Source organism: Pseudarthrobacter albicanus, assembly GCF_018224015.1.
Classification (GTDB): domain Bacteria; phylum Actinomycetota; class Actinomycetes; order Actinomycetales; family Micrococcaceae; genus Arthrobacter; species Arthrobacter albicanus.
Genome location: NZ_JAGPOT010000014.1, coordinates 1 through 57671, shown reverse-complemented (window position 1 = coordinate 57671; position 57671 = coordinate 1). Strand labels below are relative to the sequence as shown.

The following is a 57671-nucleotide window of genomic DNA, read 5'->3' as shown; positions in this document are numbered from 1 at the left end:
TCGACGGCTGCCCGACCGATTCCGCGCGAAGCATCTGGGATTCCATCCATCCACGGATCAGGATGCACTTCGCTATGCAAACCGGACGGACCGGCGCGCTCTCGGAATTCCTTGAGGATCACAAGCGCCTGGTGGATGTGTTCCGGACCGGAGACGTCGCGGCCAGCCGTGAGGCGATCGCGGCCCACATCATCGGGACGAACGAGCCCCACCTGGGTCTGCTCGATGAATCCGCGTAGTCACACCCCATACGTATCAAATCACTGCCAAAGGAGACATCGTGATTGAAACCCAGGCTGCCGTTGAGGCGCCAAGCAAGAACCAAAAGCACAGACCCACGGTTGACAGGGTGCTCGTCGTCGGGGCCGTGATCGTTGTGGGCATAGTCGTGGCAGCCCTGCTGCTGTGGCCCAACGAGGCCCAAGCCTCTGCAAATATCCTCTTCGACGGGTCCACGCGCATCTTCGGGGCCCCTGTGCAGGTACTGGGGCTGGGCTGCTTCCTCTTAGCTGTCCTGCTCGCCGTATCCAAGTTCGGGCGCATCAAACTCGGTGAAGGCAAGCCGGCCTATTCCACTTCCAGCTGGCTGTTCATGTTCATTTCCGCCGGCCTCGGATCCGCCACAATGTACTGGGCTTTCATGGAATGGGCTTATTACTATCAAACGCCCGGACTCAATATCACGCCTGAGTCCCGGGAAGCCCTGGACGTCAGCATGTCGTATGCCTTCTTCCATTGGGGTCCCATCCCGTGGGCAATGTATGTGGTCGCCGGAATCTCGATGGCCTATTACATCCACGTTCGGAAGGGCAAACGGCTCAGCTACGCCGGAAACGTCGAAGCAGTAATCCCGAAGGTGAAAGCTGCCGGCATTGGCGGACGCGTCATCGATCTTTTGTTCCTGTTCGGCACGTTCGGCGGGCTGATCCTGACGGTCACGGTCACGGTCAACACCGTCTCTGCCGGTGTGGCAGGACTGATGGGCATCCAAAACGCTTTTTGGCTCAAGGCCATCATCCTCACCCTATCCACCGTAGTCTTCGGACTCAGCTCCTTCATTGGCATCGACAAAGGATTGCAGAAGCTCGCCAAAACGGCCGTCCTGGCGGCGTTCGTCTTTGCCGCCGTGGTGTTCCTGATCGGTCCGTCTGAATTCATCGTGGCCAACGTCGTTAATGCGGCCGGCCTGGAGGCCCAGAACTTCCTCCACATGAGCCTGTTCACGGACCCCAACGGCGGGAGCTCTTTCTCGCGCGACTGGACTGTCTTCTATTGGCTCTACTGGATTTCCTACCTGCCCGGCGTCGCCATCTTCATCACCCGCGTTTCCAAGGGACGAACCATCCGGCAGACCGTTATCGGACTGATCGTTGGCGGATCCGCCGGCATCATGTTCTTCTTCGGCATTCTTTCCAGCTACGCCATGAACCAGATGAACCACGGAACCGTGAACGCCCCACAGGTACTGACCGATAGCGGCGGGGACAACGCCGTGGCCCAACTGCTCAACACCTTGCCCTTTGGCACCGTCTTTTCCGTCGTGTACTTCCTGATCATGCTGGTCTTTTTGGCCTCGCACATGGATGCGACGTCCTACACGGTGGCAGCCGTCAGCACCCAGAATCTCCCCAACGGCACGGACCCGTCACGAAGCCTTCGACTGTTCTGGGTCATTATGCTGGCGGCGGTGCCGATGGCAATGCTTGCCATCAACGCCAACCTGGGCACGTTGAAAACGGGGCTGACCCTGACAGCCATCCCGTTCCTCTTCCTGCTGGTCACCCAAATCTGGGGCCTCATCCGGTGGTTGAGACAGGATTCGGACCGCATCGACACGAAAACCGGCCTCATCCTCCCGACGAAGCCGGAACACGCAGCAGAGCCAGCACCCTCGGAAGGCACCCGCTGACCATGAAAATTATTGACGTCGAAGCGATCTGGCTTCGGATCCCTTCCTTCGGTGAACGGTGCGAGTGGGGCGAGGACGCCTTCCTGGTAAAGGTCCACACCGATACCGGCCTGATCGGCATCGGTGAATCCGATAGCGCCCCGGCCGTTCTCAAAGCCTTGATCGAGACGCCTTCCTCTCATTCCACAAGTCGAGGACTACGGGAAGTCCTGCTGGGGGAAAACCCCCTCGACATTGACCGGCTGTGGAACAAAATGTATGACGAGTCCTCCTACATGGGGCGGCGTGGCGCGGCCATTCATGCCATCAGCGCCATCGACATAGCCCTGTGGGACATAGCATCACAGCACTACGGCGTGCCGATCCACACGCTGCTCGGCGGCAAGGTCCGCGACGAGATAGCCGCCTACGGGACCTTCATTCCCAGGGACAACCCCGCCGACAACGCATCTCTGGTCGAGGGACTGCTGGAGACTGGGTTCTCCAGCCTGAAGTTGGGCGGAGGCCTGTTTGGCAACGATCCAAGCCATGACCACGAGGTCCTGCAGGTCGTCCGGGATACGGCAGGTGACAACATCGACCTTGCCATCGACCTGGTCTACCGGTGGAAGAACTACCGCTACGCCAAAACCCAATGCGACCAGATGGGCGAGTTTAACCTCAACTGGATCGAAGAACCACTCCCCAGCGATGACCACCTCGGGCTCCGGCGCCTGGCGGAATCATCGGAGAGCAGGATCTCCGGGGGTGAAGGACTGTCCACCGTGGCCGAATTCACCGAATTCATCCGCGAGTCACGACCGGACATCATCCAGCCGGACATCACCCGGTGCGGCGGCATCAGCGAGATTCGAAAGATCCACGACGTCGCCACACGCTACAGCACACAACTCGTCCCGCACGGATTCAGCACCGGCATCCTCATGGCAGCTACGGTGCAGTTCCTGGCCAGCATCCGGGACGGTGAACTCATTGAATTCTCACAAAGCACCAGCCCGCTCTCCCTTGACCTGGTCACCAATCCCATCGTCCTGACCAACGGCAAAGTCACCGTGCCGGACACGCCGGGCCTGGGCATCGAGCTGGACGAAGACCTCATTGCCAAGTACCGCGTTGAGATGACGTTAGGAGCCAGGCCATGACTAGCACGATCGACTCCGTCGACGTGTTCGTCCTGACAAACCCCGAAGCACGGTACCGGACCTCGGCACACTACGACGAGCTGCAGATCACCAACACCGTGGTGCGAATAAACGCCGGCGATACGTTCGGCGTCGGCGGGGCCATCTCATGGACCGAAGGTGGCGTCGATACGGCCTTGGGCAAGGCCATCGAACACGTGGGAAGCGTCCTCATCGGTCAAAACGCCCTGAACCGGGAACGACTCCACGGGCTGATGTCCAACAGGTGCGCATCCATGTTGCCGCTCTCGCTGGCACCGCTGGACATCGCCTTGTGGGATTTGGCCGGAAAAGCATTCGATGTCCCCCTCTACCAGCTCCTGGGGGGACACCGGGATACGATCCCGGCGTATGCCAGCACCCCCTTCTTCGACACCATCGAGGAATACCTGACCATGGTTGCCCAGTACCTCGACGAGGGGTACCAAGCAATCAAGTTCCACACCTGGTGCTACCCGGACAAGGACCTGGAGCTCGTCAACGCCGTCGCGGAAAAATTCGGCGGGCTGGATATCACCTGGATGCTGGACGTGGAAGGACGCTACAACAGGCACGACGCCCTGCGCGTCGGACGCCGGCTCCAAGAACTCGGATACACCTGGTTCGAGGCACCCTTGCCGGACAGCGACCTGGAAGGGTATCGCTGGCTGCGCAGCAAGCTGGACATCGAAATCATTCCCGCTGGCAACGAACTGGTGACCCTTGGCCTGATTCAGACCGGGATGTCCATGGGGAGCTGGGACCACGCACGGGTTGATGCAACACTCGCCGGTGGCATCACCGGAACCCGGCACATCATGTCAGCCGCTCGGGCTCATTCGATGAATGTCGAATTGCAGTCCTGGGGCTATACCCTCTCACAGGCAGCCAATCTGCACCTGATGCTCGCGTTCCCGAACTGCCGGTACTTCGAGCAGGCCATGCCGCAAAAGCCGATGGAATTCGCCGCATTGGACCCCATCCGCATTGATTCTGCCGGAGATGTGCGGGCATCAGACAAACCAGGACTCGGTGTCGACCTGGACTGGGACCTGATCGACAAGCACGCCCTGATCAAATACACCCTCAAATAGTGCTGCCCCGGCGTGCTAAAAAACGGGGTCCCTCCACACACTGGCGGGTCCCCGTTAAGCAGCCTGAATGGGCGCCCAGACGGCAGGGCTGGCCAACACGCCAGTGCCGGGTGCTGGAACGCGGCGGACTCGAACGATAAAGCCGTGGTCATCGGGCGAAGCAGGGTGGCATAGTGCCCGTCATCGCTGAAGGCGACGGGCCGCGCCATCGTTGTCAGTGTCCTGGAAGCGGACGGGAAGATGGCTGCGTCCGCTGAGGGAAATGATGCTTAGATCGAAGGTCCGGCTGATCGCTCGATCGTTTGTCCGAAGGGCACTTCGTGGCTCACGGTAACCGTGAATTTTGTGTCATCGTGCCGGGTAACGAGAATCCCGAATTGTTTGCCTTCTAGGGCCATCTCAAGGGCTTCATCGACCGCCGCATTGAGTTGGGCGTCAAGCTGCCCCGGCCCGTCGGTCATCACCTCAAGAACGAGTGGTGCTTGTGCTGTTGTCATTCGTTGACCTACTTTCAATGTCGGAACGTGTCCTGGTCCCGGGGGAGTTAGCCGGCGTAGGGGTTGTTGATGCCGATGTACTGGGTGTAGAGGTATTCCTCGATGCCCTCCAGGCCGCCTTCGCGGCCCAGACCGGACTGCTTGACCCCGCCGAACGGAGCGGCCGCGTTCGAGACCACACCGGCGTTCAGGCCCAGCATGCCGGTCTCGAGGCGTTCGCCCATCCGGATCCCCCGGTTCAGGTCCTTCGTGAAGACGTAGGCGACCAGGCCGTATTCGGTGTTGTTCGCGAGCCTGACGGCCTCATCCTCGGTGTCGAAGGTGATGATCGGGGCCACGGGGCCGAAGATTTCCTCTGACAGGATCCGGGTGCCCTCGGTGACGCCCTTGAGGAGGGTCGGCTGGTAGAAGTAGCCCGGGCCTTCGACGGCGGAGCCGCCGGTCACGGCCGTAGCGCCGGAGGCCACGGCGTCGGTGACGAGCTCGTGGACTTTGTCCCGGCTCTTCGCATCGATCAGCGGCCCTACCTTGGAGTCGGCCTCGGTGCCGCGGGCTGTGGTCATGCCGGCCATCTTCGCTGCGAACTTCTCCGCGAACTCGTCGGCGACGGACTCGTGGACGATGAACCGGTTGGCCGCGGTGCAGGCCTCGCCCATGTTCCGCAGCTTCGCCAGCATTGCCCCGGCGACGGCGGCATCGACGTCGGCGTCTTCGAACACGACGAACGGGGCGTTCCCACCCAGCTCCATCGAGGTCCGCAGCACGGTCTCAGAGGCATCCGCGAGCAGCCGGCGGCCGACCTCGGTGGAACCGGTGAAGGACAGCTTCCGGAGCCGGGAGTCCTTGATCAGCGGACCCGTCGTGGCACCGGCGGTGGACGTGGGGATCAGGTTCAGGACGCCGGCGGGCAGGCCGGCTTCCATCATGACGGCGGCGAACAGCTGTGAGGTCAGCGGGGTCAGGTTCGCGGACTTGAGCACCATCGTGCAGCCGGCGGCGACCGCCGGGGCGATTTTGCGGGTGGCCATCGCCAGGGGGAAGTTCCACGGCGTGATCAGCAGGCAGGGGCCCACCGGCTTCTTGGTCACCAGCAGCCGGGACTTCCCGTCGGGGGAGACGGAGTAGCGTCCGAACGCGCGGACGGCTTCCTCGGAGAACCAGCGCAGGAACTCCGCCCCGTAGGTGACCTCGCCGCGGGCCTCGGCCAGCGGCTTGCCCATCTCCAGGGTCATCAGCAGGGCGAAGTCCTCGGCGCGCTCGGTCACCAGCTCGAAGGCCCGGCGCAGGATCTCGCCGCGCTCACGGGCCGGGACTTTCGCCCAGGACTCCTGTGCTGCGGCGGCGGCGTCCAGGGCAGCGGCGCCGTCCTCGGGGCCGGCGTCGGCGATGCTCAGCAGCACCTTGCCCGTCGCCGGGTCCTCGATGTCGAAGGTCTTCCCGGACGCGGCCGGACGCCAATGGCCGTTGATCAGCAGGCCGGTCGGAACAGAGGCCAGCAGGGCTTTTTCTTCGTCAGGGGTGACGGGCATTCATTTTTCCATTCGTTCAGATGAATCCGGGGGACAGCTTGTGGATTTTCCTAGTAGGCCTTGACGCGTTGTTCGACGATGAGGTGGATGAGGGCGAAGACCTTGTCCTCATCGATGGCCTGCAGCGCCGCCGTGATGGCTGCAGGGACGTCCTGGTCGTTGTCGACTTTGATGCCGTAGCCGCCGAAGGCCCGGGCCATCAGGGCGAAGTCCGGGTTCTTGAGCTGGGTGCCGGAGACTCTGTCCGGGTAGTGGCGTTCCTGGTGGGTGCGGATGGTCCCGTATTCCTGGTTGTCCATGACGATCACCAGCGGGGTTGCGCCGTATTGGGCGGCGGTGGCGAGTTCCTGGCCGTTCATGAGGAATTCGCCGTCTCCGGCGATGGTGACCACGCGGCGGCCCGGGTAGGCCAGCGATGCTGCGATTGCGGAGGGGATGGAGTAGCCCATGGATCCGTTGCGGGCGCTGATCATCGAGGCGTAGCCCCGGGTGGGGAAGTACCGGTGGGCCCAGTTGGTGTGTTCGCCGGCGCCGAAGGTGACCATCGCGTCGTGGGGCAGGGTGGGTACGAGGTTGGCCATCAGGGTGTCCATCCGGGCCTGGCCGTCACCGGGGCCGGCCGGCGGGAGTGCGGCGAAGGATTCCTGTTCGGCACGCATTCGGGCGGTCCAGGCCTTCCATTCGGGCTTGACCTCGGGTTCGATCCTGGCCAGGTCCCGGATGAACCCGTCGGGTTTGGCGACGATCTGGCGTGAGACGGGTCCGGAGCGTCCGCGGAGGGAGGGGTCCATGGTGACGAGGAAGTTGGTTTTGTTCCAGTCCTGGCGGCAGAGGAACCCGTCGGTGATGACGTCGCCGGGGACGGTGCCGACGAAGACCAACAGGTCGGTCTCCTCCAACAGATCGTAGGTGGGCCGGGGCCGGCCGTAGCCGATCGGTCCGACATAGGAGGGGGAATCGAACGGGACGGTGCCTTCGGTGCGCCACTCGGCCGCGGCCGGGATGTGGTGTTGTTCCAGCCACCTGGTCAGCTGTTTAGCACCTTTCTGGGTCCAGTCGTTCCCTCCGGTCACGAACAAGGGCTTGGTCGAGGCGGCCAGAGCCGCGACGAGTGTTTCGGTGTCCGCGTTGGTCATTCCGCCGGTGGCGACGGGGATGGGCGGGTGCAGTTCCGGGGCGATCTGTTCGAGGATGACGTCTTCGGGGAGCCCGATGACGACCGGTCCGGGGCGTCCGCTCATCGCGGCGAAGAAGGCTTCTGCCACGATTTCTGAGGCGCGTTCGGCGTGGTCGAGGACCATGACGCGTTTGGCGCCGGTGTCGAACCAGGCCTTGATGTCGAATTCCTGGAAGGCTTCCCGGTCCCGGTGGGCGAAGGGTATGAGGCCGACGAAGAGCACCATGGGGGTGGAGTCCTGCCAAGCCGTGTGCAGCCCGACGTGGGCGTTTGCTGCGCCGGGTCCCCGGGTCACCATGGCGACACCTGGCAGCTGGTTCATCTTTCCGTCGGCTTCTGCCATGTAGCTGGCGCCGCCCTCGTGACGGCAGACGATGGTCTCGATCGGAGAGGTGTGCAGCCCGTCCAGGACATCGAGATAGCTCTCTCCGGGTACCACATGGGCGCGCCGGACCCCGTGGGCGAGAAGGGAATCGACAATGACGTGACCTGCGGACTTCCGCGCGCGGGCGCCCCCGGAAACAGGGACGGACTGTGGTGCGATGGCGGTCTGGGTCATCGTCCGCCCGCTTCCGGGTCGAGGGGCCCGGCCGCCGTGTCCTGATGGCTGCCCGCCCAGCGAGCGTGGCCGGCTGTCGGATGATCGGTGTTGCCGGATAACTTCATTGTTGTTTCCTTGTCTGCGTCTTGCGGGCTTGTCGGGCGGCTGCGGGGCGGTGGGGGACTTTATGGCCGGTGGATGGACCGGGAACCCTGCTGGCTGGCTTTCTTTCGGACACGGATGCGGTGGAGCCGCCGGACGCCGCGGCGGGAGCCCTCATCCCCGAAGGGACGGGTGCTCCCGCTGCGGTGGGTGGGTAGCGGTGTCAGGCGTGGAGGGCGGCTGCTTCTTCGAGGTTCTGGCCTTTGGTTTCGGGGGCCATGAAGTAGCTGGCTGCGGCTCCGAGGAGGGCGATGCCGGCGGCGATCCACATGGTGCCGGAGAGTCCGAGGTGGGTCAGGGCCAGCGGGGTGGCGAAGGTGCCGATGGCGGCGCCGATGCGGCTGGTGCCGGTGCACAGTCCGACGGCGGTGGCCCGGACTTTGGTGGGGAAGAGTTCGTTGGGGTAGATCCATTCCAGGATCGAGGGGCCGCCGTTGAAGATGGCGTAGAAGGCGAAGGCCAGTGCGATCAGGCCCAGGGGCGCGGTCGGGAAGAGCGCCAGGAACAGCAGCCCGACGCCGGAGAGGATGAAGCCCCAGATCAGGACGGGCCGGCGGCCGAGCTTGTCCACGACGAGGAGGGCGACGACGTTGCCGACGAGGAAGAAGAGGTTGATCAGGCCGTAGCCGATGTTGGCTTCGTCGCCGGACTGGAGGTTGAACAGGGCCAGGATCTGGGGTCCGAAGGCGTAGATGGAGAACAGGGTGACGATGGTGCAGGTCCAGAAGATGGAGATGAAGATGACCCGGTGCAGGTAGCCGCCGGTCAGGACCAGTTTGAAGGCCTGGGCGCTGCTGAGTTTGGCCGCGTTGGGGTCGTGGGCGGTGATGCCGTCCAGGGTGGCGCCTTCGCCGATGGTTTTCTTCAGGATGTCCAGGGCCTCCTGGTGGCGGCCTTTGCCGACGAGCCAGTGGGGGGATTCGGGGATGGTGGCCCGGGCGATGAGGATCAGGACGGCGGGCACGGCGGAGGAGAGCAGCATCCAGCGCCATCCGTCTTCGAAGGAGAGGAGCCAGTAGCCGACGAAGGCGGCGACGGTGGCGCCGACGAACCACATGGCGTTCAGCCCGCCGAGGAGCCGGGCACGCCAGGTGGCGGGGACGAATTCGGCGACCAGGGCGGTCGCGATGGGGTAGTCGGCTCCGACGGCGATGCCGATGAGCAGCCGCAGGACGAACAGCTGCCAGGGTTCCTGGACGAAGAACTGGGCGATGGAGAACACGATGATGGCCATGAGGTCGATCGTGTACATGAGCTTGCGCCCGATTTTGTCGGTGATGTTGCCGAAAACGAGCCCGCCGAGGAAGACACCGATCAGGGCGGAGGCGCCGATGAGACCGTTCCACCAGTCATTCATCTGCCAGGCCGGGATGACCTGGACCAGGGCGATGCCGATGATGGCCAGGATGTATCCGTCCAGGAACGGGCCCCCTGAGCTGAAGAGGGTGAGGCGTTTGTGGAAGGAGTTCAGCGGCGCTGAATCGATGGTCATTTGAGACGCAGGTGCTGCGTGGGAAAGCATGGTGGTTCCGATCTGGGAAGAGGGAAAGCGACGTTGGTAACCCAACAGATCCGTGGCCGTGGTCCGGTCAGGCTGTTACGGCTGCGACCGCATCGATCTCGATGCGTTTTTCGCCTCTGAACCGGGCCACCTCTACGGTGGTCCTGGGAGGCAGGGGGTGGCCGCTGAGCCTGGTGAGGTAAGCGGCGTTGTAGTCATCAAACTCGTCAAGGTCGGCCAGGAAGACCGTGAGCTTGAGCAGGTGGGACAGGCTGGACCCTGCTTCTGTGAGAGCGGCTTCGAGGTTGTCGAACGCCTGGGTCACCTGGCCTGCGATGTCGGCCGGGACGGTGCCGTCTGCCCGGGCCGGTATCTGCCCGCACAGGTAGATGATGCCGCCGGTTGCTGCGGAGGCGGAGTAGGGACGCGGTTTACCGTCGGTGAACTGGGTCCGGGCGATCGCGCTCATGCGTCCGGCACCAGGTACTTCCGGGACAGCCGGTACATGCTCTGCCATTGTTTCTCCCGCACTTTCAGCGCTTTGGGCGCGATGTTGGTTGTTTCCGGATCTGTGTTGACCGGTTCGGGCAGGACCATGACGACGGTGCTGTCCGCGTTGGTTTGGGGCAGGAGGGCCGTGACTGCCTCCGACGCCAGGGTCCGGGTGGCCGAAAGCACCCCGTCCTGGACGGTGAGGTAGTCTGTGGCGTCTCCGTCATCCGGTGCCGTCCCGGCATGGGCCGTGGCGATGACGATCCGGCGGCGCAGGGAAGCGGTATGCCTGAGCAGCAGGTCGTTCCAGAGAAGTCCCGGGATGCGGGGGGCCGGTGTGCGGGTCACGGATATCTCGCCGTCTTGGGTGTCGCTTGCGAGGTCGAGGAGTTGGAGGGCGGTCCGCAGGGGCGGCTGTCCGGCGGAGTCAAGCTCGCGCAGGGTGCCTCCCGCCCAGGACGCGTCCCTGGCGGCTGCCGGCCGGAGGGGTGTCGTCCAGTCCGCGTCCAGGAGTTGTTCGAGGAGGCGGAGGCCGGCGTGTTCTTCGGCTTCGGCGCGGAGGACTGCGAGGGCTCCTTCCTGGGCTTCGAGGGGGTCGGCGCCGGCGGCGCAGAGGGCACGGAAGGCCGCTTCTTTGATTTCGCGGGGCTGGACGTCGATGGTGCGGTCCGTCAGCTGGCGATCGGGGGCGTCTCCGGTGGTGGTGTCAGACATGCGCGTGTTCCTTTGTGGTGTCCATGACGTGGGTGAACAGCCGGGCCCAGTTGCCGCCCATTACGGCGGCGATGGTGTGGTCCGTGAGGCCTGCGGCTGCGAGGCCGTCGGTGAGCCGGGGGAAGTCCTGGGGGCCGGTGAACCAGTCCGGCCACAGGGGCCAGGTGGGAGTGTTCTGTGGGTCGGTGGGTTGCCAGCGGCCGTTGCGGAGCCAGCCGACGAATTCCTGGTCCCAGCCGCGGGTGCAGTCGCTGCCGATACCGACGCTGCCAGGACCATACTGGTCCACCATGCGCGCCACCATGGTGCAGAAGCTTTCGATGGTGACGTGTTCACCGCCGCTGACGGTGGGGTAGACGCAGCAGCCGATGACGCCGCCGCGGTCCACGAGGGGCTGGATGACGTCGTGGGGTTTGTTCCGCGGGGTGTCAAAGAACCAGAGCGGGTTGGAGTGGGTGACGGAGACCGGCACCGAGGACGCTTCGATGGCGTCGCGGCTGGTCCGGTATCCGACGTGGGAGAGGTCGATGAGCATGCCGACCCGGTTCATCTCTTCCACTATCACCCGCCCGTAGCGGGTCAGGCCGGCATCGTCGGCTTCGAAGCAGCCGCTGCCGATCAGATTCTGGTTGTTGTAGGTCAGCTGGGCGATCCGGACGCCGAGCCGGTGGAAGAGCTCAACGTAACGGTAGTCGTCTTCAAACGGGCTGCCGTTCTGGAACCCCAGGAACACGGCGATCCTGTTTTGCTGCTTCGCGGCGTCGATGTCTGCCCCGGTGGCGGCGAGGAACACCAGGTCCGGGTTGTGGTTGACGAGGTCCAGCCACTGACCGACGGACCGGAGGGTGTCCGCGGCGTTTTCCCAGACAGCGCAGGTCGCGTTGACCGCGCTGACGCCGCCGGTACGCAGTTCCTCCAGGACGGGGCGGCTCCAGTTGCTGATCTGCAGCCCGTCCACGACGGTCAGCTGCTCGTGCAGGCTCATTGTTCCGGCCCCTTCGGCGCCGTCGGGAAGAGCCAGTCGTCCTCGTCCGTCCCGTGGTTGATATCCACCGCGCGGGGGGCCCCGCTGAACAACGTCACGCGCAGCCAGTCCGTGGACTGTGGACTGAAGTTGTTCATCCCGTAACTGGCCAGCTGGAAGCGCTGGGTACTCAGGGGCAGGAACTCGGTGTCGATGAGGTTGTCCTGCAGCTCCCCGTAGAGGTAAGGCCGGGTCTGCTGGACCCGGGCCGCGGCGAAGCGGTGGCCGGGGTGTGCCAGGAGGAAGTCCGCGATGCTGCGGTGGGCCGGGAACCGCTCGAGGTCCGTGGCGAGGGCGTTGATGCGGCGGGCGATGTCTGTGCAGTGCTCGGCCGCGCCCGCGGCCCGGGCCGTGCGCAGTGCACGGCGGGGTTCTTCGTTGGCTGCGGAGGAGAACCAGTAATAGCCCGTCCGCTCCGGATCGGTGAAGTCGTAGCCGCGGGCCCAGGCGTAGTTGGTCTCCAGTAACTGCTTCAGTTCCCAGCAGCGCATGGCCGCGTCGAACGGCGCGGCGCCGTCAACTCTGAGCAGGGACTCGGCGTCCTCGTCGAAGTCGGTACGGAGTTCGATGACGATGGAGGCAAAGATCCCCCGGGCCTCCGGGCTGAGGCTGGCTGCCCTGTCGTGGAGGCGTGCCAGGACCGGCGCGGGTTCCGTCGCGGAGGCCGTGTGGGTCTGCAGCTCGCTCAGGAGTTGCTGCAGCTGGGGCCGGATCGCGTCGGTGGGCAGGAACGGGGCGGTGTGGAGGGCGTGTTTTTCTTCAAGGTGGCGGTCAGCCTTGACGAGGAGTTCCGCGACGCGGGAAAGGTCCGGGTGCCCGGGGGCGTAGTCCCGGCCGAGGCCGGCGGCGAGGGGAGTTTCCCGCAGCCGGCACCAGGCGTCCAGGTAGTCCGGGTGGTTGATCACGAACGGGACCATGCCCAGCCCGGTGGCGTTGCCCAGTCCCAGGTATTTGCCCCACTCCGGGTCCAGGGGGACCGCGGTGGTGCCGGCCGCCGTGGCTTTTGCGCGGGCGACGTGTTCCACCATGTCCATGCTCAGTTCACGCAGCAGCCAGGCGGTGAGCATCTGGGACCGGTAGGGGACGGCAAGCGGGTGGTCCGCGGGGATATCCGCGAATTCCTTGAGCCCGAATTTTCCGTTGCCGTAGAACGCGGTGCTGCGGATCAGGTACGGGCTGGGGCCGATGAAGTCGACGTCGGGCTGGACCCCGGAGGCCAAACAGCCGCTGACGTAGTCAAAGAAGCGTGCGCTGCGGTTCGCCCGGGTCAGGATGATGGTGTCCGGGTCGACACGGCCGCGTTCCTGGACGGGGACATTGAGCCGCAGTTCGGCTTCGCGCTCCGGTGTGAGGTCTCCTTCGATGAGTGCCGCGGTAACGTCCCAGGCATCGGCGATGACCCGGTCGGTGCGTTCGCTTTCCTCCAGGGTGCGGCAGAAAGCGATGAAAGTCAGCTGCCGGCCTTCGGCGTCGACGGTGTAGACGGCAGTGCCCCGGGCATCGGCGTCCAGATCCAGGCGGGTCCTGGACACGGCCCATCCCTGGGCCGCGGCGCGGCGGAGCATGGTGCGGGCAAAGCTGTGCCGGGTGGCCCAGGCGCCGTTCATGTCGGTACCAGAGAGCACTTCCTCCGGGGTCCGGAGCCCGTGTGCGGTTCGTTCGTCCTGAAGTGTCATGATCATGCCTTCGCTGGTGCCAGACGGAGATATGCGGTCTTTTCGTGGGTAAAGAAGGCCGCGGCGACGGTACTGTTCTGTTCCCGGGGGCCGGCAAAGGTTGAATCCTTCATCCCGCCGAACGGGGCGTGCAGTTCGGACCCGGTCGAGGGAGCGTTGACCTTCACGAGGCCGGCGTCCAGGTAGGTCACGCACTGCCGGGCGGCGCGCTCGTCGCTGGTGAACACCGCGGCCGTGAGGCCGAAGTCGGTGTTGTTCGCCAACGCGATGGCTTCCTCCAGGGTGGCTGCGCGGAGAATGGTGACCACGGGCCCGAAGACCTCTTCGCGGCAGATTGTCATCGATGCAGGCCCGGTCAGTACGGTCGGCCGGACGTAGTATCCCTCCGCGGCGGGCGCGGGGGCCTGGGCAAGAATTTCCCCGCCTTCGGTGATGGCCGTCTCGATCGCTGCGGTGATTTCATCGCGGGCGGAGGCGGAAACCACGGGGCCGATCTGCACCGACGGGTCGGTGCCGGGGCCCAGGACAAGGGCTGCGACCTTCTCCTTTACCTTGGCCAGGAACGCCTCGTGGCCGTCGCCGACCAGAATGATCCGGCGGGTGGCCGTGCACTTCTGGCCGGTGGAACCCATCGCGGCGTTGACGGCGCTGGACGCGGCCAGTTCGACGTCGGCGTCGGGCAGGACGAGGGTCGCGTTGTGTCCGCCGAGTTCCATCTGCAGTTTCGCGCCCCGTCCACAGACAATCCCGCGGATGTGGTGGCCCACCGGAACGGATCCGGTAAACGTCACGCCCGCCACGGACGGATGGGAAACGAGTTCAGAGCCCAGCGGACCCGGGCCAAGGAGCAGGTTCGCGACGCCGGCCGGAACACCGGCCGCGGCCAGGATGTCCATCAGCAGGACCGATACTCCGGGGGTGTTGCTGGCGGACTTCCAGACCACCGTGTTGCCATGCAGCAGTGCAGGGGCGATTTTCCAGGCGGGGATCTGCAGCGGGAAGTTCCACGGGGTGATCACACCGACGATGCCCAGCGGGCGCCGGACGGTGAGGATCCGCTCCTCGGGGTGGCTGGAAGGGTATTCGGTGCCGACAGGGTTCCTGGCAGAGCCCGCGTGGTAGTCGAACGTGTCGGCGGAGGCGTCGACTTCCAGCCGGGACTCCGCCAGGGTCTTGCCGTGCTCGGCCGTCATGACGCGGGCTATCTCCTCGGCCCGTTCCCGGATCAGTGCCGCCGCCGCCGACAGAATCCGGCCCCGGGCCAGAATCCCCAGCCTGTCCCATGCCGGAGCGGCGTCAGTGGCCGACTGGATCGCCCGGGACAGCTCCGCGGAGCCGGCCTGGTGATACGTTGTGACCGCTTCCTCCGGTGCCGACGGGTTGAACCGGGACGTCGTGTTCCCGGTTCCTTCAACCCAACTGCCGTTGATGAAGCTGCTGACGGGCTTGGTCATGACGGGCATTCTCGAACCTCTTAGTGTTTGTTGATCTGTGACTGTCCTCACGATCAACGGTAGACCGGCAAAGCCATCTGCTGAAGTATCTATTTGACGAGAATCAATATGCGTTTAGTCTTGTTCTCATGAACCTTCGTCGCCTGGAGCTTTTCGTCGCAGTGGCTGAAGAACTGCACTTTAACCGTGCCGCCGAGCGGCTGCACATGGCCCAGCCACCACTGAGCCAGCAGATCCGCAAACTCGAGGAGGAATGCAAGACCCAGCTGTTCGTGCGCAACTCCCGCAACGTGCAGCTCACCGCCGACGGACAACTGCTCCTGGCGCACGCACGCAAAGTCCTCAGCCAGTACGGGGCCATGACCGCGGCCCTCCGGCAGGCCCGCGACGGCGAAATCGGCAAGCTCCGTCTCGGTTTCGTCTCCTCGGCAGCCATTTCGGCTCTTCCACCAGTGGTGCGGGAACTCCGGTCCCAATGGCCCGGCATCGACCTCGAACTTCGCGAGGAAACCACCGACGCCCAGATCGACCTCATCACCGCCGGCGCCCTGGATGCCGGAATCGCCCGGGAAGTCCGGACCGTGCCGGGCCTGGGCACCACGCTGCTGCAAAACGAGCGCCTCGTCGTGGCCGTCCCGACAGACCACCCTCTGGCGGCCCGGACCTCGGTCGGGCTTGGCGAACTGAAGGGGGAGAGGTTCATTGCCTTCCCGCGGGACCGGATCTCCCGGCTTTTCGACCACATCGCCGCACTGCTTCACGCCGCCGACGTCGACTTCGACCTCGCCCAGCAAGCCGTCCAGTTCCCCACCATCCTCGGGCTGGTCGCCGCCCACCTCGGCATCGCGGTCGTCCCCGAATCCCTCCGCGCCTTCGCCATCCCCGGCCTTGCCTACCTCGACATCCAGGACACCAGCGCCATCTCCCGCGTCAGCCTGATCTACAGCAACGACATGACTGACTCAGCCCTGGTCGCCAAAGTCAGGGACGCCTGCCGGCAAACCATGGGAGAGCCGGGGTCCGGCTAGCAGAACGCTGGTTAGAGGAACTGCTAGAACTTCCCGGTGACCACGCGATCAGACGATCCCGGCCAGGCGGGTGATTACTCGAAGTTCCTGAAAGAGGCGTTGACGGTGGCCAGGGTTGGCGGCGGCGAAGGCCCGTTCCCTTCCAGGCCGGGCCTTGGCCGATAAAGCGTGCTTAACCCGGGCGAACAGGGAAATTCTTCGTCGGCGCGGAATCCAGGCAATCGTTGACGAGCGATCCGGACAGGAAGCCAACCGTGGGCGACGAGGCAGCAAGGCGGCACGCCCGTCGGTCTGGACAAGGATGGCTACGCACGCCGGGGAGGAACTGGAAGCCCGGCAGAAAGGTGTGCACCATTGGGGATTCCCATACGGAACGGAATGGACGTGCAGACTACTACTGAAAATGACAATTTGAGGAACGTGAGGACGGCTGCGTTTCGTCCTGTCAAAGGATCCCTTGCTGAGATCGCCAATGGGCGAATGTCGTGACTCGAGCGGACCGCAGACGACTGCTGACGGTGGTTCAGGCTGGCGCAGGCGGCTTCCGAAGAAAATGCAGTTAGTGCACAGGACTGTTGACATCGGTGTGACAGAATCGGCTCCCGGATGATCAACCATCAGGACCATGAGATTATCCTTCTATTGCAGCTATTGCAGCTATTGCAGCTATTGCAGCTATTGCAGCTATTGCAGCTATTGCAGCTATTGCAGCTATTGCAGCTATTGCAGCTATTGCAGCTATTGCAGCTATTGCAGAAAGTCCAGGTCTGCTCCTTGCGACGCTTGGAGAACACTGGTCGCATGGAGCCGTTGCCAGCCGCGTTCGGGGAGTGGCCGGGAAGTAAAATCGGCCTTTCGTCGGTCGAGTTCCGCCTGCTCAACCAAAAGGTCCACTACACGGTTGGGCACGTCGAGGCGGATCTTGTCCCCGTCGCGTATGAGTGCTAGCGGACCACCCGCAGCTGCCTCCGGGGCGCAGTGCAAGACAATAGTTCCGTAGGCTGTTCCACTCATGCGCCCGTCGGAGATCCTTACCATGTCCCTGACGCCTTCCCTGGCGAGGTATTGAGGAATCGGAATCGCCCCGGCTTCGGGCATCCCGGCACCGACGGGACCGATATTGCGCAGGACCAAGACGTGGTCCGCGGTCAGGCCCAATGTCTCGTCATCGAGCCGTTCGGCCAGGTCTTGGAGGGAGTCGAATACGCAAGCTGTTCCTTCGTGGACTAGGAGATGCTTTGACGCGGCGGCCGCCTTGATGACGGCGCCTCCAGGAGCTAGGGACCCGGTCAGGGTAACCAGCGAACCTGTCGGTCCCAGCGGATGACTGAGGGTGCGGATGGTCTCTTGCCATATTTGGGGTGGTGATTGGTCCTGCAGGGATTCGCGCATGCTTTCACCGGTGATGGTCAGGGCGTTCAGGTCAAGCAGGGGTTCCAGGGTTTTGAGGAGGGCCGGTACTCCGCCGTCGCGGTGCATGTCCGGCAGGTAATTGCTGCCAGCAGGCTTGCAGTCGGTCAGGTGCGGGACCTGGGAGAAGATGTTGTGGAACTCATCTAGGTCGATCCGGATATTCAGGCGCCGGGCGATGGCTGTCAGGTGGATGATGGCGTTGGTGGATCCGGCGATTGCTGCGAGCACTGTGATTGCGTTGTGGAATGCCCCTGCCGTCATCACGTGCGAGGGCCGCCGGTCAGCTGCTCCGATTTCCACGGCCCGCCGACCGGTTTGAACCGCCAGTCTCAACCGTTGCGAAGACACAGCGGGAGCTGTGCCGGCGAAAGGGAGCGACATGCCCAGGGCCTCCGCCAAGCAGGCCATCGTGGAGGCCGTGCCCATCACCATGCAGGTACCTGCGGTCGGGGCGAGTTCCTGGTTCACTTCCACCACGGACGCCTCGTCGATTTGTCCGCCCCGGTAATCCGTCCAGATCCGCCGACAGTCGGTGCATGCGCCGAGGCGTTCTCCTTTGTACGATCCAACGGACATGGGGCCCACCACCAGGGCGATGGCCGGGACATCTGCGCTGGCGGCGGCCATCAGTTCGGCCGGCACCGTCTTGTCGCATCCGCCCAGCAGAACTACCGAGTCCATGGGCTGGGCGCGGATTTGTTCTTCCAATTCCATAGCCATGAGGTTTCGAAAGAGCATGGTGGTTGGGCTGGTCAGTATTTCGCCCAGGGACATGACAGGGAACACGAATGGCAGGCCCCCGGCTTCGAGGACGCCGCGTTTGACGTGTTCAATCAGCTGGGGCATGTCCCGGTGGCAGGTTGTGTAATCAGACGCGGTGTTGACGATGCCGACAATGGGGCGGCTCAGGTCCTCGGTATCGAGCCCGGCTGAGGAAAGGAAGGCACGGCGCAGGAACCGGCTGAAGCCGGGGTCACCGTAGTTCGTCAGTTTACGGTCCACGCCTTCGGCGTTGTCATTGACTTTCACTGGCTGCGCCTTTGTCTGTTCACTCATGGTGGGTAGAAAAGCCCCGCTTAGCGGCCACGCCGGTAAGTGATAGCCGGCGGGGCGGCGGTCATATCAGAGGGTGGCGTGTGTTTTTTCGGCCGTCTCTGTCACGCCGTCGAGTTGGCGGTTCAGGTGCCAGGGGTTGTCGTCCTGAAGCGGTGCCGGAAGCAGTTCTTGGGGCAGGTTCTGGTACGCGACCGGCCGCAAGAAGCGGTTGATCGCCAGAGTACCGACGGAGGTGGTTTTCGTGTCCGACGTTGCCGGGAACGGGCCGCCGTGAACCATGGCGTGGCCCACTTCGACGCCGGTGGGCCAGCCGTTGACGATGATGCGCCCCACCTTCTGTTCGAGTGCGGGAAGCAGCTGCGCCGCCATTGGGTGGTCCTCGTCGGTGAGCTGCAGGGAAGCGGTGAGCTGGCCTTCGAGCCGGTTGGTTGCCTCGACCAGTTCCGCGACGTTCGAGTAGCGGATCACCAGGGACGCGGCACCGAAGATCTCGGCGTGAAGCACTTGGTTGCCGACAAAGTCCGCGATCTCGGTCCCAAAGATGGTGGGGGCCGGCGCGTTTTCGGTGGGACCGGCCTTGCCCTGGCCGACGACGGTTACGTTCTCGGCGGAACCGAGCGCTGTGGCGCCGGCGTTCCAGGACGCGGCGATGCCTCCGGTCAGCATGGTCTGGCCAGCGCAGGCGGAGACTGCACTTCCGACTGCGGCAGCGAGTTTGTCCCCTGCCTCACCGGCCGGGGCGAAGAGCAGGCCGGGAGAGGTGCAGAGCTGTCCGGAGCTGCCGGTGACTGCGGCGACGTACTGCTGCGCCAGTGCGTCCACGTTGCCTTTGAGGGCGCCGGGGAAGACGAAGACCGGGTTGAGTGAGGACATTTCCGCATAAACCGGGATGGGCTCGGGCCGGCCCGCCGCCGTGCGCATCAGCGCGATCCCGGCTGCCTGGGAGCCGGTGAAGCCCACGGCTTTGATGGCCGGGTCAGCGACGAGGGCCTGACCGATGCTGGCCCCTGGTCCGTAGACGAGGGAGAAGACGCCGGGGTGCAGTCCTGTGTCCCGGGCGGCTTTGGCGATGGCCTGGCCAACGAGCTCTCCGGTGCCGGGGTGGGCGTTGTGGGCTTTGAAAACGACGGGGCAGCCGGCTGCGAGGGCCGATGCGGTGTCTCCTCCGGCCGTAGAGAAAGCAAGGGGAAAGTTGCTGGCACCGAACACGGCGACCGGTCCGAGGGGAATCTGGCGCTGGCGGATGTCGGCCCGGGCCATTGGCGTGCGCTCCGGCAACGCGCGGTCTATGCGGACGCCGCGGAAATCGCCTTGGCGGACCACGGCAGCGAAGAGGCGCAGCTGCCCCGTGGTGCGGGCTCGCTCTCCCTGCAGGCGGGCCGCGGGCAGGCCGGTCTCTTGGCCCGCGCGGATGATCAGTTCCTCTCCGATGGACTCGATGTTCCCGGCGATGGCTTCCAGGAATCCGGCATGTGTCTCGGGATCAAGGGTGCTCAAGGACGGGTAGGCCTCAGCTGCGGCGGCGGTTGCTGCTTTCAGCTGCTCCTCGGTGAGCAGCGTGTAAGCGGGGTCGAGTTGTTCGTTCGTGGCGGGGTTGATGCCCAAGATGGTTCCGTTGACGCCGGCTACAATCTGCCCGGCGATGAGTGAGTGTCCGGTGAGTGTCATGGTGGTGCTCCTGTGAATCTGGGCAGTAGTTTTGCCGGGTGATTGTCCGAACCGCGGGCGAAATTCCGACCGCGGGGTTCGGACCAGGTCGGGCTCAGGCCGCGTGGGTGCAGCGGTGCGGTGGCGAAAGGATTAAGGACGTTCGTCGCGGGCACGTTTTTGGACGGTCAGGCCTTCGCTCTGGAGGATCATTTTCCGGCCCCACCCATTGTTTTGGAGGAGCCAGAAGACGGTCCCGTCCAGGGCGCGCATGTCGATCCGTCCGGAGGCAATGACCTGGCCGTTAAGGCGCACGTCCACCTCGTCGTCACGGTGGAGGTCGGTCCAGTCACGGACCGGTTCGGGTGTGCGGAACGGTTGCCGGGACCGTTGAAGCGGTCGGTGGTTGGTACCCATGGTGCTGTCCTTGCTGTTGCCGATAACGCGCCCTGCCCCGAAAGGCCCCGTTCGTTCCTGTCTGTCGTTGATGTTGATATGGTCGGGCCGCGCGAGGGGGGGTCAGGCCTTCTTGGCGAGCCCGCCGGGCCCGAGGTGCCAGATTCCCAGTGCGGTGAGGAGTTCCCGGGGGTCCCAGATCACCGATTCTTCGGCCAGCAGCCCGGCTTCGAAGCGGAGGAAGGAGGCGCCGGAGACGGTGATGCTGCGTCCGGTGGCCGGAACATCCATGAACGGGCCCTGATGGGTTCCTGTGCTTTCCCAGTGGATGGCGGCGATGGGACCGTCTTCGACGATGTGGATAATCCGGGTGGAGAAGTCGGGAAAGGCCTCGTGGGTGGCTTCTATGGTTTTCCGGAGCTGGCTGAAGTCTTCCGAGCCGGATTTGGATCGTCGGACATAGTCCGGTGAGATGAGCTTTTCGAAGGCCGCGATGTCGCCGCGGCCCCAGGCGAGGTCCCAGGCCTGGAGGATGGTTTCTTGTCGTGTGGTCATGCTACTTCTCCTTGGCTGTTGCCGTGACGGGGGCCGGATGGCCCAGGTACTGGCCGAATGCGCCGCCCTTGAACAGGAGCGCGTCGCCGGTTCCTTCCTCCATGGCGCTGATGGCGCCGATGACCATGTAGTGGTCACCGACAGCGACTTCGGCTGTGACGGCACAGTCGATCCAGGCCGAGGCGCCCTCGAGCCGGGGCGTTCCGAGGGGGCCGGTGGCGTACGGCAGGTTCTCGAACTTCTTCGGACCCTTTCGCGAGAGTGCCCTGCACACCTCCACCTGGCCCTCGGAGAGGATATTGGCGGTGAAGTTTTGCAGGTTACGCAGTTTTGGCCAGGTGGAGGAGGACTTGTCCACGCAGAACATGACCAGGGGCGGGTCCAGGGACAGTGACTGGAAGGTGCCCACGATCAGTCCGAGCTGGTCGTCTTCATCGTTGACCCCGGTGATCGCAACGACCCCGGTGGGCAGCCGGCCGAGCACCTTGCGGTAGTGCGCCGGGGTGATCTCGGTGGGTGCAGTTATCTCCATGGCAGTCTTCCTTTTTAGTGCGGTGCCGGAGCTGGGGTTCTGAGGGGGAACCGGCCGGCGGGTGGATGTTCAGTTGTGCTTTACCGGATGTCCTGTACCGCGGTTGCTTCCTCACAGATGACTTCCGGGCCCGGTGGCGGGATGAGTTCGTCGCCGAGATCCACCCCGGCCGTTGCTGGTCGGGGCCCGTCCTGATGCTGGCGTTTCAGGCGGCTCAGTGCCCAGATCGCAATACCGCACCAGATGAGGTTCACAGTGGCCGATGGCCAGGCCGCGTGGTAGATGCCATTGAGGAGCATGGCCACGGCACCTGCCAGATTGGCTGCCTGGAACAGGTAGCCGTTGCCGATCCGGTGCATCGAAAACAACAGATAGGCAGACGTAACAATCAGGGCACCGAGCCAACCCATAACCTCGATGGCTGTACCGATCATGCCGGTCCCCCTTCGTCAGTGTCTCGTGGCGGAGGCTGGACCGCAGATGCTGCTCACGCTGCTTGGCTCTCCCGGAAGCCGCCGAGGCGGCCGCCGTGAAAGACCAGGGGTTCTCCCTTGCTGGCGGTCATTTCCAGCACCGCCGCAATGATGATGAGGTGGTCTCCTGCGACGATTTCCTGTTCGACCCGGCAATCGATCCACCCGAGTGAGCCTTCAATGTGGGGGGTTCCGTAGCCTGACGCGTACCAGTTAAGGGAGCCGAACTTGTCCTCCCCCCGGCTGGAGAGTGCTGCGCAGACGGGCTGCTGTCCCTCGGCAAGAAGGTTCACGCTGAACTGGCCGGCGCGGGCGATCCTGGGCCAGCTGGTGGAGGTGTGCGTGACACTGAACGTCACCAGTGCCGGTTCCAGGGACAGGGACTGGAATGAGCCGACGATCAATCCGCTGGGTGCGCCCGTGTCGGGGTCGGTTGCGCAGACGGCCGCGACGCCGGTCGGCAGGTGGCGCATGACGGCACGAAAGTGCGCCGGGTCAATGGGCCGGAGGGCGGCGCTGGTGTTCATGGCTGCCCCTGGAGAACCGGTACGGGGACCCGCGCCTGCAGGCCGGTGTGGATGTTGCGTGCGGCCCTGGTGCCGCTTTCGATGGCTCCGTCGATGAAGCCGGCCCAGATGTTGGCGTAGTCGCCGCTGGCGAAGTGCAGGACGCCTTCGCTGGCCTGCTGCGCGTGGAGGTATTTTGTCAGTTGTCCGGGCTGCTGGATGAGCCAGGTTTCTTCCGAGAGGGGGTCGGACATCCAGTCGTGTCCGGTGACTTCCAGGACTTCTAGGTCATCACGCCAGACTTTCAGGGCGTCGGCGACCGCGTCACGGTCGTTGACATCGATCCTGGCCGCGTCGGCCCCGAACGCGACGAGGACGGCGTCATCGGTTCCAAGGTATTCGGTGCGGACCACCGAGAGGGGATGGTGCTGGGAGGAGTAGGCAAAGAAAGGCTTAATCGGACCGCGGACACGTATCCACACCTTGACGCCTCGGGAGGCCGCCTTTTCAAGGCTGGGGGTGATCTTCCCGGCCGACAGGGCCGGGGTGATGTCCAATTTGTGGAGCAGGTTCTGCGGGACGGTGACGACGACCCGCTTGGCGTGGATTTCGAGGCCGCCGCCGTAGGTGACTGTTGCTCCGTCGGGTGTGTGGTGGATGGAGCTGACGGGGGCCTGGGTGCGGATGTCTGCCTCGGAGTCGTCGGCGATGGCGCCGACGAGTGCCTGGGTGCCCTCGGTGAGGCGGTAGATCGCGGAGGCCTCGTGCATCAGGTGCCAGGAGCCGGCCGTTGCCGCGGTCCAGCGCATGGCGTTGGTGTAGGCGCAGTGGACCAGGGGTGCGTTGAAGTGCCCGACCCAGGCGGCCTCGTTGGCGTTCTTTTCGTCCTCGCCCAGGTCCAGCTCGTCCAGCATTTCCTGAAGGTTGAACTGGTCCACTTCCGCGATCCCGGGTACGGACAGCGGGGTGTCGGGCCGGGGAATCCATTTCATCGTGTCTTCAAGCAGCCGGGTCATGCCTGGGTTGATCAGGGTCATGAAGTCTTCCAGGTTTCCGCGGCGTACCTCGTTCCCGGCCAGCCAGTAGGTTTCCTCGGACCGGGGTCCGCGGGTCACGGCCAGCCCGTAGCGGGTTACCTCGGCCCAGGAATGCGGCTGGACCCAGTGCAGCCAGGTGCCCCCCATTTCCAGGTTCCGTCCCAGCCGGTGGTCGGTCCAGGTGCGACCGCCGATCCGGTCCCTGGCTTCGAGGACGACGACCTGGTGCCCGTGCCGGGTTAGTTCACGCGCTGTGATGAGTCCGGCGATACCGGCTCCGATGACCACGATGTCTGTTGTTTCACTCATCTGTCTGTCTCTCCTGCAGTTTTGCTGGTCGTGGCCGGTCAGGCCGGGCCGTTGGCGGCGGACAGGTGCCGGGCGCGGTGTCCGGTGGCGGGGTGGCCCTCCAGTGTGTGGCGGTGTCCGGTACCGTTGAGCTTTTCCCGCAATGTCAGCGGCCGCTGGTCCTCGGCACGGATGCCGGAGACGAGTTCCTGGCGGCGCAGCTCGGGCAGTGCGAGCTCGATGAACTGCTCCCAGCCGCCGGGCTTGGTGGTGTAGCTGAGGTTGATGCCGTCGATGTCACCGACATCGCGCCAGCGCCGAAGTTCAGCGGCGACGGTTTCGGGGGAACCCACGATCGTGGATCCGGTCCCGCCGATGGCGAGGAAGTCCGCGACCTGCCGCGGCGTCCATTCCCGGTCCGGGTCCGCTTTGGAGAACATGTCAACAATCGACTGGATGCCGCGGGTCTCGATGGACTTCAGCGGCATGTCCAGGTCATAGGCCGAGAGGTCAATGCCGGTCCAGCCACCGAACCGGGCCAGCGCGCCTTCGATGGTGGTGTTCTTCCGGTATTCCTGGTGCTTTGCCTCGGCCTCTTCGTCAGTCGCAGCGACAATGACGGTAATCAGGGCGACAACCTTGATGCTGTCCGGATCGCGCCCCGCGTCGACGGCGGCCTGCCGGATCTTCTGGACGCTGCGCCCGGCCTGTTCAGCGGAGGTGGTATTGATAAAGACCGATTCGGCGTGTTTCCCGGCAAAACTCATGCCCTTGGGTGAGGCCCCGGCCTGGAACAGCACCGGGGTGCGCTGCGGGGAGGGCTCGCAGAGGTGGAAACCCGGAACGGAGAAGTACTTCCCGGAATGCTCGATCGGATGGACCCTGGACGGGTCCACGTAAACGGCTGATTCGCGGTCCATGACGACGGCATCTTCGTCGAAGGAGGACTCCCAGAGCTTGTAGCAGACCTCCATGTACTCATCCGCCAGGTCGTAGCGTTCGTCGTGGGTCAGCTGCTGCGTGTAGCCGAGGTTGCGGGCCGCAGATTCCGAATAGGACGTCACGATGTTCCAGCCGACACGCCCGGCGGTGAGGTGGTCCAGGGTGCTGAACTTCCGGGCCATGAGATAGGGCTGTTCGTAGGTCAGCGAACACGTCACCCCAAAGGTGAGGTGCCTGGTCACGGCGGCCATGCCGCTGATCAGCAGCGTCGGATCGTTGACCGGGAACTGGGCCGCGTCCCGCAGGGCACCATCTGCGGTTCCCTCATAAACGTCGTGGTATCCGATCGTGTCGGCGAAGAAGATCCCGTCGAAATGCGCATCTTCGAGCATCCTGGCGACATCCGTCCAGTAGCTCAGATCGGTGTAGCGGTGGCCCTGGTCCCCCTCGTTGCGCCATGACCCGGAGGTCAGGTGGGCAGGAGCGAGGATGTCGAAGGCAAAAAGACTCAAGGGCTTGTTTTTCATATCAGCGGCACTTCCTTGTCCCGGTACGGTCGCCGGAGCGACATGAACATCATCCGTTCACATAATGAACGTCTCGTTCAAATTTATTTGTTATCTGAATCACTGTCAAGGGGTGCATCAAATTCGGGTCTTGTGACGACAACCTCTTGACGGGGGCTGTGGTGCGTGTCATATTTTTGATCACCGCGTTCGCTTATTGAACGTCCGTCGTGTGGCCGGACCGCCGCATCCATCATTCCGCCCGATACCGGGCCGCCGTATCCTGAACGAAGACAAGGAAGTCACCGTGAACCCACCTACCGCGAAGCAGACTGAACCGGCAATGCGCCCGCCCGCCACGCCCGATCCGGGGAAGCGCCGCTTCCTCTACAAACTCAGCGGCGTCATCGCCGGCGGCATGTTCATCGACGGTTTCATCCTGGGCGGAATCGGCCTGGTCATGCCCGCCCTCACTGCGGATCTCGGCCTCTCTTTCGCCTGGCAGGGCCTGATCGGCGCCTCGGCGCTGATCGGAATCTTCCTCGGCGGCCCGCTGGGCGGGTACCTGGCGGACAAGATCGGGCGCAAGCCGATGTTCACCATTGACCTGGCTATCTTCCTCGCAGGCTCCGCCGCCCAGTTCTTCGTCGCCGAGGCCTGGCAGCTGTTTGTCATCAGGCTGGTCATGGGCATGGCGATCGGCGCGGACTACGCCATCGGCTGGCCACTGCTGGCCGAATTCTCCCCGGCCCGGATGCGCGGAAAGCTCCTGGCCTTCCAGGAAGTCGCCTGGTACATCGGCTACCTGGTCTCCTATGCCGTCGGCTACTACATGTCCTCCGTATTCACCGCCGACTGGCGCATCATCCTGGGCATGAGCACCGTTCCTTCGCTCATTGTGTTCCTGCTGCGGCTGGGCACTCCGGAATCCCCCCGCTGGCTGATGAGCAAGGGCCGGGTCCAGGAAGGGCTCGCCATCGCCGAAAAGTACATGGAAGAGGCCGAAGTGCTGGACGTGACGAACGAGGTGCGCGGAAGCACCAGCGTCTGGCGGCTGTTCTCCCCCCAATACCGCAAAGCCACGGCCTTTGTCTGCATCTACTGGGTCTGCAACGTCACCCCGTACTTCGCCATTGCCACATTTGCCCCCATCGTCCTGGAAAGCACTGGCATTGAAGACGGGCTGACCGGGGCTCTGGCCTTGAACGGCGTCGTGGTCGCCGGGGCCCTGACCTCCATGTTCCTCATCGAAAAAGTCGGCCGCCGCAAACTCGCCATCCCGCCGATGTGGATCGGCGCCGGAGCCCTGATCATCATCGGCCTGTTCGCCCACGTCTCCCCGATCATCATCCTGGCCTGCTTCATCATCTTCTCCTTCGCCAACGCCGTCTCCACCGCACTGACCGGCGTCTACCCGGGAGAAGTCTTTCCCACCGAAATCCGCGGCGCCGGCGTAGGCTTCGCCACTGCTGTCTCCCGGGTCGGCGCCGCCGCCGGCACCTTCCTTCTCCCGCTGTCCATCAGCGGCCTGGGCATCGGAACAACCATGCTCTTCGCCGCCGGCATCTGCGTCATCGGGGCGCTGGTCTCCCAACGGCTCGCCCCCGAAACAAAGGGCCTGAGCCTGAACGCGGCCTCCGCCCCCGCCTCGGCCTCCGTATGAGCGCGTAACCGGCCCGGGCACTCCGCCGCCTTTCCGGCTGACGAACGGGACGGGGCCCCTGCCACACGGCAGGGGCCCCGTCCCGTTCGTCAGCCGGATGCGCATCACCGCAGCTTGGGGCGATGCCCGGGTACGGAAGCAGCGCCGGGCACGAAAGGCTGTCCCCGCGCTGAACGCGGTGTTCAAAAAGAACGCAGGTCATAGGATGGATGCAACACGTCGGCGGCCCGGGGTCCGGAGCAACACCGCCGGAACAACTGCGTCGAGGGGAAAAGACGAGGACATGAACGCTGAAGCACAGACAGATCCGCAACCGCAGGAAACCCCGGACCTGACCAATAAATCCGTCATCAAGGCAACCGTCCTGCTGCGCGAACTCGGGCGCCACCGGCGCGGGATTACCGTCACCGAACTCTCCCAGGCCGTAGGCATGACGCGCCCCACCGCGTTCCGGCTGCTGCTGAGCCTTGAACAGACCGGCTTCGTTGACCGGATCGACAACCGATACCTGCTCGGATGGGAAGTGGCCCGTCTGGGACGACTGGCGGACCCGCACACCGGCCTGGTGGCCCGCATCCAGCCGGCCCTGAATGAACTCGCCGCTGAACTGAACGAAACCATCGGCTTCGCGGTGGTCACCGGTGAACTGGACTTTGACATGATCGCCGAAGCCAACGGCTCGCGCATGCTCAACGTTTCCCAGGAATACATCGGCCACCGGTATCCGCTCCATGCCAGTGCCAGCGGGAAAATTATTCTCGCCGAGCTCACGGACGACCGAGTAACCGCTGTCCTGCCCGAAAAACTCGAAGCATACACGCGCCAAACAATCACCAATCGTGCCGAGCTCACCGTTGAACTGCACGATGTCCGGCGCCAGGGCTATTCCACGTTGGACAACGAACTCGAGGAGGGGCTGTTCGCCGTCGGCTGCCCCGTCAGAGACGTCACGGGCCAGCTCATCGGGATTTTGACTGTCAACGGACCCATCCAGCGCATGAAAACCGGGCGGCTGCCCGCCATCGTCGACCGGATGAAAGAAGCCGCAAACACGGTCTGCAGGTCCATGATCTAGGGCCCCAGGCCCGTCGGCAGCGTCCGCCGCAGACACAGCCCCGTGCGGGAGCTGCGCGGTATCAGAACGGCCCGCCGCGCCCGGACACCAGAGGCACGCCCGTACCCACGGTGAGGGCCAGCGGTTCCGCAATCACCATCAGATGGTCTCCAACCGGGAGGATCCGGCTGATGCGGCAGTCGAGCCACGCAGCGGATCCGTCGATGCGCGGAACACCCGCCTCCGAGGTATGCCAGCGGACCCACCGGAACTTGTCCTGGCCCCTGGATTCAAACGACCGGCACACCATGCGCTGATCCGATGCAAGGACACTGACGCTGAAGCAGCCAGCCGATGCCATCCGCGGCCACGTCCGCGAGCTTCCGCCCACGCTGAAGGAGACCAGCGGCGGATCTACGGAAACCAGCCGGAAGCTGTGCACCAGCAGCCCATGTGGCTGACTCGTCTCCGGGTCCACGGCACAGACAGCCGCCACCGGCGCCGGCAGCACCTTCAACGCCGCACGGTAGCGGACAGGCACGATGTGCCGGGTTCCCTCCTTGGTGGCCAAAACCAGCTCCCTTCCCGCACCCCGTAAAACAGGGCCGCCCGTCAACCATGCATGTACCCCGGCATGCTCGTTACAGACAAACTCGTTCAGATATTGAACCTTGCGTTCAGTTTGATGTCGGGCATAAAGATTGTCAATATTTCTCCTGAACCCCTTGAAATCGCACGTGAGCCATGTCATCATTTCAGCACGACGTTCATTAGTTGAACGCCACGTTCATTTTTTTGTAAGCCGTAAAAGCATAGCCATCCCCGGGGCCGCAGCACCTACGACGCAAGGTACCAACTCAGCATTTTCAGGCAGGCATCAGAGAGGAAGCCACCATGTCCATGAGCTACCGCGCAATCTCGAGCGCATTCAACCACCGGCCCGCCGTCACCTGGGGAACCGCCACGCCGGCCCGCACCCAGGACACGGAGGCCCGGAGTGATCAACACCCCGGGATCACATGCTCCCCCTGGGAAGGCCTTTATTTAGCACAAGCCCCAATGCCCGCCGCCGGCGGAGCCGACAGCGCATCAGCAGCCGGCGGTGACCTTGAGCTGGAGGGTTTCCTGACCGGTCTCATGTACGGCGAGTAAAGTCCCGTCCGTTCCGCCTGACGCGCCGTTATTGATCTCCCGGCCATGCCAGTCGGCTTTCCCCGCGTCAATAACGCACCGCATCACCCGGCGCGGTCCGGCCGGCATAAGAGACCGCCGCCCGCGGGCAACGGACACGTGGCCGGTGTCATCGAATTCCCGGCCGCTGGTCCGGCAATGAAACCATCGAAGCGACCGGCCCCGAGTCGGCAGGAAGCCAGGACCCGATGCAGCTCGAAGGCAAGGTGGCCCTCGTCACTGGCGGCGGCCGCGGTATCGGCCGCGGCATCGTTGAACGGTTCCTCGACGAAGGAGCGCACGTCGTTGTGGCCCAGAGGGAGGCACTAAAGGCTCCGTTGGACAGCCACCCACGAATCGTCGGCATCCAAACAGACCTGTCGGCTCCCCCTTCCACGGCGGCGGCAGTCGAGTATGCCGTGGCACGGTTCGGCGCCCTCGACATCCTCGTCAATAATGCCGGAATCATGTTCGAACACACTGTTTCGGACATCCAAATAGAGGAATGGGACCTGATGTTCAACATCAATCTGCGCGCTCCCATGTTCCTGATACAGGCCGCCCTGCCGCAGATGCGAAAGCGCGGAGGGGGGAGCATTATCAACATCGGCTCCATCGAAGGCCTTGGCGCCAACCCCCACCACGCGGCCTACTGCGCTTCCAAAGCCGGCATCCACGGACTGACACGCGCTATAGCCGTAGACCTGGGGAACGAGAACATCCGATGTAACGCCATTGCCCCCGGGTGGATCACCTCCGAACTCAGCGATGCCTACCTGGCATCCCACCCCGATTCGGCTGCAGCAAGTAGCGCCCTCAACCGCCTGCACCCCATCGGCCGTGTGGGAACACCAACCGACGTCGGCGACCTTGCCGTCTATCTGGCCAGCGACAAAGCAGCATTCCTGACCGGTGAAACCATCGTGCTCGACGGCGGCAGAACCGCCAAACTACCCTTACCTTTCTAACGAATCCCAGGTGACCGGTCGGCGGGACGGGTGCTTGAGACGGGACTGCCATCGGTCAGAGCGGTGAGTAGATGGGCGTTCTAGCGGCTCAGATAGTGGTCATGGCGCGCTTCTGGAAAAAGGTGCCTTGGAGGATGCTTCCGTGGAAGGTCCAGGCGGCGACCGGCAATGCGTAGCCAGCGACGGCCATCGCGTCGCACACGGCCAGGTGCGTCTGGACGTCGAGCCCGGTCAGACCGGTGACGCAGGTACCAACAGGGAAGGTGAAGGACCACCAGGTCGGGGAGAACGGCAGGCCCTAGCGGTCACTAACATCGAAGGGAGGCGCTACGCAGGCTTAGCCTGTGGAACATCGTGTGCACGTGCGGCCTGTGCCAGCTTGGCGGAGCCGAAATCCGAATAGTCCGCTGTCCCTGGTTTTCCCCAGACGACCAGTATTTTTAGCGGCCCGTCGCCGGTATTGCGCAAATCGTGGCTCGTCCCAACACGGGCTAACACCGAATCTCCCGTAGTTACGTCGAAGGTCTCGTCATCGATACGCATGCGTCCGGCACCTTCGATGACGATATAGATCTCCTCCAGCGGGATGTCATTCTCAGAATGGGCATGCATACCTTCGAATCCGCCAGGCGGGAGTTCCCAGGTCTGCACCGCGACCGGCAGCTCCGATTCACCATAGAAATGCCATTGGATACGAACTGGTGAACCCTCATGGAGCTCATAGCTAAAGTCGTGGTCATCGGATCGTTCAAGCATTATTGTTCCTTGGCTCATGGTGGTATATCCACGGGAAATCATCTGGGTTTGGGTGGAACGATTCTGTGAGCGGGTTCCAGGACAACGTTTCAACGGAGGATAGCAGACGCTATCGTGGGCATCTTCCCGTACCGCACCTTGCTGATCCGGCTCGTCGGAGCTGTGCTGGCCGAACAGCACGATGAATGGATCGAAGTCCGCCGCTACCTCGACCTCGATCTCATCCAGCAAGCCCAAACCGTCGGCACCGAAACCACCGGACCCACGAAGGAGGACACGAACCCCGAATTGGCGCTCAGCACCTAAACAACTTCAAGAATCAGGCGGCAACCGCGATACACCAAGCAAATGGACTTGACCCCGACCAAAAACACCCAGATGCGTCCCGTAGTAAATGCGCCCGATATGCTACACCTCCAAACGACCCGGCCTCCGAAGGTGTCTGAGACTGGGAATCCGTGCCCGCCGCCGACAGAAAATAGCTGAACCGCCGCCTGTCAGGCTGGGCCGAACCCTGCACCGCTGGCGCAACGCGTTCTTGGCTTACTTCACCACGCAACGCTCATCGAACGGCGGCACCGAAGCCATCAACGGAATCATCGAGCTCCACCGCCTCCTGACCCTCGGCTACCGCAACCGAGACAACTACCGCCTCCGAATGCTCCTGGCCGCCGGAGGACTCATACCCTGATCCCCACCGGATGTCCGAAGAGCCCGTTTACGGTCCGATTCACTCAATGGCTATCTCAGGAAAGGATCCTTTGCCGGGACTGCGTCCACCCGGTCGTTCCGGTTCCTGTCAGCCTTGGGATTTCCGACCCTGCCCCGTCTCAGCAACGTGTCTCGTCCCGATATTCTCAGTACCGCGAAAAATCGTCCTTTGACGAGACGGCCGGAAGGGCCCCATATGGCGCGCCTTGGATGCGCCCGGGTGGGCGCGGCCGAGCGGGACACCGCACAACGTACCCATGGCAACCGAGGCCCAAGACCGGGCACGTGATTTGTTTTTCAATTTGTCCTCAATGTCAGCAGTGGAAGCCCGATGTTCCTCAGTCCCGGCGATCAGGACACGACCTCACCCCGTTAAAAGCCCACAGGGTGCATTCGGTACGGGTCAGGCCAGTTCACTGCTTGGCGTGGCCGCCGCCGGGGTGCCTGCGGCGGGGCGGATGTTGGCGTTGCGGTGAAAGACATTCTCAGGATCCCAGGCTGCCTTAATCCGGGCCAGCTGGTCATACTTTTCGGGTCCGTAGGAGATGCGGACCCGGTCCTGGTCGGCTTCCGTGAGGAAGTTGACGTAGCCGCCGGAACTTGCCGCCTGGGGACGCAGGGCCTTCCAGAAGTCCCGTACCCACTCCCGGTCTTTGTCCAGCAGTTCGGGGGTGGAGCAGGTCGCCGAGATGTTAAAGACCCAAGCTCCGTTCCTGCTGCCGCCGAAGGCCGTGGCCTGGTCGTCCGTTCGGCTGAAGGCCCCGGAGAGCGGGAAGACGGGGACAAAGGACAGGGGTGAGGTCTTCCGCGGCAGCTGATCGACGAATATGTCGATAGCCTCGTCGCTTAGCTCGTCCAGGTACAGCGCCTTTTCATAGTTGTAAACACCCCAAGGGGAATCTTCGTTGAACATCTGCTGCAGCTGGACGTACGGGACGGGGGTGATGAGCTGCCATTGGGGTGGAGACGTCATCCGCTGCACCGGTGCGACCGCGGCAGCGTGCTCCTCGGGCGTGCCCCAACCGGCGACGAGGACGGCGAATCCCGGCTTGCCCTGGTATTCGGCAGGCACGAAGGGCGCCTCGGGGGCGCTCAGCCCGGCGATCAGGGAACCCATGTCATCGGGCAATGATCTGACCAGGTCGCGGCTGAACCGCAGACCCTCACGGCCGTGCTCGACGTCCCAAAAGAACATGCCCAGTTGAGTCAGTTGCGGCACGTCATGAAGGGCGAACTCAAAGGTGGTGACAATGCCGAAGTTGCCTCCGCCGCCGCGAAGGGCCCAGAAAAGTTCCGGGTTATCGTCCTGGGACGCAGTGACGGTACGTCCGTCCGCGGTGACAATCTCTGCCGAGACGAGGTTGTCGCAGCTCAACCCGGCCCGTGCGGTGAGCCAGCCCATTCCTCCGCCCAGCGTCAGCCCGCCGACTCCCGTCGTACTGATGAAGCCGCCGGTGACGGCAAGGCTGTGTTCCTGCGTGGCTGCATCGAGTTGGCCCCAGGTGGTTCCCCCACCACAGCGCACCCGTCGTGCCGGAGCATCCACGGCTATCTCGTCCAGCCGGCTGAGGTCGATCATCAGGCCGCCGTCGCAAACGCCGTGGCCAGCATAACTGTGCCCGCCTCCGCGAACTGACACTTCGAGCCCTTCTCCGCGCGCAAAGGTGATGGCCTGGGCCACTGCGGGAGCACCGGACGGGCGAACGATGAGGGCGGGCCTGCGGTCAATGTCGCCGTTCCAGACCGACCGTGCCTGGTCGTAGCCAGCATCGCTGGGGGCAATCACTTCACCGCCGAACGACTCCCGGAACGCTGACACGGCGTCATCAAGATCAGGCATGGCCATCCTCCTTCACCAGCAGGGTATGACGACGATACACCCGCGCCCGGGGAGACGTCAGCGGGTTCCGGTCCGCTACCGAGCTTCGCAGCGAAGCGAACGGATGCCGATGCAAGCGAACACGACAATGTAGCCCCGATCCCTTTCCAATGCCAGGGGACATCGCCGACGAGCTGACGGCCAAGGGGGCAGTGCTCAGTCTTGGCGGCAGCCCTTACGACCCGACTGATCCGGTAGGCCTGCTGCTGCTCAACGTCGCGGGAATGTTGACCGAGTTCGAGGCGGACCTGCTCCGGATGCGCCCCCGCGAAGGGACGGCGGTCGCCAAGGCGCGACACACGACCGATTTTCGTTCCACAATTCTTCCCCTTCGGGCGTCCCACGGAGACCGTTCAGAACAACTTTCGGGACAGTGAAGACCCCCCGATAAATGGGTGCCCCGGGTTCCGTCTCCGGACCCTAGCCGGAATCGGGCCCCGTACGCCCCCTTCGGTCATGATTCCACGGACGGGTTCAGCCCGGGTGGAGGTGCAGTGTAATTTGGGTGTTATTCTAGTGGTTATGAGCATCTCTGCGACCATCACTGCCGGCCACAGCGCGACCGCGAGGTTGGATATTCACGAGGTTGTGCGGCGTCTGAACTCCCACCTCGGTCCCCTCTTGGTGGCCACACTGGCTGGTTCCAAGGACCCCAAGCTGCCGCACAAATGGGCGAAGCCCAACGGCCCGACGCCCGGCCCCTCCTTCCAGAAGCGCCTGTATCTGGCACACCGCGTGTGGATCGCGATCGCCGACGCCGAGACCGACGCGATCGCGCGCGCGTGGTTCGTCGGAGGGAACCCGTTCCTGGGGGAGGACACCCCGCTGACTGCCATCCGCGAAGACCGCCACAAGGAAGTTGCCCGGGCGCTGACGGCGTTCCTCGAGGACAGGCAGGACGTTTGAGCGGGCGAAAGTGCACGAAAACGGGCCTCTGGATCACGGATGATTTCCGGACCGGATGCCGGATCGCCACCACGAACCGCGGTCCTCTGGACCCGCCGGAACGCCTGGCCGGGGATGATCCGGCCGACTGGAACCGCTACGACACGCCGGGCTCCACGCTCTACATCTCCGCCGATGAGGAGATCGCCTTCGCGGAGGTCCTCTCCGGCTATGCCCTGACGCTCGGCGCCAAGCACCCGCTGCAGAAGGATGCCGACTTCATGGGGATGAGCCTCGATGTCTACCTGCGCTCCGTCATCGCCGAGTGGGGCAATCATGTCGGGCCCGGCTTCCTGGCCAAGCACTGGCGCGACCGCCGCAGTATCTACGAGCTCACCCTGGGCAGCACCGGCTGGTGGGTCGATGTCGGGCACCCCGACTCCATCGCGGCCGTCAGCGCCGGCATCGGCACGCAGCTGCACGGCGAGCTGGGCCTCACGCAGCTCTCCCTGGGGGTCCTGCACGGAGAGGACCGGGCGGCGACAACCATGGTGGCCGCCTGGATCCGGAAGCAGATCCTGGATGACGGGAGCCTGCCCCTGGGTATTCGGTTCAAGAGCAAGCACGGGGGAGGGGATTGCTGGGCGTACTGGCTGCGCCGCCGCGATGACGGCCTGGACGGCGATGAGATGACCTCCGACGACGGTGCGCCGATCTCCACCCGGAACACAGCCCTGCAGACTGTGGCCGGACGCTTCGGCATCAAGATCTGGTAAGCCCGCCATGATGACCGGCTCGAGACGCCGTGAGGCGCGCCCGGCCGTGTTTGCGGCCCGGAGGCCCGGAAGGCAGCGGGATTCAAATCCCGGGATCCCGGTCGGAACTTCCACCGGAGAAGTGTGGCACGCACTACGCAGGGGCCGGGGCCGCGCGACAAACAATTCGTTCTGGGCATCGAGCTTTCAGGACGATGAACGATCCTAGAGAATCGACGCCCTCAGGACCATCACAGGGAGTCGTGGAATAGGCATCCGGGTTTTGACGTCCGGTTGGGGTATACCCGTGATTGACGTCAGGACCGTGGCGGGCAGCCATGTCAGATTAGGGTCGCTTTTCCAGTTTCTTGGCACTCGGGGGTAGGGGTTTTAGGATTCAACCTCACACTCTTCGTGACGGAAGGCATCATGGCCGGGCAGTGCATCGGATACATCAGGTCAACAGCCTGGACCAGAACACCCAGCGCCAGCTCGAGGGGATCGAGCTGGACAGGATCTTCACCGACAGGGCCTCGGGCAAGGACACGAAACGCCCGCAGCTGGATGAGCTTCTGCGCTTCATCCGGGACGGGGACACCCTTGTGGTGCACAGCATCGGCTCGCCCGCAACCTTGATGACCTACGGTCGCTGATGCAGAGGCTGACCACAAAGGGTGTGCGGATCGAGTTCCTTAAAGAGCATCTGGTCTTCACCGGGGAGGATTCCCCCATGGCGAACCTGATGCTCTCCGTCATGGGCGCCTTCGCCGAATTTGAACGGGCCCTGATCGGTGAACGCCAGCGCGAAGGCATCACCCTGGCCAAGGCACGCGGAGCCTACCGCGGACGCAGGAAAGCGCTCTCACCCGAGAAGGCGGGGGAGCTGCGGCGGCGGGCCGGCGCGGGGGAGCAGAAGACCGGCCTGGCCCGTGAATTCGGGATCAGCCGCGAAACCTTCTACCAATACCTGAGGGCAGGAGGTTAAAGCACCGGGCCCGGTCGCCCGGGACACCCTGAGCGCTGTGTGGATCTCCGGCAAATTTTCGCCGTGCGAAGGTGGGCGGCCCAGCCCAGAGCGCAGCTGGCCAAAGTGGCAGCTGGCCAAAGTGATTGCCGGGCAGGGGGTAGGGGTGAGAATGTCACAACCTGCCGGCGGGACCCGGGCCGGTCGGTCCTTCGCGGCTCGGCCAGCTCTGCCGGCCCGGCTCTTGGCCGCACCAGGCCCGTGAAGGTTCAGAAACCTCCCCAGGCCTGCCGTTCAACCGACTGCACGACGGGGAAGAGGATCCATTATGGGAGATAATCCGGGGCCGCTTCCAGACCGAAGTAATCCTCCAGGGTGGCAATGCCGCGGTTTTTCATATCCAGGGCGAGGTCCGGTCCCACATAGCGCAGATGCCACGGCTCGTAGGTGTAGCCGGTAGTGGCCTCGGCCCCGGCCGGATATCGGATGATGAAACCGTACTCCCAGCCGTGCGCAGCCGCCCACCGTCCCGCCGGGGTATTTGCGAAGCAGGCTTGCAGGGCGCAGATTCCGCTGGCATTACCGATGTCCATCGCCAGGCCGGTCTGGTGTTCGCTGTAGCCGGGTCTGGCGGAAAGGGTATCCGCCGTCGCCTGTCCGTACTGGAGAACGTAGCTGTCATAGAGGCTGGCCTGCTGGCTGAACGAACGGTAGCCGCTGATCGGCATGATGTTCACGCCGGCGGCCTTGGCTGCTTTGGCAAACTGCTTGTAGGCGTCCGCGGCCTGCGCCCGCAACTGTTCCCCCTGGACCCTGACCAGCGGCCCCGGCACATACGCGGCCGGGTTCAGCTGCCGGTGCTTGTTGACCACCACCTGCAGGCTGGAGGCGGAAGCGATGTCGTAGCCCTCCGAGGCCACTGCCGGCACCGACGGTGCGATCATCCCCAGCGACAGCACCAGCCCCGCCACGGCACCTCTCATCCTGCTGATTCCTTTAAGCACGATGCCCCCCAATAAGTGTCCGGAACGGTTGCGGGAACTCTACCGGTCTGCCGGGGCCGCAGTCGAGGGCGCGTTGACTCTCTAATGGTTGGTGGCTGGCCTGGTGCCTGGCTGGCAGGATGGCTGCCAGTCCTGCTGAACCTGACTCCCGTTGACTCTGACCCGGTCCCGGTGTCCTTTTCATGATCTGTCCGTTCGGTGGGGCTGGCGCCGGCCTGTTCTCTTCCGATGGCTTGCTAGAAGGTCGTCCAGGGTGCCACCTGTGACTCATTAGAGAGCTGCCTCGAAAGAACCCTTCCAGGCCGACGCCGATCCACGGCACCTGCTTCCAGGAAGGAAAGAGCCGCAATGACCATCGTTGCAGAAGAATATGGCCACGTCATGGGCGTGGACACCCACGCCAGGACCCACACCTACGCGATCGTCGACACCTCCACCGGTGCCTGCACCGCCACCGAGGCGTTCCCCACGACCGCCGCCGGCATCCAACGGGCCATCGCCTGGGTGAAACGGAACACGAACGGGAACGTGCTCGCCGCCGTTGAGGGCACTTCCTCCTATGGGGCCGGGCTCACCCGTGCCCTGAAGACGGCCGGTATCCCGTGGCAGAGGTGAAGCCACCGCGCCGGGAAGCCCGTGCCGGGGTCGGCAAGTCCGACCCCATCGATGCGCTCGAAGCAGCCCGTCAGGTCCTCCACCGCCCGGTGGATCGGCTGGCCGTTCCCCGTGCGGGCGGGCTCCGAATCGGCGGAAGCACGGTCTCGCCGACAGCCCGGATGGCTGGACGCGTCCCGCAACAGTGGTTGACTATCGCAATTTTGCTTCCTACTTACAGGACATAGTAGCAAGACACCCAGTTCATTGAAGTGTCAAGGGCGTTGGAATGTCTCGATTACCAGTCTTGCAACCCAAGGGTTCCAATACACTCTTCGCCGTGATCACCGGTTAGCGCAACACCCCCTGATCTCCGGACATTGCACGGATGATCAATGCTGCGTCTGGAGTGCGATCGCTGAACGACCACTGAACGTCTGTTTTATGTCGCTCCCGGGAGGACTCGTCCATCGTCGACGAGACTGGAAATCAAATCGAGGGTCAGCCAGCTGCTTACGCCGTCACCTAATCCATGATCAAGCAACAACGGCACTGCGTCGGGCCAACTGTTTGTCGATAGCAGTCGGCATGCCATCCGTTCGGCCTCGGCGGTGTTGCCCGCCTCCGCCAAGACTTCGGCGATCCGCTGCAGTGCCTGAGCTCGCGTGTGATCGTCGGTGATGGCGTCGGCGATCCGTTCGGCCTCGGCGATGTTGCCGGCTTTGGCCAGGACTCGGGCGACCCCCTCCAACACCGTCGCCCGCGTGTGATCGTCGGTGATGGCCTCGGCGATCCGTTCGGCTTCGGCGGCGATTCGTTCCGCTTCGGCCGTATGTCCCACCTCGGCCAAGGCCCAAGCGATCCCTTGAAGTATCGTCGGTCGCCAGAAGTAGTCGGTGATGCCCTCGGCGGTCCGTTCAGCCTTGCCGGCGAACCGTTCGGTTTCCGCGGTATTGCCCGCCGCAGCGAAGGCCCCAGCGATTCGCTCCAGCGCCCGAGCTCGCCCTTTCTGGCCGGCAATGGTCTCGGCGATCCGTTCGGCCTCGGCGGTGTTGCCCGCCTCCGCCAAGACTTCGGCGATCCGCTGCAGTGCCTGAGCTCGCCGTTCCTGGTCGGTGATGGCCTCGGCGATCCGTTCGGCCTCTGCGGTATTGCCCACCTCCGCCAAGACTTCGGCGATCCCCTCCAGCACCGCCGCCGCCTTCAGGCCATTGTCGGTGATTGCTTGGGCGATCCGTTCGGCGTCGCTGGCGATCCGCTCGGCCTCGGCGATGTTACCGGCCTTGGCCAGGGCTCTGGCGATCCCGGCTAGCAGGGTCGCCCGCTGGTAGTTGTCGGTGATTGCTTGGGCGATCCGCTCGGCCTCGGCGATGTTACCTGCCCCGGCCAGGACCCGGGAGACCCCCTCCAACAGCGTCGCCCGCTGGTCGTCGTCGGTGATTGCCTGGGAGATCCGTTCGGCCTTGCTGGCGATCCGCTCGGCCTCGGCGGTTTTACCCGACCCGCCCAAGACCTCGGCGATCCCCACCAACCCCCACGCCCGCTCGTTCTGGTCGGTGATGGCATCAGCAATCTGTTCGGCCTTGCCGGCGATCCGTTCGGCCTCGGCCGTATTGCCCGCCTGTGCCAGGGTCCAGACGATCCCGATCAGGGCGTCTGTTCGCAGGCGCTGGCTGGAGATGGCCTCCGCGATCCGTTCGGCCTCGGCCGTATTGCCCGCCCTGGCCATGACCAAAGCGATCGCCCCCAGCGCCTGAGCCCGCGGGCGATGCGCGGTGATGGACTCAGCGATCCGTTCGACCTTGCTGGCGATCCGTTCTGTCTGGACGGTGTTGCCCGACTGGGCCAAGGTCCAGACGATCCTCTCCAGAATCCCCAGCCGCCGGTAGTTGTCGGTGATGGTCTCAGCGATCCGTTCGGCCTCGGCCGTATTGCCCGCCTTGGCCATGACCGAAGCGATCCACTCCAGCGCCTCTGCCCGCCGGTAATTGTCGGTGATGGTCTCAGCGATCCGTTCGGCCTCGGCCGTATTGCCTGCCTTCGCTGTGGCCCTGGCGAGCCGGACCAGCACCCGCAGCCGCCGGTCCTGGTCGGTGACGGCCTCCGCGATCCGTTCGGCCTCGACGATTTTACCCAACCCGCCCAAGACCTCGACGATCCCCTCCAACACCCACGCGCGCTCGTGCTGGTCGGTGATGGCATCAGCAATCTGTTCGGCCTCGCCGACGATCCGTTCAGCCTCGGCCGTGTTTCCCGCCTCCGCCAAGACTTCGGCGATCCGTACCAGGACATGAGCCCGCACGGAAGTGTCGGTGATGGTCCCAGCGATCCGCTCGGCCTCGGCGGCGATCCGTTGGGCCTCGGCCGTGTTTCCCGCCTCCGTCAGGATACCCGCGATCCACTCCAGCGCCTCTGCCCGCTCGGAAGTGTCGGTGATGGTCCCAGCGATCCGTTCGGCCTCGGCCGTATTGCCCGCCTCCGCCAAGACCCGGGCGATCCCTTTCAGCGCCTGAGCCCGTTCCCGGTCTGTGATGGCATCGGCGATCCGCTTGGCCTTGCCGGCGATCCTTTCGGCCTCGGCCGTGTTTCCCGCCTTCGCCAAGACCCGGGCGATCCAGACCAGCACCCACAGCCGCCGGTGGCGGGTGGTGAAGGCATCAGCGATCCGTTCCGCCTCGGCCGTGTTGCCCGCCTCCGCCAAGACTTCGGCGATCTGCTCCAGAACCTGAGCCCGCACGTAAGTGTCTGTGATGGCATCGGCGATCCGCTCGGCCTTGCCGGCGATCCGTTCGGCCTCGGCCGTGTTTCCCGCCTTCGCCAAGATCCGGGCAAGGGCCTCCAGCCCCTGAGCCCGCACGTAAGTTTCAGTGATGGCATCGGCGATCCGTTCGGCCTTGCCGGCCATCCGTTCGGCCTCGGCCGTGTTGCCCGCCTTGGCCACGGCCGACGCGATCGTCGCCAGCGCCTCTGCCCGCTGGTAATTGTTGGTGATGGCATCGGCAATCCGTTCGGCCTCGGCCGTGTTGCCCGCCCCGACCAAGGCCTTGGCGATCCCCTCCAGCGCCTCCGGCTGTATCTCGCTGCGCATGCTGCGCGCGAGTGCTTCAGCACGTTGCACGTTGCCCAGCATCGCCCATACAGCGGGGATGATAGCGGGGAGATATGTGTATCTCTCCTGCAGGCGGTCCCGTCCGAAGGCCAGAAGCACTAGCGTGCCAATGTCCCGGGGAACCGAGCCAGCAAGTATCGCAGCCGCCTGCTTCATCTCGCTGAGGGCTTGGTCGTTGGCGCCGCGACGGTTGTAGAGCCAGCGGTGGCGGTCTTGGTCAAGGGCGTAGACGGCCAGCTCGGCACCACGCCGGGACGAGGCCAACAGGTTAGGGTAACCGGTTTCCATGTAGCCCGGCGTTTCAATGTTCCAGCCGCGACGTTGATGACCGGCTGCCCATTGATGCAGGACCTCAATAGGCCTGGTGAACACTCCAGGACCGAACTGCTCGAAGACCATTGCGGGCAACGTCTCGTGCGCCCACTCGTAACGTTCCTCGTTCCCGCTACCTTTGCCGAAGTCGGTGACAACATCGGCGCGGACACGGCGCCGGACGGTCCGCCGCAGCACCGTATGCAGCTGTGTTTGGACGACCGCTGTCGTGAGCTGGTCGGTGCCCGTCAGCTGACCGATCAGGCCTGCGAGCTCAACTGGGGCGAGATCGGCCTGTGTGGCATACAGGAACGCCAGGATGAACCGTGGCAGTTCGTCCTCGCCGTGCGCTGCGTTCACGATTTCGCGTGCGGCTTCATCACGAATGCTCCTGGCATGTTGGGATGCGGACAATGTTGCCGGTGGGGTGGCGCGGAATGGGTGGTCTTTCGATGTGGCTTCCAGGACGCGTTTGTAGGGCCGGGTCGTGACGATGACGTGCAAGCCGGGAACGGCAGGGGGCAGCAGGTCCGTGATCAAGGTGGTGGAACGGGGATGGCGGGTCAATGCTTCATCCTCGTCGAGGGCATCAATGGCGAGGACTAGATACCTTTTGTTGTCGCGGGCTGCTGCTGCGGCGCGCGCCAGCAGGTCACGGTAACGGCCCTTGGTCGCCCCGGGCACTTCCAGGCTGGCTGTCTCGTAGAAGCCGCCTAGGTATGCCACGAGTTGATCGATCATGGAAGCGAGGAAATGTACGGCCGTTCGGGCCTCGGTGTCATTGCTGTTGATGAAGAACGGGAGGACGTCGATGCTGGCCGGAGCTTCGAGGACGAAGGTGGCCATCAATGCGCTTTTACCGGACCATTCGTCGGCATGCCAAACCAGATAGCTGCTTGTGGGGTCAGTGCAGAAGCGGACCATCCGCGAGATCTCTGCGCCCCGGTCCAACAACCTACCGTCCGGGATGTTCTCCAGAATGGTGCGGGCCTGCCACAAGTGCGCTTCACGGACTGCGCGGGCCTTGGGAGCGAGAGAGACGTCGACTACGTGCCCTTCGAGTACGCCTCCTGCCAAGGACCGGAGTGTTTCCCACACCGGTTCCAGGACCTGGTCCAGGCGCTGGCCCACCACGACGGTCGGGTGATCCGGGTGTGGATCTTCCCTCACTACACCGACCAGATAGTCCTCAATGAAAATCCCTGCCCCCGACAAACCCTCGAATACCGAGTGACCCGGACCCGCTACACCGGGTTCGGGGAGATGACGTGGCTTTAGATGGACCGTGACCGTGCTGTCCCCAAACCCTGTCCCGCAGCTGACCTCTCCGTCCAGTTGCGTGTCCCGCCGGTACTGCCGGCGGGCGGCAGGAGCACCGCTCCGGCCCGGCGCTGTCGTACCCTCGGACTGTTCCGACTGCAGGGCAAAAGCCGGATACCCGGCGATAACGGTGTCTCGTATGACAGCCTTGGAGCCGAGCGTGCCACGTACCGGTGCCTGTCCCAGCGGGTGGGTGAACGCCTGGGCAAGGATCGCCACGGCCAGGTCCCCGCCTAACGGCACCAGCTGGACTGCCCGGATGTTTTGTCTGGCTCCCCAGCGCGATTGCACTGTCACGTCGTCGGTTGCCAGGATGCCGTTATTGCAACCAGCAAGCAGCGGCGTAAAGACATGAGCCGCAGTAAGCACTGCCGAGTCGTTCAGCAGATACCCTGTCCCGATCCGGTCAGGACCGCCAGGGTCCTTGGCCCATAACTGAACTACGCGGCGAAGGTCCATGCCCATTCTTCATCCTCGCAGACCGCAGGCCGTATCAATCGGCGGCATGTTGGGCCGATCCTGCCGCATCGTTCTCATCCTGTGAAACCGCGGGCCGATGTTCTCCCGGCGCTGCTTGTCCCGCGATCACCAGCGGCTTGGAAGGATCTCGCCGGTCCTTCGGAGTCAGGGAAAAATTAATTTTTTGAGTATCCGTCCTTTTCCGCCGGGCCTCCGCCTCGGCAGTCAACACCCAAAACTTCGCGGAGAGCTTTCCGCCAATCTGCACGATCTCGATCTCAGTTGTCAGCTCGACCTCAATGGCGCCGGCTTCGAACCCCACCGTGTCGTACTGGCCCTCCCACCACGCCTTGGAGATCTCCGCACGCAACGATGCAATGACAGTGCTCAGCTCAATCCGATGGGTTTCCACAAGAACCTCCTGCTTTCGACTGAAACGATCCGACGTCGTCCGGCTCGCCTTTGACTGGGGTCTCCATCTGTCGGGCGAGGCAGTTTCTTGCATACTAATGAGCCTTAGCGATTCTGAGGAGTGGCCGCCCCTCGAAAACACTAGGAGAAGAGAAGCAAGGAAGGACTTTGTCGGCCGGCCACGTCAGGTTACCGACAGCTAGATTCGAAGCGCTGTTCGCTTGCTCAACAGAGGCAAACCCGCGGCGTAGGTTGCCCGAGGGCTCGGGATGTCCCGAGCAACGTTCTACAGACGATTGCAAGCTTTCCGGAGCAGCAGGTGAGATTCAGCAGCGTAAACACGTCATTTTCCGCTGACGTTCGTACCGAAGCTTCCTGTCTCACAACCTCAGCGTGGCGAGAATCTCTAGGGATACGAGACCGAGGGCTAGGCCAGGGCCGTGCCGTGCCGTGCCGTGCCGTGCCGTGCCGTGCCGTGCCGTGCCGTGCCGTGCCGTGATGATTCTACGTGCCATTTATCGATCACAAAACGCCGCCAAATAGCGCCGAAAGTCACACCATGACCCGGAGCTTCAAGCGCGCAGGTCACTGCTTGGTCTGTCCGGTGGAGGACCGGCTAACGGGCCGAATGCGTTTGCCTCATTCACCAAGGGCCACATTGCGCCAACGGACAAATACTGCCGCTTGGCACTTCATTCTTCCGAGCCCTTGTATTAGTGTTCCGGTCATGTCGTGGAGTGTGTCAGCCGAACCAGCGCCGGACTGGGCAGTTCCCGTGCTCCTGACGGTTGGCCGGGCAACCTACGTCGCTCAAAACTTTGAAAATAACTGCAAGGACCTGCTAACGAGCCTTCAACTCACCGGTCAGCTGATGGGGCTGGCGGACGCCGAACCATACGACTTCGGGGCGGCTATCGACGAGATCATGGATGACCTCCGCGATCGGGACTTTATTTATTTGAACAGCGCCTTGACTCAGCTCAAGAGTCAATCTCGCGGTACCTTCACCACAGATGGCGTAGCCCTACTTAATGATGCTCTGAAGGCGCGGAACTGGATCGCACACGAGGGCGCTCGATTCGACATTCACGCATTTGACCCAAGTGTCGCAATCGACTGTCTGAAAGACTTGCTGCCGCACGTTCGCACCTTGGCCGCCGCTGACGACCTCGTAGCTGGTGTGAAGGCGGACACCGAGTATCAGAGCAGCAGCCAGGCTGGTGGCCGACCGCTGGAAGTTGGCAGCTATGAGCTTCTTGTCGAGCGATGGGTGTTCGCGCCAGTGGCCGGCCTCTCCGGAGCACCCACAACCCGCTAGCCTCTGAGGACGGCACACAAGGCTTGAAAACCAGCAGCCTCAGCCAGAGAAAGCCTTGCGCTTCTGTTCCTAACCCAGTTGCGTTAGTGAGAGCCTGAAAGGGCCCGATGGAACAGTCAACCGGACCGCGCTCACAGCGGCCTAAGCCCACGAGCCAACGAAAGCCGGGGCAGTCCCGTGGCCCCTCACCTTGTGTGCGGTCACAGAATGGCGAAGCCTACTTCGCTGCTCTACGGAGCAGAGTAGCCGTTAGTCTCAACAGGACGTCTTTGAACGGCCCTTTTCCAGTAGGATCGTTCGGCACCAGGACGAGATATGCTTGTCCATCCTCGATGTAGCACTTCTCGACTTTGCCGTTTCCGAGCGAAAAACTACATTCGAACTCGTAGCTGAGGCTCTTCACCCATTCGCTGGATGCCACGAGTTGCTGATCGAAGCTACTCGGATAGTTTTCGCTCTCCCAAGGATGATGTGTCCATTCTCTGCGCCAGGGACGCCCGTTCGTATCAACTGAGAATCCCTCGAACAACTCCCAGCCGTCTGCCGCTTTCGTTGGGCGATATGTCCCAAAAACTCGCTTCCATGGGGAATCGAATACCCGTTCCGGCCAAGTTTCGATCGTTTCAGTGGGGACCCCTCGTTTTGCGAGGATGTGAGCGACCTCTGCAAGCTGAGAATAAGCCTCACCGACGAGGCGCTCGGCCTCAACGTAAGAAGGTGTTCGACTTACTGTTGAGAATCGTGAATCCAGTTCGTCTTCCAGGCCCATGCTGGTGATCATAGCGCCCTTTTGCGGATGTCATACCAGTGACGCACACATCCCTTATGTCAGGTCTCAACGAAAGCGATGGTAACGTCCCTTTTGTGTTTTTGCTCGTGCTGGTGGGGCCTGTTGTCGCTGGTGGGCGTCGGGTTTCCACGTCTCCGCTGGTTTGTGCTGGTCGTCGGCGGTCGTAACGGAGAGTGTCCTGTCGTGATGGACAGGGCACTAGGGCGGCGGCTTGTCCGGTAACCGGCCACCGTCAGGCTGCATCAAGTGAAGTAGCACCCGCCGAGACCCCGTTAGATGGGCATCGACCGGAGCCGGTCGGCTCCCTCCAGGTGTCCGGGTATGAGATCGGTTTACGAACGCTTAGGCGATCGGAATTCCGGACCACGCAGTGAACGCCGTCTTGGCAGTGCTAACCAGGATCGGCGTGGCAGCAGCGCCACTTAGCTTGATCAGGCCGTCTTGGAGCTTGTTGAGGAAGTTCTTTGCTTTCTGGTCCTTCGACGTCCCGTCTACGGCTTCTAGGTCAACGCGGAGTGCCGCCTGATCCTCGCCATTCAATCCCAGTCCTTTCAGGGCTTCCAATAGCGCTCCAGTATCGCCCTGGCTGATGTTGACATTCTGCGTGAGGGTCTCCCCCACGCCAACTGTATTCGTGCCACCGTAGATGTTTTGATTGATGTTCCAGGTCACAATGCTCCTTATATTGGGGTCCTTGACTGTCGGGCCTGCTGGTTGGCCCGCACCAGGAAGAGTTTGGCGGAGTTCAAGAGAGAACATCAGAGCCTTGTTCCTGATGGTCTCGGTAATCCCATGGATCAGCTGCGGCGAGATGATCTTCGAGGCCGAATAGACGCCGCAGTACTCCATTCGCGGTGCCCTGCCCTCCTTGCCCCAATTCTCAAGCTGGTTGGCGGCTGAAATTGGCCATGCTTGGTGCAGGTTGGTTTCTGCTTGACTCAGCTTCTCCAATTCAGCAACAGGTTGGTTGAAAAAGGAATAGAAGTTTGCCGCACGAAATCCTTGCTCATCCGGCACGGCCTCTGGAGATACATAGTGCTTGTACCAGGATCCCACCGGGCCAGAGAACGTGACTTCAACAGGAACCTTGATTGGGCCCCGGTATGCAGGGTATTCCTCGACAGGGGTTGTTCCATAACCGTTAAGTTCTTTCTGCGCCCACGTCTGGAGGGCTGCAGCCTCGAGTGAATAGCCCAGGACGAGCATCTTGCGCAGGAGGTTTGAGGTAGAAACTGTGTCATCGGTGGCGCCAATGATCAGTTCGTCGAGGAGAGTCATTCCTGACTAATATCACGGCTCAGCTGCCTGCCTCGAACACGGGCATCGTGAACCCGAGTGTCCTGCTAAGGACCGGCTTGCGGGCAGGGTCTGGACGCCGGATAAGTACGCTGTCCGGCTGTACAGCTATGGTGCCGTGGCTGGTGCCGGCCAGAACTCGGTGACGATGCGCTCGAGCTCAGTCCGGAGATCTTCCCAGGGTAGGTTCAGGTCCAGAGTGTTGGCCAGGATCCGGTTGCCGTGGAGTGTGACGTCCAGGTCGGGCTGGCGCGGGGCGTCGGTACGGGCGTAGAGCAGCCAGCCGCCCACGGTACCGCCGGACTGGGCTTCCTCGTTCCGGACGTAGCTGAGGATCTGGTACAGGTTGCTGCTGCTGATGGACTCCTTGCCGAAGCGGCTGACCTGCAGGCTCTTCCCGTAGTACTTGGCGTCGACGATGAGGGTCCGCCCGCCGCCCCGAAGCACCAGGTCCGTGTTCATCGCCGGCAGGTGGTCGTCCTTGGGAGACCGGGTCGCGTCCTTGTCCCAAGGGATGGTGCTGGCCGCAGGCTTCAGCTGAGGGTGGTGGACCTTGAAGTAGTTGCGCAGGAACCGCTCGTAGAGGTCGTGCATCTTCTCATCGCCCAGCCATTCGGAGAGCATGGCGTCCCTGCCGGCCTGGCCCTGGAGCAGGCCCCAGACCACCAGTTCGCAGACGCCCAGCAGCAGCCGGTACCCGGAGATGCCTCGGTGGTAGGTCAGGGTGTTCCACCGGATGGAGGCAGGGTCGATGAGCTGTACCTGCGAGAAGTACGGCAGGAGGTTCCGCAGCTCCACCTTCCGGGCCCGGGAGACGTCGCCGTGCCGGATGAGCAGGGTCATGACCGCCTTGAGGGCCCGGTTGTGAGCGGTATCCGGCTCGTACTCGTCATGCTCGCACACCAGGCGCCCGCGGGTCAGGGACCGTTGAACGGCGGTGCGGGTGACGTCGATGCGGCCGCGGACAGTGGCCAGTTCCTCGCTCCGGGCGACGTACCCGTGCTGAAGGCCGCGCTTAACCTGCCGGGAGACGCCATCGATCAGGATGGCGGCGAAGAGCTCGTGCAGATGCTCGAACTTCTCGGAGGCGAAGCGGTCCTGCCCGGGGCTCCGGATGGTGGAGAAGGCGTACGCCATCATGACGTACACGTTGCGGATGGGGATGGACTTACCGCTCACGCGATCGAGGCCCTCAGTTTGTCCGCCCAGCCCTCGACCTTCCCAGCCTCGTCGAACCAGTACTCCTGCAGCAGGGGGATCAGCTCGTCCTCTACGACTGAGAACAGCCAGGAGTCCTGGCGGGCGTCCTCGGCGGTGCCGGTCAGGTAGCTGTGGCCGATGGTGAAGCCGGCGCCCAGGCCCGGGTCGGCGGCGATCTCCTTGTTCAGCTTCCGGATGGTGCCCACCAGCTGCTGCAGCTTGGGGCTCTTGGCGTCATTCATCCACCGAGTGAAGCCTTCGGACTTGAATCCGGGCCGCATCTCGATGAAGCCGAAGCGGCGGCGCAGAGCATAGTCCAGGACGGCCAGGCTGCGGTCTGCGGTGTTCATCATGCCGATGATGTGGACGTTGGCCGGGACGGAGAAGGACTCGTTCTTGTACAGCAGGCGAAGCTCGTGGCCGCGCTTGTCGGCTTCGATGAGCATCAGCAGTTCGCCGAAGATCCTGGAGATGTTGCCGCGGTTGATCTCGTCGATGATGAAGAAGTACGGGCGGTCACTGTCATCGCGGGCTTGCTCGCAGAACTGGTAGAAGGGCCCCTCGGTAAGGCTGAATCCTCCGGCCTCCGTGGGGCGGTACCCCATCATGAAGTCCTCGTAGGAGTAGGACTGGTGGAACTGGACGGTCTGGACGCGGTCAGGGTCCATCACGCCCATGATCGAGTAGGCCAGGCGCTTGGCGGTGTACGTCTTGCCGACGCCGGGAGGGCCGGCCAGGATAATGTTCTTCTTGCGGGCAAGAACGGAGCAGAGGCGGTCGTAGTGGGCCTCGTCGACGTAGACCTGCTCCAGGAACGCTGCCCGGTCATAGGGACGCAGTTCGACGGGGGCGTCCGTCAGCTTTGGCTCGTCGGCCGCGTTGTCGCCGAAGAGCGCTTCGAGCTTCGCCACGTAGTCGCGGTGCGCGGTGATGTCGGTCAGGGTCTTGGTGGCCGCGTCACCCGGGTGCTGCCAGGATCCGTCGTGGGTCCAGCGTACGGAGCGGATGTTCCGGAAGGATCCGCGCTCGGGATCGTAGGTGGCCTCGGACATGACTTCGCCGCGGCCGACCAGTTCCCGGCGCCCGCGCTTGGCATAGACGATGTCGCCCTCGGTGATCTCGTTCTGGAACTGCCACACGGCCAGGACTGCGTTGTTGTTGGAGGCCCCGGTGCCTTCGACGTCCAGGGCGGCGCGGATGGATTCGCGGTCAGGGTAGTCGGAGATGTCCCCGAGGCTGTCCCAGTTGATTCCCATGATCCCCGCCCGGGAGAACTCGCCCCATTCAGAGGCCTGTGCGCCGGGGGAGTAGAGCCAGTAGTGCCGGCGCCGCGGCTCATCCAGCTCATCGGTCCCGGAGGCCCGGTCCTTGAAGTTCCACCGCTCCTCCAGCCCATCGTCCCAGAACTGGAATGACTCGGTGTGGTCCTGGGCGAGTGTGGCACGGATGGCGAACAAGTCCCGGTCCAATGCTGCAGGGCCGCTTCCGGTGGAGCCACCGATCAGGGACCCGAGCCCGCTGCGGATCTTCTGCTTCATGGAAGCCGCCGAGATCGGCTCGAACACGTCGGGCCGGGCGAAGAACTGCAAGGCGTTGCGCATATCGCTGCGGTCCTTCCCGGAGGCCAGCATGACCCGCTGCAGCTCCCACGGATCGCAACGGGCAGCATCCCTCTGCATGTCATCAAGGGAGGCCCAGTGCTGGACGAAGTGACAGAGCCAGGGCAGGTGGAGCCAGAGTCGCTGGTTGTACCAGGGGCCCGGATGGAATCCAGCGGTGTTGGCCGGCCGGCCGAGGCAAGTTGCCATGGGCTCTGGAATGCCGAGGGGTTCTTGCAGGTAGGACAGGACGCGTTCCACGTTAGCGCGGCGAGACTCCGGCCGGGACGTCTTGAGCCCGTGGCCGCGGAGGAACACCATCTCGGCGGCCAGCAGGATCGCCTCGCGTGAGGCGCCGGCCAGCTGCTGGTCCAGCTTCACCCACTGGGTATCGTCGTTGCCCTCAATCGGGTTGTCTTCGACTCGTACCCGGATTTCCTCGGCGGCCTCCGGCGTCCAAATCCGTGTGCTCGGGTCCAGGATGGAGTAGCCGTCGCCGAGCATCTGATCGATCAGTGGCTTGATGTCCGTGGCGATCGCGACGTCAGGGGTGGGACGGCACCACAAGAGCGAGTCGATGGTGTTCTGATCTGGTGCGACGGAGTCCATGAGCTCATTCTGTCAGCTGCCCTGATCGACCGTCCACGAAGGCTCACCAGGGAAAACACTTCCCTGAATGCCAGGGCTTCCGCTCCCAGACGATCCGGAGCCGGTCCGGCATGAGCGCGTCCGAGCCAGATCAATGCGATCTATGCCGAGCGGATTCCCGCACCCTACCCGGCTCGGACCATTCTTCAAACCGCTGCACTCCCGCTCGGCGCGAAAGTGCAAATCGATGCGGTAGCCGAGGCCTGACATTCTCGCACTCCGCTGACTACGTAATCCGGTTGACCTGCGTCCGGTCAGGGATCGACTAATGAAGGATCACATTTCCGTGGGGTGTATAGGATTCGGGAATGGCTGAATTCATCGAAGACTGCGAAATCTATGCTGGGGGCTCTTATCCCGTCGCGATCTCCCACGGTCACCCGATTCTGGGCAAAGTAGGGCTCAAGGCACGGGTCGACGTCGAAACCGGCGAAGTGACCTTCTACGTCCCGCCCGAGAAGATCCCCAAGTTGAAGTAGCCCCCGACTCGCCTTGGTGACGCGCGTCCGGTGAAGGATCCTCAAACGGCACGTTAAACCGCCAAACCGAGCTGTGAGAAAGCCGCCATTCTGAGCTAACAGTCACACCGAGAGGTCAATCTGACGCTCTTCGTTATGTCACGCGACAGATGCGTGGTATCGGCGCTTGGTCAGCCGGGTAGGCCTGTCATGGCTCGGGATGCACAATCACCTGCGGCTTGATTTGTTGTCTGACCTGGGCATATACATCAACATTTAGAGTTGGCGCGACCCAGAGCGACAGGGCTACCGCATAGGGGATTCGTTCTCCCCCCAGCCCGCCGGCCTGTTCCAGACACTTAATCTTGAGTGAGACTTCGGATCCGCGGCCAGACGCGAAGGCCTTCTCCGTCTCCCAGATGAGATGTTTTATGGTGCCGCTGCCTCGTTTTGCTTCATCGTCTGAAAGGTCAGTGGGAGCGTCCAGTTCCGGGGTTCCCGTCGGTTTGGTGAACCCCAAGGCGGCCCTGCGATACTGGCGATGCCGCCAGTTAACGGGACTGAGCCATGCGAGCGTAGCGGTTATCCGCTTTGTCCCGCGAACATTCAATCCGTCAGGAAGGGGCAGTAGTAGATCTTGTTCTTCTGCAGCCCCCAAGCTGCCCAGATAAAGGACTACAGCCTCGTGACCGACGCATCCGAGTGAAAAGTCTCTGTCAATAGATCCAAATCCAATTGCTTTCTCGACCGACAGCGTGTCGCTCCTGAATCCCTCAGGATGGCGAGCACCATGGGCCAGCAAAGCTTTGATGGCTACTGCTCGTTCGTGACGGCCTAGAGGAGCTCCACCGACGATGTCGTCCAGTGTGTCATGTAGAAGTGAGGCACGGCGGGTAACTAGAGCAGCGGCAGGGCTCGTGCCAGTAGCATACGACTCCTGCCCGATTACGGACGAAGCGACGCGGATCCCGGGCCCCCTCGTCGTGGTTCTAGCAACAGTGAGCGAACCCTTGGGGATAGGGGGCGCCGTGAAGAGTACTTTGCCGCCTGGCGCTGTCACCTCTGGCTTGAGGCTTCTGCGGTAACCACCGCCAAGAGCGCTCACCGGGCTGACACTTGGAAGTCCGTCACTTGGATCGAAGACATAACCCATTGGCGTCACGCCGGACGCGTCTTCATGCATGGCTCCCACAGTCAGAGCGTTGATTGACTCCGCAGGTGAAAGCAGCCTCCGGTTTGCTTGATCCGCGTGCTGGGCTGCGAGTATGGCCTCCCTTCGATCCTCGGCTTTCAACTGCTGGATCGAATCCGAGTCCAAAGGCCCCAAGGGAAGTTCTCCGTAGTTCCCTGCCGAAACGACAACGAGGACCCCGTATCTGTAACTTAGCCAGTCCAAGGTTCGAGCCCAGGATGACAAGATGGAGTCGAAGGGCGTAGTCGGATCCCCAACGGAGAGATTGATGACGACAACTTCGGGGGCAATCGCTTCTTGACCATCGGCACCCTCGTAGAGTTCCCGGAACACGCGCTGCATTAGGTCAGGGGTAAGGTCCTTTGCCCTAATTTCCTCAACACGCTCTATGGTGTCCGACGCTGGTGCCAGGATGGGACGCACGAGCACCGGTCTTCTCAATGCGGCCCCCTCGTTGCCGCGATCGCCCCAAATGACAGCGGAGGCCATCCAGGTTCCGTGCTTGCGATCTTCAACGGTGCTGTCGGAGTCAGCAGATAAATCATCGGGATCATGAACAATAACCCGGTCCGATAACAGGTGGTGGTTAGCAGCTGGAACACCATCCAGAATGCACACAACTGGGCTTCCAGTTGGCAGCGATCCGGTCGACTCAAACGATTCAACTGAGGGAGACTCAGCCCACACAGTTTGACCCGAAAGTCGGAGGTACATGACATTGGCTGATTTGACGACTTGGACCTGCGCGAACTCACGTTGGGCGAGCTTCTGCACAAAGTCCTCTGGAACGGTGCACTTGATGCCGTGATAACCGACTGCGCCTATGATGGCGGAACTCAGAATTGTTCCGTCTGCCGCTCTGACAAGTTCCTCTACTTCCAGTTGAACGCGCTGGCGAATACTAGGTGACTGTCTGTACCAAAGCTCAATCTCCAGCGTATGCAGCTGGCCAGGGAGGCGTTCCGCAAAGTATCGGTCCCAATCGATCGTCTTCAAACGGTCAGCCGGTCCCCAAGGGCGGACGTCTTTCAAATGACTGAAAAGACCTTTGAGAGGTCCATATCCGTGTTCGACACGGCCGGTGCGAGTCCAAGCCTTCCAAAGTCCGAGCAATCGGGACATTGTGCGCTCGTCCAGGCAGATCGCATGGAGGCACGTCTTGATCTCTGGGTCCTTGGGCGCCTGAGAGATGAGTTCGAAGTCCTCGGTTGGCGACATGGCACCTTCGGACTCGTTTAGGATTTCGAATCCCAACTTGGCCGCAACCTTGCTGAGATCCGTCTGTTCGTCGAGAGCTTCGAAGACAAGGACGAGTTGAGGATCAGCTGCGTGAATGGATCGAGAGAGTTCAACTTGAGCGCTGAAGTCGCTCAGAGCTTCATCGAAACGTTCGCCGAGACGCGTCATGCGTTCCGATTGGTTGCGGAACGCAACCTTTGGCTTACCTCCACCCGTAACTTTAACGGACCGTGGACGGCCCACCGAGCCAAACAGGACGGGGCGGGGGGATGAAGACCCCACAGCCTCAAGGCTCATTAGTATCAGCGCCTGCCCGCTTGTTCCATTGTTCCAAGAGCTGCTGGGTCGCGCTACGTCCGCTCGCATCAGGTCCGCTGAGTATCGTCTTCCGCTGGACGTCCAATGCGAATTCTTCGAGTTCTGCATAGCTGACGTGCGGCAAGCGGTCGGCGATTGTCCGTACAGAAAGTCCGAAGTCCAATCCTGTACGCGCGGACCAAGCCTTCAACCATTCAATTTTTCCAGCACGAGTGGGCTGAGGAAGTTCTACACGTACTTGCATGCGTCGCCAGACCGCACGATCAAGTAGTTCGGAGTGGTTAGTGGCGGCGATGACAATAACGTGACTGGGTAGCTTGTCGATTTGTAGAAGCAAGGAGCTGACGACCCGCTTGATTTCGCCTGTTTCATGCGTGTCGCCGCGCTCTTTGGCAACAGCGTCAAACTCGTCAAAAAATAAGACACAGGGTCGCACACGGACCGCGGAAAACAACGTATCCATTCTTGCGGCCGTTTCGCCCAGGAAGCTACCAATGAGGCCCTCGTATCGCACCGTCAGAAGCGGAACGGCCAATTCTGTGGCGATCGCCTCAGCGAGTGAAGTCTTTCCGCCACCAGGGGGTCCAACGAACAAGATGCGGTGACGTGGCTCTACCCCGTGGCTACGGAGAAGGTCTCTTCGATGGTGCTCCTCGAGAAGATCCGCGCACTGCTGTCGCACCATCCCGGGCAAAACGAGATCAGATATTTGCCGTTCCGGCTCTCTTTCATGCAGGAGAGCGGCCACCCCTTCAACTCGCGTTAGCGAAGTTACCTTCGAAGCTGAGTTTTGTGGTCGTCGCCGGGTAAGGGCATCCGTTAACTGATTAGCGAGTACTCCGTGTTTTTTTGCCTCTTCTTCAGCGATGAGTGCTTCCGCTGCGCGCCGAAAGGCAAGATCGTCGGCGCCCGCCCCAGATTTTACGAGGGCGAGCAGCAAATCTGCCCTTGCCACGATTGATCACCTTTCCTTGATTTTCAGCTAGCCCTATCGTCGCAGATGGAGCAGGGCAGCATCGACATTGCGATCGTGCGCGACACAAGTAGTTCGACTGCGTTCCCCTACGGAAGAGGCGGGACGGTAGAGATTGGTGACCCTGAAGCTGAGCCAGAGCCCTAAAGGTTGCGTTGGACGATCCTGTACACCGTGCTCCGTGCGACCTTGAACAGTCGGCGATCTCGGCGGTGGTGTGTTGTCCTCCCTTATACAGGGAGGACGAGGTGGGCTTCCTGGCTCGTGCTGAGCTTGGGTTTTTTACCGCGGAGCCGGCCTTTGGCTTTCGCGACCTGCATGCCTTCGCGGGTCCGGGCGCGGATGAGGCCGGATTCGAATTCCGCGACCATGGCCAGGACGTTGAAAAGCAGCCGGCCCACGGGGTCGGTGGGGTCGTGGATGGATCCGCCGAGGCTGAGCTTCACCTCCCGCTTGGTGAGATCCTCGATGATGTCCCTGGCGTTCGGCAAGGATCTGGCGAGGCGGTCGAGTTTGGTTACGACGAGGGTGTCGCCGGCGCGGACCGCTGCAAGGGCCTCGCGAAGACGGGGCATGAGCAACATTGGAACGGTCAGTGGCGTTACGCAACCGAGTTGGGGTGTTTCATAGGTGACCGCCTGTGAAACACGGTTGGCAGTGTGAGTGGTTCGGGCCCGATCATGTTTCATAGGATGTTGCATCAGGACTGATGCGTGAAACGTATCTATGCAACAACTTCGGGGTCAGTGGCGGTAAATGGACTCAAATCATCTGCTTATCGCCACTGACCGTTCCGTTGTTGCTCACGCCCCGATACGTTCAGGAGTACCAGGCCCACAGTGGAGGATCTCTCGCCATTCCTGGCCGTGAAGGAAGACACGGGGCCCGCATCCATGACTTCGCCACTGCCGTAGCCCAATAGACTGCAGTTTGAATGGACGTTCGTAGGAAGGCCACTTCCACCTGTGGCCAGTCGCGGCCGTCGGCGCCACCCCTGGGTGATCACCAGAACTTTCATCATCGACGCTTGGGGGTCGCCAATGGCTGGCGGAACAATTTTCGGGCTGGCGCTAATAGCTGCCGCTATTCTCGTACTGGCGATTTCAGGGCCTTTAACCAAGCTCTCAGCCAACAGTCAGGCATATCTGCGACCAGGCCTCGACAAGGCAGCATTCATTCGGCGCAACCTGCGCGTCGTCCGCGTCATGGGCTTGGTGTGGATCGTTCTCGGAGCTGGGATCTCGGTCTTCGGTCTAGTGACGGGCCGCTAGAACATGAGAATCGCACCACTGCTCGTCCTCGCAATCGTGGGCATATTCGTAATCCTGATCCGTAACTTCTACGCAAGATTCATCGCGTCTATCGCCGTTCAGGTCCCCGCGCTCAAGCCTCACGAAGCCTGGATACTTCGCTGGATGCCGCGAATATCCGTCGGCTTCGGTCTGCTGTTCATCGCCATAGGGATTCTGATGGGCTTCAACCTGATCTTCCCTGATCCCCGCTCCTGAGCTCGATTCCGCTGCCCACAGCCGGGGACAATTCCCGGAGGGTTATCCACGGCTACTGCCGCTAAGGGAGCTACCCCAACCGCTCCCAATTTCCAGCTGCGCGTCACTTCGTGATGGGCCTCCAGCCCACCCTTGACCGCGCACCTTCCGCAGACATTTTCGGCTGTCGTTATCGGGATGGGGGGAACAGCGGACTCATACCTCGTGGTCTCAAGACCGTTACGTCTTACAGCGTTGAGTACGCGCCCTTTCAGTTCGGCCTCGGCTTAGAGCCGAGCTCCATCTCTCTATATATAGATGTGCGCCTGGTGCCCGGGGTGACGCAACAGCGCGCACGAATCTCGAGGACACCAGCTGCAGCCACCTTGCATGGTGTCGTGACCCCGAATCGCCGTCGCCTGCGGCCGACTAGGGGCTAGGCTTGGCTATTCTGCGGGCGGCTCCCGTGCCGTCAGGCCTTGCCCAACGAAAGGCGTTCCCGGGATGGCGCAGCTTCGAAATTGAGATGTCGACGATTCGGCGTAGGGAGGCCAAGGACTTCACGAACCGCTCGATCTCGTCGCCGCTGAAATCCCTTGGTGCAGCCTTCATCAGATCATCCATGAGCCGGTCTGCCGTGCGCGCGAGATGCTGAGCGTTGTTCGGCAGGAGCCCGGTTCGCTGGCGGTCCAGCTCGGCGAACCATTCGCCGACGGAGGATTCATCCTCCGGTTCGTCGACGTTGAACCCGTCGAACAGCCCTCTGACTTCGTCGAGCAACACGCCCCATTCTGCTCCGAGCCTCAGGAGATCTCGCGTGGATGCGTGCTCGTCTGAATCCGAAGTGCGCTTCTCCTCGTCCTGAGGGAACGCGATGTTAGCGGCCTCTACGACGGCCGGGGCCGGGCTCGAAGCCTGCGCTTCCGCCTCGGCCGTCTCGGCGTCCAGCTCCAGTCTCCTGAGATCGGCATGAAACCCATTCTTGAGCGAAATGCTGAGTGATCCCTCCGCCGTGCGCATCCTGGACACGAGCCTACCCAGCGGCCCCTTGAAGACAATCACCACCACCACAAGGACGACCAGCCAGAAGCCGGCCCAGATCAGCTGTGTGGCGACCGCGTTGTCCATAACTTCCCCCAAGGGTTCGCTTTTACATGACTAAGGCTCCCTGATGGTATCCGCTCCCGAGAGCAACCAAGGCGTCATGCCTCCAGATAGCGCCGGATCTACGTCTCCCTTTCGGGTATCGCGTGTATGACCTGCCAAGCGTTGGAAATCCTGTTCCTCAAGCGGGGTTCGCTCGCCGTGGGCGGTGCGTACCTTGGACGGACATTCCGGATTTTGTTCGGGGAGTGTGGTCTCTGGCTGCTGGAAGAGCCGGACGCGCTGCATTCGCGCTGAGTGCCAGTCCCGGCTGGCTGTTGAGCAGACGCAGGAGCGCTACTACGTGCATGAGAGCGATGACGGCATTGATTCGGTTGTACTGGTTGCGTGACACGCCATGAGCGGTGCCATGCCTGGTAAAGCCGCGAGGAACAGGAGCTCCTAGCTGGCCGTCGTAAACACTATGTGCTCCGGAGATACCGGCCCACACGAAGTACTCACGGAAGGAGTACATCTCCATGTCCAGCTGGATCTTCTTATAGCCGGTGATTTGGTGGCGGAAGGTGTTCCCGACGTAGCGCCGGATCAACGTGTCCAAAAGGTTGGCGCTTAGGGCTTGCCAGTAAATAATCTTGCGTGTCTGGTTTCGGGCCGTACTGTGGTGGTATGTCCCTTGCCGTTGAGGTTGAAGAGTCGTTGAAGGCGAAGTTCGAGGCGTTGTTGCCGC

Annotated in this window: 46 protein-coding genes and 6 pseudogenes (1 of these 52 running past the window's edge); 19 read left to right on the top strand and 33 right to left on the bottom strand. The window is 63.0% G+C overall.

Annotated features, from left to right (window positions below; genetic code table 11):
- The 4 genes in view from J9611_RS05210 to J9611_RS05195 are tightly spaced (at most 41 nt apart) and all read left to right on the top strand, a layout consistent with a single transcriptional unit that may run on beyond the window.
- Positions 1-239 carry the 3' end of a GntR family transcriptional regulator gene (locus J9611_RS05210; protein ID WP_211878310.1) on the top strand. It extends 421 nt beyond the left edge of the window, so the window shows 239 of its 660 coding nt (coding positions 422-660); the start codon falls outside the window, past its left edge; the stop codon is at positions 237-239.
- Positions 240-280: 41 nt separating this feature from the next.
- Positions 281-1909: a BCCT family transporter gene (locus J9611_RS05205; RefSeq protein ID WP_211878308.1), complete on the top strand. Its 1629-nt coding sequence runs from the start codon at positions 281-283 to the stop codon at positions 1907-1909.
- A 2-nt stretch (positions 1910-1911) separates the two neighbouring features.
- Positions 1912-3051, top strand: a complete 1140-nt coding sequence (locus tag J9611_RS05200; RefSeq protein ID WP_211878307.1) for a mandelate racemase/muconate lactonizing enzyme family protein — start codon at positions 1912-1914, stop codon at positions 3049-3051.
- Entirely contained in the window at positions 3048-4163 is a 1116-nt protein-coding gene (locus tag J9611_RS05195) for an enolase C-terminal domain-like protein (RefSeq protein ID WP_211878305.1), read from the top strand. Before J9611_RS05200 ends, J9611_RS05195 begins: the two co-directional genes overlap by 4 nt.
- A gap of 269 nt (positions 4164-4432) precedes the next feature.
- Here the strand turns inward: J9611_RS05195 and J9611_RS05190 are convergent, their stop codons facing one another.
- The 9 genes from J9611_RS05190 to J9611_RS05150 form a co-directional block, all read right to left on the bottom strand.
- Positions 4433-4660: a hypothetical protein gene (locus tag J9611_RS05190; RefSeq protein WP_246527397.1), complete on the bottom strand. Its 228-nt coding sequence runs from the start codon at positions 4658-4660 to the stop codon at positions 4433-4435.
- 47 nt (positions 4661-4707) lie between these two features.
- A complete protein-coding gene (locus J9611_RS05185; RefSeq protein WP_211878303.1) occupies positions 4708-6189 on the bottom strand; it encodes an NAD-dependent succinate-semialdehyde dehydrogenase in 1482 nt (493 codons plus the stop codon).
- Between the two features lie 50 nt (positions 6190-6239).
- On the bottom strand, positions 6240-7925 hold the full coding sequence (locus J9611_RS05180; RefSeq protein ID WP_211878301.1) for a thiamine pyrophosphate-dependent enzyme: 1686 nt from the start codon (positions 7923-7925) through the stop codon (positions 6240-6242).
- 307 nt (positions 7926-8232) lie between these two features.
- On the bottom strand, positions 8233-9561 hold the full coding sequence (locus tag J9611_RS05175; protein WP_211878299.1) for an MFS transporter: 1329 nt from the start codon (positions 9559-9561) through the stop codon (positions 8233-8235).
- A gap of 97 nt (positions 9562-9658) precedes the next feature.
- A complete protein-coding gene (locus J9611_RS05170) occupies positions 9659-10039 on the bottom strand; it encodes a RidA family protein (protein WP_211878297.1) in 381 nt (126 codons plus the stop codon).
- Positions 10036-10776, bottom strand: a complete 741-nt coding sequence (locus tag J9611_RS05165) for a hypothetical protein (RefSeq protein WP_211878295.1) — start codon at positions 10774-10776, stop codon at positions 10036-10038. Before J9611_RS05165 ends, J9611_RS05170 begins: the two co-directional genes overlap by 4 nt.
- Complete coding sequence (locus J9611_RS05160) at positions 10769-11761, bottom strand: membrane dipeptidase (RefSeq protein ID WP_211878293.1); 993 nt, start codon at positions 11759-11761, stop codon at positions 10769-10771. Before J9611_RS05160 ends, J9611_RS05165 begins: the two co-directional genes overlap by 8 nt.
- Positions 11758-13476 (bottom strand): hypothetical protein, encoded by a 1719-nt coding sequence (locus J9611_RS05155; protein ID WP_246527396.1) that lies wholly within the window; start codon positions 13474-13476, stop codon positions 11758-11760. The genes J9611_RS05160 and J9611_RS05155 overlap by 4 nt, the downstream gene beginning before the upstream one ends.
- A 2-nt stretch (positions 13477-13478) precedes the next feature.
- Positions 13479-14930 carry an aldehyde dehydrogenase family protein gene (locus tag J9611_RS05150; RefSeq protein ID WP_211878291.1) on the bottom strand — a complete coding sequence of 484 codons (1452 nt, stop codon included), beginning with the start codon at positions 14928-14930 and terminating at the stop codon, positions 13479-13481.
- A 128-nt stretch (positions 14931-15058) separates the two neighbouring features.
- Here J9611_RS05150 and J9611_RS05145 point away from each other — a divergent pair, with 128 nt between their 5' ends.
- Positions 15059-15958 (top strand): LysR family transcriptional regulator, encoded by a 900-nt coding sequence (locus tag J9611_RS05145; protein ID WP_211878288.1) that lies wholly within the window; start codon positions 15059-15061, stop codon positions 15956-15958.
- A gap of 747 nt (positions 15959-16705) precedes the next feature.
- On the opposite strand, the gene J9611_RS05140 is transcribed toward J9611_RS05145, so the two are convergent.
- The 9 genes from J9611_RS05140 to J9611_RS05100 all read right to left on the bottom strand — a co-directional run bounded on the left by J9611_RS05140 (position 16706) and on the right by J9611_RS05100 (position 25330).
- Positions 16706-18427, bottom strand: coding sequence for a dihydroxy-acid dehydratase (locus J9611_RS05140; protein WP_211878286.1), 1722 nt, complete (start codon positions 18425-18427; stop codon positions 16706-16708).
- Between the two features lie 66 nt (positions 18428-18493).
- The gene (locus J9611_RS05135) at positions 18494-20095 is read right to left on the bottom strand and encodes an aldehyde dehydrogenase (NADP(+)) (RefSeq protein ID WP_211878284.1); all 1602 of its coding nucleotides are present in this window, start codon (positions 20093-20095) and stop codon (positions 18494-18496) included.
- A 132-nt stretch (positions 20096-20227) separates the two neighbouring features.
- Complete coding sequence (locus J9611_RS05130; protein WP_211878282.1) at positions 20228-20491, bottom strand: hypothetical protein; 264 nt, start codon at positions 20489-20491, stop codon at positions 20228-20230.
- Positions 20492-20593: 102 nt separating this feature from the next.
- The gene (locus tag J9611_RS05125) at positions 20594-21025 is read right to left on the bottom strand and encodes an ester cyclase (protein WP_211878281.1); all 432 of its coding nucleotides are present in this window, start codon (positions 21023-21025) and stop codon (positions 20594-20596) included.
- Between the two features lies 1 nt (position 21026).
- A complete protein-coding gene (locus tag J9611_RS05120; protein ID WP_211878279.1) occupies positions 21027-21557 on the bottom strand; it encodes a flavin reductase family protein in 531 nt (176 codons plus the stop codon).
- An 80-nt stretch (positions 21558-21637) separates the two neighbouring features.
- Positions 21638-21991: a CBU_0592 family membrane protein gene (locus J9611_RS05115; RefSeq protein ID WP_211878277.1), complete on the bottom strand. Its 354-nt coding sequence runs from the start codon at positions 21989-21991 to the stop codon at positions 21638-21640.
- Between the two features lie 53 nt (positions 21992-22044).
- Positions 22045-22557 carry a flavin reductase family protein gene (locus J9611_RS05110; protein ID WP_211878275.1) on the bottom strand — a complete coding sequence of 171 codons (513 nt, stop codon included), beginning with the start codon at positions 22555-22557 and terminating at the stop codon, positions 22045-22047.
- Positions 22554-23882 carry a flavin monoamine oxidase family protein gene (locus J9611_RS05105; protein ID WP_211878273.1) on the bottom strand — a complete coding sequence of 443 codons (1329 nt, stop codon included), beginning with the start codon at positions 23880-23882 and terminating at the stop codon, positions 22554-22556. The genes J9611_RS05110 and J9611_RS05105 overlap by 4 nt, the downstream gene beginning before the upstream one ends.
- Before the next feature lie 38 nt (positions 23883-23920).
- Entirely contained in the window at positions 23921-25330 is a 1410-nt protein-coding gene (locus tag J9611_RS05100; RefSeq protein ID WP_211878271.1) for an LLM class flavin-dependent oxidoreductase, read from the bottom strand.
- 286 nt (positions 25331-25616) lie between these two features.
- Here J9611_RS05100 and J9611_RS05095 point away from each other — a divergent pair, with 286 nt between their 5' ends.
- Entirely contained in the window at positions 25617-26972 is a 1356-nt protein-coding gene (locus tag J9611_RS05095) for an MFS transporter (RefSeq protein WP_307857021.1), read from the top strand.
- A gap of 283 nt (positions 26973-27255) precedes the next feature.
- Positions 27256-28047, top strand: a complete 792-nt coding sequence (locus J9611_RS05090; protein WP_211878269.1) for an IclR family transcriptional regulator — start codon at positions 27256-27258, stop codon at positions 28045-28047.
- A gap of 61 nt (positions 28048-28108) precedes the next feature.
- Here the strand turns inward: J9611_RS05090 and J9611_RS05085 are convergent, their stop codons facing one another.
- Positions 28109-28780, bottom strand: a complete 672-nt coding sequence (locus tag J9611_RS05085; RefSeq protein ID WP_211878267.1) for a flavin reductase family protein — start codon at positions 28778-28780, stop codon at positions 28109-28111.
- 625 nt (positions 28781-29405) lie between these two features.
- Here J9611_RS05085 and J9611_RS05080 point away from each other — a divergent pair.
- Complete coding sequence (locus tag J9611_RS05080; RefSeq protein ID WP_211878265.1) at positions 29406-30164, top strand: SDR family NAD(P)-dependent oxidoreductase; 759 nt, start codon at positions 29406-29408, stop codon at positions 30162-30164.
- A gap of 88 nt (positions 30165-30252) precedes the next feature.
- On the opposite strand, the gene J9611_RS05075 is transcribed toward J9611_RS05080, so the two are convergent.
- Together J9611_RS05075 and J9611_RS05070 are read right to left on the bottom strand one after the other, a co-directional pair.
- On the bottom strand, positions 30253-30399 hold the full coding sequence (locus J9611_RS05075; RefSeq protein WP_246527405.1) for a hypothetical protein: 147 nt from the start codon (positions 30397-30399) through the stop codon (positions 30253-30255).
- Positions 30400-30491: 92 nt separating this feature from the next.
- Positions 30492-30920, bottom strand: a complete 429-nt coding sequence (locus J9611_RS05070) for a cupin domain-containing protein (RefSeq protein ID WP_211878263.1) — start codon at positions 30918-30920, stop codon at positions 30492-30494.
- A 93-nt stretch (positions 30921-31013) separates the two neighbouring features.
- Here J9611_RS05070 and J9611_RS05065 point away from each other — a divergent pair.
- Both J9611_RS05065 and J9611_RS22290 read left to right on the top strand, forming a co-directional pair.
- Positions 31014-31226, top strand: a pseudogene (locus J9611_RS05065) (transposase); the annotation flags it as partial.
- A 181-nt stretch (positions 31227-31407) separates the two neighbouring features.
- Positions 31408-31611 (top strand): annotated as a pseudogene (locus J9611_RS22290) (transposase); the annotation flags it as partial.
- 423 nt (positions 31612-32034) lie between these two features.
- On the opposite strand, the gene J9611_RS05055 reads toward J9611_RS22290, so the two are convergent.
- Complete coding sequence (locus J9611_RS05055) at positions 32035-33471, bottom strand: FAD-binding oxidoreductase (RefSeq protein ID WP_211878261.1); 1437 nt, start codon at positions 33469-33471, stop codon at positions 32035-32037.
- Positions 33472-33620: 149 nt separating this feature from the next.
- Between J9611_RS05055 and J9611_RS05050 the strand changes: the two genes are divergently transcribed.
- The 4 genes and pseudogenes from J9611_RS05050 to J9611_RS05035 all read left to right on the top strand — a co-directional run bounded on the left by J9611_RS05050 (position 33621) and on the right by J9611_RS05035 (position 36135).
- Positions 33621-33887, top strand: coding sequence for a recombinase family protein (locus J9611_RS05050; RefSeq protein WP_211878259.1), 267 nt, complete (start codon positions 33621-33623; stop codon positions 33885-33887).
- Between the two features lie 145 nt (positions 33888-34032).
- Complete coding sequence (locus tag J9611_RS05045) at positions 34033-34416, top strand: hypothetical protein (protein ID WP_211878257.1); 384 nt, start codon at positions 34033-34035, stop codon at positions 34414-34416.
- On the top strand, positions 34413-35171 hold the full coding sequence (locus tag J9611_RS05040) for a hypothetical protein (RefSeq protein WP_211878254.1): 759 nt from the start codon (positions 34413-34415) through the stop codon (positions 35169-35171). Before J9611_RS05045 ends, J9611_RS05040 begins: the two co-directional genes overlap by 4 nt.
- Positions 35172-35579: 408 nt before the next feature.
- A pseudogene (locus tag J9611_RS05035) lies at positions 35580-36135 on the top strand (recombinase family protein).
- Positions 36136-36440: 305 nt separating this feature from the next.
- Here J9611_RS05035 and J9611_RS05030 read toward each other — a convergent pair.
- Positions 36441-37097: a M15 family metallopeptidase gene (locus J9611_RS05030; protein ID WP_211878252.1), complete on the bottom strand. Its 657-nt coding sequence runs from the start codon at positions 37095-37097 to the stop codon at positions 36441-36443.
- 369 nt (positions 37098-37466) lie between these two features.
- Between J9611_RS05030 and J9611_RS05025 the strand changes: the two are divergent.
- A pseudogene (locus tag J9611_RS05025) lies at positions 37467-37861 on the top strand (IS110 family transposase); the annotation flags it as partial.
- Positions 37862-38154: 293 nt separating this feature from the next.
- Here J9611_RS05025 and J9611_RS05020 read toward each other — a convergent pair.
- Positions 38155-42918: a P-loop domain-containing protein gene (locus J9611_RS05020; protein WP_211878248.1), complete on the bottom strand. Its 4764-nt coding sequence runs from the start codon at positions 42916-42918 to the stop codon at positions 38155-38157.
- A 28-nt stretch (positions 42919-42946) separates the two neighbouring features.
- Positions 42947-43324, bottom strand: coding sequence for a trypco2 family protein (locus J9611_RS05015; protein WP_211878246.1), 378 nt, complete (start codon positions 43322-43324; stop codon positions 42947-42949).
- Positions 43325-43574: 250 nt separating this feature from the next.
- Between J9611_RS05015 and J9611_RS22685 the strand changes: the two are divergent.
- Positions 43575-43646: pseudogene (locus tag J9611_RS22685) on the top strand (helix-turn-helix domain-containing protein); the annotation flags it as partial.
- 404 nt (positions 43647-44050) lie between these two features.
- Complete coding sequence (locus J9611_RS05010) at positions 44051-44641, top strand: hypothetical protein (RefSeq protein ID WP_211878244.1); 591 nt, start codon at positions 44051-44053, stop codon at positions 44639-44641.
- Positions 44642-44858: 217 nt separating this feature from the next.
- On the opposite strand, the gene J9611_RS05005 is transcribed toward J9611_RS05010, so the two are convergent.
- The 4 genes from J9611_RS05005 to J9611_RS04990 all read right to left on the bottom strand — a co-directional run bounded on the left by J9611_RS05005 (position 44859) and on the right by J9611_RS04990 (position 50134).
- A complete protein-coding gene (locus J9611_RS05005; protein WP_211878242.1) occupies positions 44859-45410 on the bottom strand; it encodes a hypothetical protein in 552 nt (183 codons plus the stop codon).
- 363 nt (positions 45411-45773) lie between these two features.
- A complete protein-coding gene (locus J9611_RS05000) occupies positions 45774-46709 on the bottom strand; it encodes an AbiTii domain-containing protein (protein WP_211878240.1) in 936 nt (311 codons plus the stop codon).
- A gap of 126 nt (positions 46710-46835) precedes the next feature.
- Complete coding sequence (locus J9611_RS04995) at positions 46836-47906, bottom strand: 5-methylcytosine restriction system specificity protein McrC (protein ID WP_211878238.1); 1071 nt, start codon at positions 47904-47906, stop codon at positions 46836-46838.
- Positions 47903-50134: an McrB family protein gene (locus J9611_RS04990; protein WP_246527394.1), complete on the bottom strand. Its 2232-nt coding sequence runs from the start codon at positions 50132-50134 to the stop codon at positions 47903-47905. Before J9611_RS04990 ends, J9611_RS04995 begins: the two co-directional genes overlap by 4 nt.
- 347 nt (positions 50135-50481) lie before the next feature.
- On the opposite strand from J9611_RS04990, the gene J9611_RS04985 reads away from it, so the two are divergent.
- Complete coding sequence (locus J9611_RS04985) at positions 50482-50652, top strand: hypothetical protein (protein ID WP_211878236.1); 171 nt, start codon at positions 50482-50484, stop codon at positions 50650-50652.
- Between the two features lie 187 nt (positions 50653-50839).
- On the opposite strand, the gene J9611_RS04980 is transcribed toward J9611_RS04985, so the two are convergent.
- The 3 genes and pseudogenes from J9611_RS04980 to J9611_RS04970 form a co-directional block, all read right to left on the bottom strand.
- A complete protein-coding gene (locus J9611_RS04980) occupies positions 50840-53230 on the bottom strand; it encodes a S8 family peptidase (RefSeq protein ID WP_211878234.1) in 2391 nt (796 codons plus the stop codon).
- Positions 53231-53348: 118 nt separating this feature from the next.
- Entirely contained in the window at positions 53349-54335 is a 987-nt protein-coding gene (locus tag J9611_RS04975; protein ID WP_211878233.1) for an AAA family ATPase, read from the bottom strand.
- Between the two features lie 161 nt (positions 54336-54496).
- Positions 54497-54925 (bottom strand): annotated as a pseudogene (locus J9611_RS04970) (recombinase family protein); the annotation flags it as partial.
- A gap of 702 nt (positions 54926-55627) precedes the next feature.
- Between J9611_RS04970 and J9611_RS04965 the strand changes: the two are divergent.
- Positions 55628-55861 (top strand): hypothetical protein, encoded by a 234-nt coding sequence (locus J9611_RS04965; protein ID WP_211878232.1) that lies wholly within the window; start codon positions 55628-55630, stop codon positions 55859-55861.
- Positions 55862-56269: 408 nt separating this feature from the next.
- On the opposite strand, the gene J9611_RS04960 is transcribed toward J9611_RS04965, so the two are convergent.
- A complete protein-coding gene (locus J9611_RS04960; RefSeq protein ID WP_211878230.1) occupies positions 56270-56968 on the bottom strand; it encodes a hypothetical protein in 699 nt (232 codons plus the stop codon).
- Positions 56969-57671: the final 703 nt, after the last annotated feature.

Excerpts from the sequence above, each read along its gene's own strand:
- J9611_RS05200 (WP_211878307.1), top strand. The coding sequence starts at position 1,912 with ATGAAAATTATTGACGTCGAAGCGATCTGGCTTCGGATCCCTTCCTTC.
- J9611_RS05195 (WP_211878305.1), top strand. The coding sequence starts at position 3,048 with ATGACTAGCACGATCGACTCCGTCGACGTGTTCGTCCTGACAAACCCC.
- J9611_RS05190 (WP_246527397.1), bottom strand. The coding sequence starts at position 4,660 with ATGACAACAGCACAAGCACCACTCGTTCTTGAGGTGATGACCGACGGG.
- J9611_RS05185 (WP_211878303.1), bottom strand. The coding sequence starts at position 6,189 with ATGCCCGTCACCCCTGACGAAGAAAAAGCCCTGCTGGCCTCTGTTCCG.
- J9611_RS05180 (WP_211878301.1), bottom strand. The coding sequence starts at position 7,925 with ATGACCCAGACCGCCATCGCACCACAGTCCGTCCCTGTTTCCGGGGGC.
- J9611_RS05175 (WP_211878299.1), bottom strand. The coding sequence starts at position 9,561 with ATGACCATCGATTCAGCGCCGCTGAACTCCTTCCACAAACGCCTCACC.
- J9611_RS05170 (WP_211878297.1), bottom strand. The coding sequence starts at position 10,039 with ATGAGCGCGATCGCCCGGACCCAGTTCACCGACGGTAAACCGCGTCCC.
- J9611_RS05165 (WP_211878295.1), bottom strand. The coding sequence starts at position 10,776 with ATGTCTGACACCACCACCGGAGACGCCCCCGATCGCCAGCTGACGGAC.
- J9611_RS05160 (WP_211878293.1), bottom strand. The coding sequence starts at position 11,761 with ATGAGCCTGCACGAGCAGCTGACCGTCGTGGACGGGCTGCAGATCAGC.
- J9611_RS05155 (WP_246527396.1), bottom strand. The coding sequence starts at position 13,476 with ATGACACTTCAGGACGAACGAACCGCACACGGGCTCCGGACCCCGGAG.
- J9611_RS05150 (WP_211878291.1), bottom strand. The coding sequence starts at position 14,930 with ATGACCAAGCCCGTCAGCAGCTTCATCAACGGCAGTTGGGTTGAAGGA.
- J9611_RS05145 (WP_211878288.1), top strand. The coding sequence starts at position 15,059 with ATGAACCTTCGTCGCCTGGAGCTTTTCGTCGCAGTGGCTGAAGAACTG.
- J9611_RS05140 (WP_211878286.1), bottom strand. The coding sequence starts at position 18,427 with ATGAGTGAACAGACAAAGGCGCAGCCAGTGAAAGTCAATGACAACGCC.
- J9611_RS05135 (WP_211878284.1), bottom strand. The coding sequence starts at position 20,095 with ATGACACTCACCGGACACTCACTCATCGCCGGGCAGATTGTAGCCGGC.
- J9611_RS05130 (WP_211878282.1), bottom strand. The coding sequence starts at position 20,491 with ATGGGTACCAACCACCGACCGCTTCAACGGTCCCGGCAACCGTTCCGC.
- J9611_RS05125 (WP_211878281.1), bottom strand. The coding sequence starts at position 21,025 with ATGACCACACGACAAGAAACCATCCTCCAGGCCTGGGACCTCGCCTGG.
- J9611_RS05120 (WP_211878279.1), bottom strand. The coding sequence starts at position 21,557 with ATGGAGATAACTGCACCCACCGAGATCACCCCGGCGCACTACCGCAAG.
- J9611_RS05115 (WP_211878277.1), bottom strand. The coding sequence starts at position 21,991 with ATGATCGGTACAGCCATCGAGGTTATGGGTTGGCTCGGTGCCCTGATT.
- J9611_RS05110 (WP_211878275.1), bottom strand. The coding sequence starts at position 22,557 with ATGAACACCAGCGCCGCCCTCCGGCCCATTGACCCGGCGCACTTTCGT.
- J9611_RS05105 (WP_211878273.1), bottom strand. The coding sequence starts at position 23,882 with ATGAGTGAAACAACAGACATCGTGGTCATCGGAGCCGGTATCGCCGGA.
- J9611_RS05100 (WP_211878271.1), bottom strand. The coding sequence starts at position 25,330 with ATGAAAAACAAGCCCTTGAGTCTTTTTGCCTTCGACATCCTCGCTCCT.
- J9611_RS05090 (WP_211878269.1), top strand. The coding sequence starts at position 27,256 with ATGAACGCTGAAGCACAGACAGATCCGCAACCGCAGGAAACCCCGGAC.
- J9611_RS05085 (WP_211878267.1), bottom strand. The coding sequence starts at position 28,780 with ATGATGACATGGCTCACGTGCGATTTCAAGGGGTTCAGGAGAAATATT.
- J9611_RS05080 (WP_211878265.1), top strand. The coding sequence starts at position 29,406 with ATGCAGCTCGAAGGCAAGGTGGCCCTCGTCACTGGCGGCGGCCGCGGT.
- J9611_RS05070 (WP_211878263.1), bottom strand. The coding sequence starts at position 30,920 with ATGCTTGAACGATCCGATGACCACGACTTTAGCTATGAGCTCCATGAG.
- J9611_RS05055 (WP_211878261.1), bottom strand. The coding sequence starts at position 33,471 with ATGCCTGATCTTGATGACGCCGTGTCAGCGTTCCGGGAGTCGTTCGGC.
- J9611_RS05050 (WP_211878259.1), top strand. The coding sequence starts at position 33,621 with ATGCCAGGGGACATCGCCGACGAGCTGACGGCCAAGGGGGCAGTGCTC.
- J9611_RS05045 (WP_211878257.1), top strand. The coding sequence starts at position 34,033 with ATGAGCATCTCTGCGACCATCACTGCCGGCCACAGCGCGACCGCGAGG.
- J9611_RS05030 (WP_211878252.1), bottom strand. The coding sequence starts at position 37,097 with ATGAGAGGTGCCGTGGCGGGGCTGGTGCTGTCGCTGGGGATGATCGCA.
- J9611_RS05020 (WP_211878248.1), bottom strand. The coding sequence starts at position 42,918 with ATGGGCATGGACCTTCGCCGCGTAGTTCAGTTATGGGCCAAGGACCCT.
- J9611_RS05010 (WP_211878244.1), top strand. The coding sequence starts at position 44,051 with ATGTCGTGGAGTGTGTCAGCCGAACCAGCGCCGGACTGGGCAGTTCCC.
- J9611_RS05005 (WP_211878242.1), bottom strand. The coding sequence starts at position 45,410 with ATGGGCCTGGAAGACGAACTGGATTCACGATTCTCAACAGTAAGTCGA.
- J9611_RS05000 (WP_211878240.1), bottom strand. The coding sequence starts at position 46,709 with ATGACTCTCCTCGACGAACTGATCATTGGCGCCACCGATGACACAGTT.
- J9611_RS04990 (WP_246527394.1), bottom strand. The coding sequence starts at position 50,134 with ATGGACTCCGTCGCACCAGATCAGAACACCATCGACTCGCTCTTGTGG.
- J9611_RS04985 (WP_211878236.1), top strand. The coding sequence starts at position 50,482 with ATGGCTGAATTCATCGAAGACTGCGAAATCTATGCTGGGGGCTCTTAT.
- J9611_RS04980 (WP_211878234.1), bottom strand. The coding sequence starts at position 53,230 with ATGACGCGTCTCGGCGAACGTTTCGATGAAGCTCTGAGCGACTTCAGC.
- J9611_RS04965 (WP_211878232.1), top strand. The coding sequence starts at position 55,628 with ATGAGAATCGCACCACTGCTCGTCCTCGCAATCGTGGGCATATTCGTA.
- J9611_RS04960 (WP_211878230.1), bottom strand. The coding sequence starts at position 56,968 with ATGGACAACGCGGTCGCCACACAGCTGATCTGGGCCGGCTTCTGGCTG.